Source organism: Veillonella seminalis (genome assembly GCF_003992065.1).
Lineage (GTDB): Bacteria > Bacillota > Negativicutes > Veillonellales > Veillonellaceae > Veillonella_A > Veillonella_A seminalis.
The window spans coordinates 1-57,671 of sequence record NZ_RQUZ01000008.1 but is presented as its reverse complement, the minus strand read 5'-3'; the positions used below and the strand labels follow the sequence as shown (position 1 = coordinate 57,671).

Genomic DNA, 57,671 nt, shown 5'->3' with positions numbered 1-57,671 from the left:
AAACGGTGGCATTGGCATCGCCTTCATTAAGTTCGACAGTGATGGTAATATCATGTTCGTTCATGATTTTTTTGAGAGTTGCTTCGTTATAAACGGCGCCCATACCGTTTTAGAATAGGTATCGGTAGTCAAAATTGCTTTGCCGGCTAATTCACTGCCATCGACGGAGAGTTGATTCACGAGATTTGGAATGGCTTTAATAATGTCTTTGATGGGTAATTGTTGACCGATAATACCGGTAGAACCGACGATGATATCTTTCGGGTCACAAGCTAAAGCTTGAGCCGTATAGTAGGCCATGGTATGAGCATCTTTTAAGCCTTGGGGGCCGGTGCAGGCATTGGCGCAACCCGAGTTGGATACGATGGCGTGAGCGGTGCCGGTGGCAACAGTTTCTTTGGAAACATACACCGGTGCAACCGCTACTTTGTTTTGTGTGAATGTACCGGCTACGGCTGCTTTTTGTTTGGTGTAGATAAGAGCTAAGTCATGTTTGCCGCTTTTTTTGAGACCTGCTTGAATGCCGATGGCTTCGAAGCCTTTGGCGTAGGTAACGCCTTGTGATTGTGTATCTAACGTAATTGTCTGTTTCATAGTGAACCTCCTGGGGGTAAAGCTGACCGAGAATATCGTTCGGTGCATATAAGCTGATAAATAATTGTATTCGTATTATTTTGGTATATTGCATTAAAGGGTGAATGCTTGTATTTTCAAAACTTTATGGGTACATAGGTGTTAAGTTGAGCTCTGTCGTTTCTTCATAGCCGCAAGCAATATTGAAGTTTTGGACCGTTTGACCGGCGGCCCCTTTGACGAGATTATCGATGGTGCTTAGGACAATGACGCGTTGTGTACGCTCATCGATGTGCCAAGCAATGTCGATGAAATTGGAACCGCGCACATATTTGGTGTTTGGATATGCGTTTTGCCCCAATAATCGGACGAAAGGCTCTGCGTTGTAAGCGTTTTCAAAAGCCTCACTCACTAACGCCGGTGTAATGCCTTCGTTTAAGTTGGCATAGGCTGTAGCCAGAATACCGCGACTCATAGGCACCAGATGGGGTGTAAAGTTGAGCATAACGGTTGAACCGTTTAGCTTCGTAAGTGCGGCCTCTATTTCCGGTGTGTGGCGATGAGTTGCTACGCCGTAGGCTTTAAAAGCGTCATAAAACTCAGGATAATGCGTATCAAGTTTGGCACTGCGTCCGGCACCGGATGTGCCGGATTTAGCATCGATGATGATGGAATCGGTTTTAATCAGATGATTTTTTACCAATGGGGCTAACGCTAAGATGGAAGCTGTCGTATAGCAACCGGCATTGCCGATGATTTTGGCGGATTTAATGGCTTCACGATTTAATTCGGCCAGTCCGTAGACGCTGTGAGCATCGGGATGGGTATGCGGTACGTGGTACCAAGCTTCATAGACTTTAGGATCATTGAAGCGGTAGTCGGCGCCCAAGTCGATAATTCGCACCGCTGTGAGGGCTAAGGCTTTACCGACGCTCATAGCATGACCGTGAGGCAGGGCGATAAAAATAAAATCACTGTCAGTGGCAATGGCTTCAAGGTTTTCCATGCTTTCCAAAGTCAGGTCGGTAATGCTTCGCAAATGTGGATATACATCGGCTAAGGCTTGGCCGGTATGGCTTTCGGATGTAATATGTGTTAGGGTTACATTTGGATGTTGCAATAATAATTTGACTAATTCGGCACCGGCGTAACCGGTAGCACCGAGAATGCTGACTTTGGTCATATGAATGGCTCCTTTCGGTATGATTTAATACTTCTATAATGTGAATAAAAATTCGGTTGTTAACTTTGTCTGTCGTATATTAATAAAAGAATTATCAAATGATTGTGACTTAATCATTAACGTTTGATAAAGTAAATATACGCAATGTTTGAATAAAAATTCTGTAATTGACATTATAAACTTGTATGCATAAAAATGTAATAATGATTCATAAAAATTCTGCTGAATGTGGATGGAAGATTGACATGTTAACTATGATAATCTGTAATAATGCTGAAAATAAAAGAAAAGCACCATCAGTCGAAACTGATAGTGCTTTATTTTTGATATACATATTTAGTTAAAATATATTCATGTAAAATATTGTATTCCTAAGCATATTCAGCGGCTAAGATACGAAGCCTTTAATTGCCAATTGTTTATACCGGGAACATGTAGTATGCAAAGAGTATGGCCAACGGCATGGTGACGGCCGATAGAATGGTAGTGGACATAACAATCTGGGTAGCAAATTCCGGGTTGTTCTTCATTTCAAAGGCAATCAGGGCCGTATTGACTGCCGACGGTACACTATAGGTAATAATAACGGCTTGCGCGGAAATAGGATTTACCGGTTCATAAAATACGATATAAAGGAGCATTACAAAGCTGGCTAAGAGCGGACCGCCGATAAGTCGGAGTGACGTAGTGACGATAACGTCTTTTTTGAAAAAATTATAAGGGGTACGGCTCATTTGGACGCCCAAGGTAATCATGGCCATACCTACGAAGGCATTGGCGAAAATATTGAGTGGCGACCAGAGTACTAACGAGGTTAAATCATACGGAATGAGTCGAGCTAACAGTGCTAACGGAGCTGCATACAGCACCGGCATATGAAATACTAATTTGAGGGCATCATGGCGTGTGAGCAAACCGGAGCCGGCTTGATAAAAGCCCAGGGTATTACAGAAGATTGTTTGAATAATAAATGTGGCGATTACGCCGACGATGGCCGCATCTAAATACGGTGTTTGCCCGTTTACGATATACGGTTCGTTGGAAAAGACGAAAGTGGCAATAGCGATACCGATGTTACCGCCGTTATTGAACATGGTAGCGTTACGTACAATCTGCGCCTTTTTGCGATCGTAACCCATAAACTTGGAAACGCCCAAGGCCATGTAACTGTTAGAGAACAGAATAATAAAGGCACAGACGGAGATGCCTACACTTTCGAGTGTCAGGTGAGCTGTATATAGAGACCGAAATACATACGCCGGCAGTAAGATAAAGAAGTTTAACTTACTTAATGAGCGCAAATCCAGATTAAATTTTTTATCTAATATAAAACCTACGGCGACTAAGGCCAAAATAGGTACGACACTTGTCCAGAAAATATGTAGAAATAATCCCACGGCGATGTCCTCCTTTAGTGTAAATCTATCTATACTATACCCAATTGTGTATAAAAAAACAACCTTTAAAAGGCCGCGGTTTTACTAATAAATTGGTGAGTAGGTTTGATTCTTGCAGCTATATAAGAAAGTGATTAAGTTCTTGTTTTAAATACCGCTAAAAAATAGGGAATTAAAACCTTTGAATTTAATAATATTTATGTCATAATAAGAATATAATGAGTTGACAAATAGTCGCTCAAATGATGATGTAACGGATATATACTCTGTAATGTAGCTTTGTAAACGTAATGTTAAAGCCCGAATGGGACGGGAAAAAGGAGGCAATGTATATGAAACGGTACAAAAAGTTGTTGTTAGTTGCATTAAGTGCTATGGCTTTGGTTGTAGCCGGCTGTGGTGGGACTCAGTCGGATAAAAAGGATGATCAGGCAACGAAATCGCAAACAATTACGGTGTCGGCGGCGGCCAGCTTGCAAGCGGCGGCTAATGAATTGAAGGATAATTTTGTGAAGTCGCGTCACTTGGATCCGACACAGATTACCCTTAATTTCGGCGGCTCCGGCACATTACGTCAGCAAATTGAAACCGGCGCTCCGGCCAGCATTTTCATTTCCGCTGACGAAAAAAATATGAACCAATTGAAAGAAAAGAACTTAGTTACTAAAGTAAAACCATTGGTAGAAAACTCTTTGGTATTAATCGTACCTAAGGGTAAAGAAAAAATTACTATTGACCAATTACCTAGCGTTAACCGTTTAGCCATCGGCACGGTTGAAACAGTTCCGGCCGGTAAATATGCTAAACAGACTTTGACTAAATTGAACCTCTGGGATCAGGTAGAAAGCAAAATCGTTTACGCTAAAGATGTTAAAGCCGTAGGTGCTTATGTAGCCGAAGGTTCTGCTGATGCAGGTTTTGTATATAAGACAGATGCAATGGATTTAAAAGATCGTGTAGAAGTGGCGGCGGTTGCTCCAAATGACAGCCATGCTCCAATCCGTTATCCTATCGGTATTGTAACTAAGTACGACAATGAATTGGCACAGCAATTCTATGAATACTTAACGAGCAACGAGGCTCAGCAAATTTTACAAAAATACGGTTTCACCAGTGTAGCTAACAGCGCAAAATAAAATGACGAACAGTCATTGACAGAGTATATAAGAATGCATAGGCGGTTCAGGTGTGAACCGCCTGTTGCAGATTATAGGGTTCTTTTGAAAGGTTGTGGCGTATGACTCCATTATGGCTATCACTGGAAGTAGCTTGTATAGCACTGTTTAATATAATGGTAGTAGGATTGTTGCTTTGTTATATTTTAAAACGTTATTCGTTTCCCGGTAAGGCATTGATTGACTCCGTCGTTACTTTGCCGCTTGTATTGCCGCCGGTAGTAGTGGGCTTTATGTTACTTGTTATATTTACTCCCGGTAATAGTTTTGGCGCTTGGCTCGATGCTAATGGCTGGCAGGTTGTTTTTGCTAAAGCCGGAGCGGTGCTGGCATCTTCGATTATCGGTTTTCCTTTGTTTTATCAGACTGTGCGTTCCGCATTGGGATCCATTGATCCGTCGGTTGAGGATGTGGCACGTACGTTAGGGGCATCGGAGCTTCGTATCTTCTTTACGATTTCTATACCGCTTGCGTGGAAAGGTATTTTAACAGGCAGTATCTTAGCCTTTAGTCGTGCTTTAGGCGAATTTGGTGCCACTATTCTGATTGCCGGTAACATTCCGGGTGTAACTCGTACTATGCCGCTTGCGATTTATTCCTTGGTCGAATTCGGTGATTATGAAGGGGCCTTTACCTTGGTTCTCTATATATGTGCCCTTACGTTGGGGCTATTATGGACGGTTCATTTTATTACCAAGGGATCTTTATTCCAGTATCGGGAAGAACGGTAGGAGACAGTATGATAGAATTTGATATTAAAGTACAACGTCCTACCATTCTGGTACAGGGCAAGGGTGCGTTAAATGAAGGAATTACAGCCCTAACAGGGGCTTCCGGGAATGGCAAGTCTACTTTGCTAAAAAGTTTGGCCGGACTCATCAAGCCAAAAGACGGTTTTATTCGCCATGATGGAATCTATTGGTTTCATAAAGAGAAAAATATATTTGTAAAACCGCAGGGTCGTGAAGTGGGGTATATGCCACAGGGGAATGTGGTATTCTCTCATATGAACGTGGTTCATAATATCACGTATAGTAAACGTGGTGATGAAGAGTTATTGAGTCGAATTTTGGAACGGCTCCATTTAGAACAATATACTAATACGAAAGCCGGCAAATTATCCGGCGGTGAGCAACAGCGTGTGGCCTTGGGGAGAGCTTTATATGCTAAACCGTGCATATTGCTCTTAGATGAGCCCTTATCGGCTTTAGATTGGACATTGCGCGAACAGGTACAGAATGATATTGTAGCTATTATTAAGGAATGGCGTATCCCTTGTTTGTGGGTTACTCATAATGAATCGGAAGCGAATGCTGTAGGCGATAGTCGTTGGCAGTTTAAGGATGGCATGTTGCATACATAATTATATAGGATTTATAAAGCGGCGCCTTATGACGCCGCTATTTTATATATTTAGGTGTATCTGCTTTGTTTTATAACGTAATAGATAGCTAAAATTCAAAAAGAAAAAAGCTCCGAAAGGAGCTTTTTTCTTTTGATTGAAACCACTTGGTTTCTTAAATTATGTTACGCCACTTGGCGTTAGCAACATTTTGAACTTTACATACATATAGTGAGAGAAAAACTTATTTCCTTAGACAACACTTGTTATAAATATAAATAACACTTGCTTACTTTAAAATTTGCTCACTTGAGTATATTCTAAATTGTTACTTACATCAAATTATAAAAGAGTTTCGCTGTGTTGGGAGAAGAAAGCCTGTGGATGAGCACATACAGGGCAAACCTGAGGAGCTTCAGTACCAACATGGATGTAACCGCAGTTAGCGCAAATCCAAGCAACCGGTTCTTCGCGTTTGAATACTTTACCGCCGTTTACATAGCTTAAAAGTTCAAGATAACGTTCTTCATGGCGAGCTTCGATTTTACCAACTTGTTCAAAAAGGAATGCGATTTTAGCAAAACCTTCTTCTTTTGCTACTTTAGCAAATTCAGGGTACATTTCAGTGTGTTCGTAGTTTTCACCGGCAGCTGCATCTTTTAAGTTTACAGCAGCATCAGCACTAACATCGCCACCATGTAACAATTTGAACCAAACTTTAGCATGAGCACTTTCGTTTACAGCAGTTTCTTCAAAGAAATCGGCAATTTTGTTTAAACCGGCTTTGCGAGCTGCAGAAGCGTAATATGTATATTTACGATTGGCTTGAGATTCACCGGCAAAAGCGGCCTGTAAGTTTTGTTCAGTTTTTGTACCTTTTAATTCTGACATGTTAATCTCTCCTTTTTGTTGTGACAACTTAGACACAATACATAATGTACTTACATAATAAAGTAAAAAATTACAATAGCTTTGAAATACACTTATACTTCACAACAATTTAAACTAATAAATAATCATTGTTGATTACATTATAGCCCATGAAATTGAGAAAATCAAGCCTTGAAATTCGAAAAAAATAAAAAAGTTTTATTTGATAATGCTTATCAATAGGCGTATTTATTGACTTTTTGGAGTATAGGAGTTCAGAAGTGACCATGGTGGTCATAATGTTACGATTGAGAATGAATGTCACTGATTCAAGTTTTAAAATGAGAATTCCTATATTTTAGTAGGAATTAAAGTTTATACATGTCTCGGCATTTTATAGGGAAAATGACTTTGTTTGGGTATGTTCTGATTGGTTTATATTACGAATACTATGGTGTATTGCATATAATGTGTTCGGCATACAGAGTTAAATGGTATATAATAGAAAATAATTAAGGTTCAATTAGCGAGCATTATTAAAAGCAAGAAACACATTTTGAATTTATTAATTGTGAATCGAAGAAGGGGATATGCAATGGCATTTGTACGATATTATGTAGGTGATGTGGTAAAAATGAAAAAGTCTCATCCTTGCGGAAGTGCTGAATGGGAGGTTAAGCGCATCGGCACGGATTTCACGATTGTTTGTCAAGGTTGTGGACATCAAGTGATGCTGTCCCGGCCTAAATTTGAGAAGGCTGTTAAAAAGATTGTGTTGCGTTCGGCTGAAGCGGAAGCGGCCGAAGCGGCAAGAAAAGCAGAAACGGTAAAGGTTTCTGCGGAGTCTAACGTTGATGTTAATTCCTCGGACAAAGTACAGGAAGGTGATGCGGTTGATTAAATTGACGCCGTATGCCGCGAAGGGCGGTTGTGCGTGTAAATTGGGACCTCATATATTGAACTCCGTGCTTCAGTCGGTAAAATTTCCTACGAATGAGTATGTTTTAACGGCCATGGGCGGTGCGGAAGATGCAGGGGTATATGTTTTAAGTGATGACGTCGGCATGGTGCAGACGGTTGATTTTTTCACACCCGTTGTAGATGAACCTTATATGTTTGGTCGTATTGCGGCAGCCAATAGTTTAAGTGATGTGTATGCTATGGGCGGTCGGCCTTTGACGGCACTTAATATCGTGGGATTTCCGGTGCCGCTTGTAGAAGCCGGCGCTTTGACGGAAGTCCTTAAAGGTGCCATGGAGATACTTGAAGAGGCCGGTGTGGTCGTGTTGGGCGGTCATAGTATTGAAAACGAAACGCCTGTATTCGGCCTTGCCGTAACGGGGCAAGTAAATCCTAAAGCAGTTTGGCAAAATGGCGGAGCTCGTGAAGGTGATGTGCTGGTTTTAACAAAAGCCTTGGGCACAGGGATTATGAGTACCGCTTTAAAGGGGGGATTGTTCCCGGCAGGCACCGAGGCGGCTGTGGCGAGTATGAGTAGCCTTAATAAAATCGCATGTGAAGTAGCACAAAATTTTACGATCCATGCGTGCACTGATATTACCGGCTTTAGTTTGATGGGACACGGTTCAGAAATGGCCGCAAGTAGCGGCGTATCTTTGGAAATTGATACGGCTAAATTGCCTTTGTTCCCTCATGTGGCAGAAGCCGCCGAGATGGGGCTGGTTCCGGCAGCTACATACGGTAATCGTAAAGCTGTTACGGCTGTGGCCGGTTTGGCTGAGCTTGCACCGGTATGGAGTGATATTTGTTTTGATCCGCAAACGTCGGGTGGGTTATTGTTGGCAATTCCGGCGACAGAGGCGGAAGAATTGGTTGAATCCTTGCGTCAATCAGGGGTGAGTGCGGCTCGTGTGATTGGCAAGGTCGTAGCGAGAGGAGATTTTGACGTTTATGTCCGATGAGATTAAGGCGGTCTATGGAGTTGATGCAAGCTCTATGAAAGAAGTACCGAATGATGTGAAAAAAGAGTGGCTTGTACAGGGAAGTGTTGTAGTTGATATGTGCGGATCGTTGTGTCCGATGCCGGTTATTGCTACCAAAAAGGCTATGGAAGAACATCCGGGGGCGGTTATTACAACCCTTGTAGATAATGAAGTGAGTCGTGACAATGTGACCAAGTTCGGTAAGTCCAGACAGTGTGAGGTAACCGTTGTGACTGATGATAAAACACATTATTTAACTTTGGTTCCGGCCGGAGCTAAGAATACAACGGTATTAACTGAGACGGTTGCGACACCGTCGGCGGCCAAAGACTCTGCAGTGATTGGAAAAGAAAATCCTTCAGTTCTTGATTCCCATCAAAACTTCGGCGGCAAAGTTCTTTTAATTACTAAAGATTATTTAGGTGAGGGAAATGAAGCGCTGGGACGCACCTTGATGAAAACGTTTATGTTCTGCTTGGCGGAATCTGATGTGAAACCGGCTAAAATTTATTTTATTAACAGCGGTGTTAAAATGGTGACACAAGAGTCGCCACATCTTGAAAACTTACAAAATTTGGTTGAAGCCGGTGTCGATATTGCTGCTTGTGGCATTTGCCTTGATTTTTACGGCTTGAAAGAAAAGGTAGCTGTCGGCTCCATTACTAATCTTTATGCCATTACGGAAGCGATGCTCACAGAGTCGATGATAACTTTGTAGCAGGGCATTGCCCAGATACGAGAAAGGCCGATTATGGAAAGTTTAATAGTATTTACTAATTATTACTTTGCTTATAAGGCAGAGAAATTGTTGCTGGCGGAAGGTATTAAGTTGCAGTTGATACCGACTCCCGAGGCATTACATAATATGTGTGGTCTCTGTATTCTTTGTGCGCAGGCTGACCTAGCCAAAATTTTGACTATACTGGAAGAAGCACATATTACTCACTCGGGGCTTTATACCTATGATAGAGCTGCTAAAAAATGTACTAAATTACAGGCTGATCAAATGTAATAGTCTGTTACTCAAAAAGCAAAAAGGCAACCACTTGTTGTATAAGGCTGTTCCTTTTGGGAAAGCGGTGCAACAGTGGTTGCCTTTGAGTTATATGAGCTTTTGGAATTAGGTCTACTCATCAATTGAGAATTTATTTGGTGATTGGCTCGTGCTCGATTTACTTGGTCGAGTATCGGAGTTATTTTGGGAGTTAGAACTGTCAGAGTCGCCGGTATTGCTATGATTAGGCGTGGTGGTCTCTTTGAGTTCATCATCTGTAGCGGCGTTCTTTTGTAAATTCAGATTGGCATAATAGGCCTTATCTGCTTCCCGATTGGAAATGATACCTTGCTGAGTCATCAAGGTAAGTACCGTACGCTGCCGCTCTTTAGCCGCTTTAAAATTGGTAATCGGATTATAATAGGACGGTGCTTGCGGCATGCCGGCCATTAAAGCTGCCTGACCTAAGGTCAGTTTAGCCGGTGTAGTATTGAAGTAGCCTTTAGACGCTTGTTCAATACCATAATAATTATTACCGTAATATATTGTATTAAGATACATAGTCAAAATTTCGTCTTTGGTATAATACAATTCCATCAGATATGCTAAAATCACTTCTTCTACTTTGCGCGACATAATACGCTTGGATGATAAGAAAAGATTTTTTACCAACTGCTGGGTAATTGTACTGCCACCTTCGACGGTATGGCCGGCGGTTAAATTAGTATAAAACGCCCGACCAATGCCGAATACATCAATGGCACCGTGTTCGTAATACCGTTTATCTTCAGTAGCAACCAACGCATCTTTTAAATTCTGGCTGATTTCGTCTCCTTTCACGCGCTGATTACTTGGTACTCGTTGATTAAGAGCCTTTTCAACGGCCTCTTTGAAGTGGAACAAACGATTGATACGCTCGGTACGGCTCAATTGGTCTTCGGTTGATTCTAAAGTTTGTTCTCGAGTCGTGTAAGGGCTTCGTTGTGAGCCTGTTTCGTTTGGCGTATAACCGGCAAACCAGTACAGACCAAGTCCTAACACGATAAGAGTAATAAATAATTTAAATAATAGTTTCATGGCTCTATCATACCATAAGTGAAAAAATAATCTAGTGTTTTTGCATACATTCATAGTAAAATAAAATAAATACTATAAGGAGTGTTGGATTAGTTTTAAATAGAATAGCCTTTAAATCAAGAGTCAGTATCAGAATTTTTGATTTAGGGTGATATAGAGTTTGATAAGGAGGTTTCGATGAAGGGTCGTATTGTTAGTGTTTCTTTTTGGCCGGCTCCTTTACGCTATTATGAAGCGGTGGCGACCGATCGCAGTGCGTATAATGAAGTAATCAGTGCCATGGAGCAAGCGGCAGCGGCTATTAAAGCGAGCAAGCCGCAAACTATTTTAATATTAAGCCGGTATCAGCTGACCTTAAATGATGCCATCGGTTACAGTCCTCAGTCGCGTTTGCGCGGTGCCATTCCTTTATCGAACGGCACGACATTTACGGTGGGCATGGAAACAGACAGTGTATTTAACGGTGCCTTGCTCAAACACAGCGAGCGTATGGGTATTCCGATGACCAGTATTTTGGACAGTTTGCCGATTATTTCTACGGATGATTATTTTTTACATCATACAGCGACGATTCCGCTCCATTTTTTATCGGATCAGGGGCTTGGCAATAAGCAGATTGTACGCCTTACCATGGGCCATTTAAGCTATGAGGAATTATACACATTCGGCAAGGTGGTACAATTGGCGGCTCAGTCATCGGGGCGCCAGGTGGCCGTTATCGGCAGTGCTAATTTATTGCCTAATCATTGGGTCAATGGTGAAGATAAAAACCTCGATACCAATATTAATATTATGTATGCGTTAGGGGATCAACAACCGCGTGAGTTGCAGAATATAGGCTATCCGCCGGGCGAAGAATATACTTTGCGTACGGCTGCCTTTGTGCTGGGCGCGGTCAGCGGTCTTAAGGCGACGGTTGGCACGCATTATTTCTCTTCGGTCAGCGGTGAAAGTTACGGGTTGATGCAATATAATGTGCCAAAATAAAAATTTCTGTATTTTTTTGCAAAAATACTTGTATTAATATTCACAACTATGTATAATGTTACACATGAAAGATAGCAACTTAAGTAACTGATTATTCAAAGAGGTGTTTATAATGAGTGATATTAAAAAAGTAGTATTAGCCTATTCCGGCGGCCTTGATACATCCGTAATTATTCCGTGGTTAAAAGAAAACTACGGCTGTGAAGTTATTGCTGTATGCTGTAACCTCGGTCAACCAGAAGATTATGCAGCGGTTGAAAAGAAAGCGATTAAATCCGGCGCATCTAAAGCATATATTTTGGACGTTCAAGAAGAATTCGTAGCCGATTACATCTGGCCGACTGTTAAAGCCGGTGCTGTATATGAAGGTAAATATTTATTAGGTACTTCCTTTGCCCGTCCTTTAATTGCCAAAAAATTGGTTGAAGTAGCTAAAGCCGAAGGTGCTGATGCTATCGCCCACGGTGCAACCGGTAAAGGGAATGACCAAGTTCGTTTTGAATTGACTATTAAAGCATTGGCTCCAAATACTAAAATTATCGCTCCATGGCGTGAATGGGAACTCAAATCCCGTGAAGATTGCATGGAATTCGCGGCAAAACATGATATTCCGGTAGTAGCTACCAAATCTCATCCATACAGCATGGACCAGAACGTATGGCATTTATCCCATGAAGGCGGCGACCTTGAAGATCCTGCCAATGCACCTAAAAATGACGTACATTTAGTTTGCAAATCTCCGGAAGAAGCACCTGATACACCAACCATGGTATCCATCGATTTCAAAGAAGGTGTTCCGGTAGCTGTTAACGGCAAAACCGGCACTCCGCTCGAATTATTACAGACTTTGAACGAGTTGGGTGCTGCTAACGGTGTGGGTATCGTTGATATCGTTGAAAACCGTTTGGTAGGCATGAAATCTCGTGGCGTGTATGAAAATCCGGGCGGTGCCATCATCATGTATGCACATCGTGAATTGGAATACCTCTGCCTCGACAGAGCTACTTACCACTACAAAGAATTGGTAGCTAATAAATATGCAGAGCTCGTATATGACGGTATGTGGTTTGCACCATTGATGGCTGCTTTACAGGCATTTGTGGATGAAACTCAGAAAACCGTAACCGGTACGATTAACTTGAAACTTTACAAAGGCAATATTATCAGTGCCGGTGCTACATCACCATATTCCTTATATAATCAGGAATTCGTAACCTTCGAAGAAGATGATGTATATAACCAGGCTGATGCAGAAGGGTTTATCAATCTCTTCGGTTTGCCGCTTAAAATTAATGCATTAATGAAAGAGAAAGCAGGTAAATAAATGGCTAAACTTTGGGGTGGCCGTTTTACAAAGGGAACTGACAAAGCGGTAGAGGACTTTACGTCCTCTATCGCTTTTGATGCCCGGATGTATGCGGAAGATATTACAGGCAGTAAAGCACATGCCAAGATGTTGGCGAAACAGGGAATTATTTCGCAGGCCGATTGTGATGCGATTGTGGCCGGTTTAAACGATATTTTGGGACAGATTGAAGCTGGTACGTTTGATTTCTCTGTGGCACTTGAAGATATCCATATGAATATTGAAAAACGCTTGACTGACGCTATCGGTGAAGCGGGCGGCCGTTTGCATACGGGCCGCAGCCGTAACGACCAGGTGGCTGTTGATTTACATATGTATGTGCGTAAAACAGTCGTTCACATGGGCGAATTATTGGTGAACTTGCAAAAAGCTTTGCTTGAAGTGGCTGAAAAGCACCAAGACGTGATTATGCCCGGTTACACCCATTTACAACGGGCTCAACCTGTATTATTTGCGCATCATATGATGGCTTATTTCTCCATGTTTAGTCGCGATTTTGATCATTTGCCGCTCATTTATAAACATGCCGACGTAATGCCGTTGGGAGCCGGTGCTTTAGCCGGTACGACGTATCCGATCGATCAAAGTTATACGCAGGAACTATTGAATTTCGGCAAAATTTACGAAAACAGTATGGATGCGGTGAGTGATCGTGATTATGTCCTTGAATTTTTACATTTTGCCGCTACGACGATGATGCATTTAAGTCGTCTCAGCGAAGAAATGATTATGTGGTCCAGCACGGAATTCGGTTTTATTGAGCTTGATGATGCACATTGCACCGGTTCCAGTATTATGCCGCAGAAGAAAAATCCTGACGTATGTGAACTTGTGCGTAGTAAAACCGGTCGTATTTACGGTCATTTATTAGGCCTTTTAACAACGATGAAAGGCTTGCCACTTACCTATAACAAGGATTTGCAGGAAGATAAAGAAGGTATTTTTGATGCTATCGATACCTTGCAATTCGCTTTATCTATCACGGCGGATATGCTCCGTCAGATGACCGTAAATAGCGAAAAAACGTATGCTGTATTGGCCAACGATTTCTCCAATGCTACTGATATGGCTGATTATTTGGCGAAAAAAGGCGTACCGTTCCGTGAAGCTCATGCCATTGTAGGTGAAGCGGTTCAGCATTGCATTCAGAATCACTGTGTCTTATTGGATTTAACAGTGGATGATTTTAAAAAGATCTCACCTGTATTTGAAGCGGATATTTTAGACGCTATTACGATTGAAGCCTGCGTGGCTGGCCGCAAAAATTATAGCGGTACCGCCCCTGAATGTGTGGCCCGTCAACGTAAAAACGGTGAAGCACAGGTAGCTGAGGAAGAAGCTCAATTGGCTAAATGGGCCAATCAATTAGATGCCGTAAACGTATAATCAGTATGGCTGACGGCCTTTTTTTAACCATCATTCCGACTGAATCAGTTTGCTATCAATACACCTGTTTTTTACAGGTCAGTCTAATCATGTTATACTATATAGTGCATACCAAAGAGATGTTTAGATTTTTGGTGTGCACTATCTTTTTATACCGGCTTGGTGCAGTATGCCATGGAGCCGTGAAATTGAGGGAGGTATGGGTATGCACACACCATCATTAACGAGAGAAAATGCTTTGGCATTATTGAAAGAATATAATAAAGAACCGTTTCATATTCAGCATGCATTGACGGTAGAAGCCGTTATGCGTTGGTATGCCAATGAGCTGGGTTTTGGTGAAGAGGCAGATTATTGGGCTCAGGTAGGGCTGTTGCATGATGTGGATTTTGAAATGTATCCGGAAGAACATTGTATTAAAGCGCAGGAACTTTTAAAAAACGCCGGTGTAGCTGATGATGAAATTTATTCGATTTGCTGTCACGGCTATGGTATCTGCATTGATTGGGATCCGAAAGAATTAATGGAAAATGGGCTCTATGCAGCCGATGAATTGACCGGCTTAATCGGGGCAGCTGCCTTGATGCGTCCGTCGAAATCAACGAAGGATATGGAACTTAAGAGCTTGAAGAAAAAGTTCAAGGATAAGAAATTTGCCGCCGGTTGTTCCCGTGATGTCATTAAAAACGGGGCCGATCGTCTGGGCTGGGAATTGGATGAGCTTTTAACCAAGACGTTGCAAGCTATGCAGGTTTTTGAAGATGAAATCGTGAAAGAGTACCAAGTACAGGTAGCTAATTAACGAACTGTTAATTTTAAGCCATGCATTATAATTAAGCGGTTACGAATAGTTATTAACAGACTGTGTAATTATAAAATGTAAAAGTGTTCACTGTCGGTTGACAATGGCTTGAACTTGAAATTTTCGGGCGGGTTGATTTTACATGTCTTTGTACAGTGGACACTCCCTGTTTTAGTTCGAAAAAAGTCATAATTATTTCGGAATAGACCCTTAAAATACCTAATCGGCATAGGAAAAAATAGACTAAAATTGAGACTTATTGTGGTTCAAATAAATTCTCCTCGTTTAAAATATGAGATTTATATATATTTATTCAATTCGTGTAATATTTTTTGTCCGCCAATGGGGTAAATTTTGAGTAAAAATTTTAAAAAGACAGGTATAATGCCCACTTTGAGAATTGACCTATGAAAAACAGCTGCCACCATTGATGGCGACTAGGTTTCGTGGACCTTTTTTACTGAAAAAAAGACTTTCATTAATTGTCAATAGATGTTAGAATAAGTCGTCAAATAAAATAAAAGATAGAAATACGTTTCATACGATATCACATCCACGCACAACCGCAAGGACTGGTATCGATAGCGGTCACTGATTATTAAGTTGTAGATGTTGAGCTACATTAGAAAGGGGATTGATACATGAAAACCACCGCTAAAAAAATGTCTGTATTCCAGCTTACAACCCTTGTTGCAGCAAACATGATGGGTGCTGGGATTATTATGTTGCCTACTAAACTTGCAGAAGTAGGAACCATTTCCGTTTTGTCCTGGCTGATTACAGCCGTAGGGTCCTTAGTATTGGCCCACATTTTCGCACAGTGCGGCATGTTCACAACAAAAACCGGTGGACTTGGCGGCTATGCAGAGTATTCTTTTGGCAGAACCGGACATTTTATGGCAAACTATGCTTATGCCATTTCACTTGTAATTGCAAACGTAGCGATTGCGATTTCCGCAGTAGGCTACGCAGCTGTTTTGTTTAATTTAACCTTGACGCCGGTACAGATGAGTTTAGCCACTATCGTGCTTCTTTGGTTAGCTGCCGTTCTTAATTTCGGCGGTAATGCCAAAACCGGTCGTATAAGTAATATTACAGTTTGGGGGGCTATCATCCCGGTATTATTCATCAGCGTATTCGGCTGGTTCTGGTTTGACCCGAGTTTGTATTCAGCTGTATGGAATCCGAACCAACTGCCTTTCTTTGATGCAGTTAGCGAATCCATCGCATTAACTCTTTGGGGTTTCTTGGGCTTTGAGTCCGCAGCAGCTAACATGGATGCTGTAGAAAATCCAAAGAAAAACGTACCAATTGCAACGTTCTTTGGCACATTAGCAGTAGCGGTGATTTATGTATTGTCTACTAATATTATGGCAGGGATTGTACCAAATGTTGATTTATTGAACTCCACTGCACCGTTCGGTATGGTGTTTGCGCAGATGTTCAATGAAACTGTAGGCCAGATTGTTATGGCTGCTATGGTTATCTCTTGCTGCGGTGCTATCCTTTGCTGGCAGTTTACTTTATCTCGTGTTTTCAAAAGCTCTGCTGAAGCAGGCTTGTTCCCTAAAGTATTCAGCCGTGTAAACAAAGCTGACGCACCTGTACGCGGTTTATTGATTCTCTTAACGATTCAATCTATCTTGGCCTTCATGACCATGAACGAATCTTTGAGCCGTCAGTTTGAAAACCTCGTTAACTTGGCTGTTGTAACGAATGTATTCCCTTATATTCTCTGCTGCATTGCCGTTAACAAATTATTAAAAGTCGAAGGCGCTTCCAAATTCACTCGTCGCAGCATTTACGGTTTGAGCATTGTAGCAATTGCTTACTCTGTATATGCAATCTACGCGTCCGGTGAAGGGCCTATGATTGGCGGTACGATTGCTATTATTATCGGCTACATTGTTTACCAATTGGCCTTCAATATTATCCCTCGTGCTGTTCGTTCCAAACGTAGCGTGGCTTAATTGAATAACCTATATGGACTGCAAACACTTTCCCATGCTTGCAGTCCTTTTTGTTTTCCTTTATAGTAAAGATAGAGAATTTTGTCGGTGCCGATTTTAAAAATTTAAAATCCGGTATGAAAAAATATTGTAGTATTAGAGAGAGTAGCAGAGGTAAGTGGGTATATGACGCTATTGCAGTTAAAATATATTGTAACCGTTGCCAAACAGGGATCAATTAATAAGGCGGCGAAGGAGTTGTTTATTGCTCAGCCGAGTTTGACAGCGGCCATTAAAGAATTGGAGCAGGAGTTGGGGATTACCATTTTCTCCCGTACCAATAAAGGGGTTATTGTTTCAACCGAAGGAGAGGAATTTCTGGGATATGCCCGACAGGTTATTGAACAGACGAATCTGATTGAAGAAAAATATTTCGGGCAAACGCCGGTAAAACATCAATTTTGTGTTTCCACCCAGCATTATTCCTTTGCTGTTGAAGCTTTTGTTGATGTACTGCAGGCATATGGCGGGAATGAATACGATTTCCGTATTCGTGAAACACAGACATATGAAATTATTGAAGATGTGGCGCGCTTGCGTAGTGAGATTGGTATTTTATATCTTAATGAATTTAATGAAGCCATTTTGCGTAAAGAATTTAAACGGCATGATCTCACATTCCATCCTTTATTTACGGCCAGACCGCATGTGTTTGTCAGCTCGTTTAGTCCGTTGGCTTCCAAAGATATGGTAACTTTGGAAGATTTGGCGCCGTTTCCGCGGCTTTCTTATGAACAAGGTGAACATAATTCCTTCTATTTTTCAGAAGAAATATTGAGCACTTGCGACAGTGCCAAGGATATTGTAGTTTGTGACAGAGCTACCTTGTTTAATTTATTAATCGGTCTTGACGGTTATACGATTTGTTCCGGCATTATTAGTGAAAAATTAAATGGTCCTAATATTTTGGCCATTCCTCTTGATGTGGATGAGAAAATTGAAATCGGTTATATCTTGCATAATAAAGTAGCAGCCGGTAAATACTGTCGCCAATATATTGAGGCATTGAAGAAAAATACACAAAGTGTTTGATTTTAAAACGGTGAGCAGAAACAAAGAGTGTAAAGCCGTTCTTATAAGTCGAACAGGTTGCTTAACGGTTAGTTATAGGATTAGACTATAACTAACCGTTTTCTGTATATATTAGCCACAGAAGACAAAAGAACGTATAATGATTTCAGTCAAGGGAAGTTAAGCAGTTTTATACTGCTAAAGAGAGAGAGTTATGTGGGGACTTTGAGTGAGCAGAGAGCGTAACAATAAGAGAGAGCCGAGCGGGGTGAGAGCCGCCGGTAACAAAAAGTCTGCTCGGTGGGGTGAGAGCCACCGGCAACGGGGACTATAATTAAATAATATCTGTGCTTTCGCATGGATAAGGGGAATTATACAGAAGACGGTTATATCGGCAAATTTTGCCGACATAACCGTCTTCTGTTTTTTGCGTTTTAAGCCTTTATTACAGGAAAAAACAGTAAGTTCACAGGCCTGAAAATTACTAAAAAAGTTTAAAAATTTTACATTAAAACTCTTCGATAATAATGAGTTTTGTGATACAATGTACTGTAAAGAAAATGTAAAGTTGTAAAGAGATGGTATGTAATCAAGAGATACTTTTTTTATATGTTGTTGTATTTATTTTGCTTGAAAAGCATGCTGAAAAGATAGAGATATTTGTGGGTTTTTCGGTGAGGGTCTGTTATGGAAATAAAATATATAGTTTTAATGTTAGTGTTATATTTCTTTTCGTATTTTTACTATTTAGCCGTTTCAAGCGGACTTGGCAATAAGGCAACGTTTTTACAGTTACGTCGCTTTTTACCATGCGCGGTAGTAGCCGTTTTGCCTGTCGCATTGGCTGATGTTTCGTTGAGTGCACCGTATTTAATCAGCAGTTTATTGACCGGCGTGGCATGGATTGTTACGTATCCGTTATTATATTTTATTACATATCGTAAGAGTTCCACAGACTTCGGTTTTCACTTCGATCCTGTGTTCGGCATGTATATTATCGGTTGGCTCATGAGTTTTAAAGTACTGGTGCTTCACTTTGATGTGCTACCCGGCTTGTTTATGCCTCTCATCGGAACGGTGGAATTTTTAATTTTCTTTATTCCGTTGGCACAGTGGATTTACTATTACCTCTATCGTTCCTGTGTGACAGAAGACGGTATGATGATGCTGCAGGAAACGCATTACAATGAGATTATTGAGTTCTTTAAATCGTTTTCGGTATTCTTCAATATCGTTATTTTTGCTGGATTGGTTGCTACATACAGTTTATTTATTTGGGCTAATTTGCAATATGAGGCCTTGACCTTATCTTTATGGCAGACTGTGTTACTGGCAGTAGTCGTAGGTTGGCTCGGTTATTATATGTCAAAAGAACATAAGGGTGTATTTATTCGTACGGGTATTGTGGAATTGTACTTTGACATTAAAGAGTATTTTGAGACTACCATGCTCTATCAAACGAATATGGAAGAACGCTTGAAGAATCTGGAAGTGACGCCGGCTAAGCCGACATTTAAAAAGCCGTCGACCATTATTCTTGTCATTGGCGAATCGGCTTCTCGTGATTATATGACGGCTTTCACCGGAACGGGTGAGGAAACGACGCCATGGTTGTCTGAGATGAAAAAAGACGCCCACTTTATTTTGTATCCTAACAGTTATTCCTGTATTGCTCATACCGTATCGTGTTTGGAACGGGCTTTGACTGAATTTAATCAATATAACGACAAGCAGTTTTATACATCTTGTTCAATTATAGATATTGCGCACAAGGCCGGTTATACGACACACTGGTACAGCAATCAAGGCCATTTGGGCTGTGCCGATACACCGGTTACCTTGGTAGCTAATACATCAGGCGTGGCTAAGTGGACTAAGCAGAATCTTAATCAAGTGCAGTATGATGAGTCATTACTCGAGTATCTCGATGAAATTGATCCGACTAAAAATAACTTTGTGGTCGTTCATCTTAAGGGCAATCATTTCAACTTTATTAATCGTTATCCGCAAAGTTTTGCTAAATTCAGTGAGCCGGATAAATATGATTTGATTCCTAATTATATGGATTCAATTGCTTATACAGATTCCATTTTGCAACAGATTTGGGAATACGGTAAGGAAAAACTCAACATGCAGGCCATGTTATATTACTCCGATCATGCGACGATTCCGGATAAACGACGGGCACCTGATTTCGGTGGCTTTGGTACGGTTCGAATTCCGATGTTCACATATTTTTCTGATGAATATATTGAAAAATTCCCGGAAACGTATCAGAATCTGTTGGCTAATAAGGATAAATACTTTACCAATGACTTGGCCTATGAAATGGTGTGCGGTATTTTGAATATTAAATCGAACCACTATGATGAAACTAACAGCCTGACGTCATCGCTATATAAGTATACGCGCGATATGCTCACAACTAATTTGGGTACGCAATATATTAAAGACGATGTGAGCGAAAATCCATCTTAAAATTGTTATAAAAGTTTTTGAGATCATAATAAAAAATCCGCATCGATTTCGATGTGGATTTTTTGCTTTAAAATTAAATTTTATATGTCTTTCTATGTCTTTATTCCTCTTCCGACGGCAACTCTTTAATCACCTTTGCCGGTACACCGCCGGCTACAGTATTGTCCGGTACATCTTTTGTCACCACCGCACCGGCGGCGATGACGGCTTTGTCACCAATGTTTACGCCCGGCAAAATAGTTACGTTGCCGCCGATCCATACATCATTGCCGATGGTTACAGGCGTTGCTACGGCTATGTGATTGCGTCGCTCTTTGGCGTTTAGCTCTTCACAACCTTTTACGGCATTTAATTTGAGTGCGTCTACTTCGGGATCCATAAAATTATAAGGCAAACCGGCGTTTAATTTTTCTAATTCAGTCATATGTCCTCCTTTTGATGTCAGTCAGTATTGGAAATTAACGATAGGATTTTTCAAAATAGAACAGTCTTGCTTTAACGTGTAACCACAGTATAGTCTGCTTTCGGAATACTGACGACGCTAAAACGTAAGATATATAGTGGCAAATCTTAAGATTGATGATATACTTAAAAGAAGCTTACGAAGAAATGGAAAGGTAGTATGCAGATAATATGGCTAAAAAGCGTAAAGATAAAGAGAAATTGAAGAAGGCTAAAAAGAAGCTTTCTAAGAAAACAGAACTAAAAAAGAAGAAAAAATCGAAGAAGAAACAAAATAAAAAGCTTCATTATAAGAAGTTAAAAAAGAATAAAAAGAATAAAAAGAAAGAAAAACTACAGCAAACAGATATAGCTATAAAAGAGGAGACGGCTATGGTGACGTCGGTGAAGGCAGTATCGGACAATAAAACCGCAATATCAAATGTTAAGGATAATGTAACAAAAGATGATGCGGCGGTAACAGCTCAGCAAAAAGAAACTAATGCGGTTAAAGTTGAATCAGCCGCTGAACTTGAAGAATCTATATCCCCGGAACAAGAGACACTCAATGAAGCTTTGACTCAGTTGGGGAATGCTTTTATAACTGAGCATTGGCCAAAGCTAAAATCATCCGGAGATACTCATCCTGAACGTGCCTATCAATGGCCGGGGAATACTGATGAAACCATTATGATTTGTGTTTTTAAAGGTCAGCACGTTGAAGAAGTCTTTCATCGTCATGACTTTTTCTTTTTAAATTTTGCCTATCAAGGGGATTACGGTGCGCTCAGTTATACACAAGATAACTATATTAAAGTAAAGGAAAATGAATGTTATATCGGGCAACCGTATACAGGCTATGCTCTTAAAGGTGACAGTAAAGAAGATATTATAATCATCGGCGTTTTAATTCAAAAAGAAGCGTTCTTTAAGACATTTTTTCCTATTCTGGCGTCAGATAAAAAGGTATTTAACTTTTTCTTGGAACCGCAGAATAATGAATTTTCCGAAAATTTTATTCATCTGCATTTTGAAAAACCGCACTATGTGCGTCGTCTCTTGGAGTTGATGGTTTTTGAATATGCAAGCCCTCAAGAGGATACACAGGCAATTTTGCAATCATTGGTGGCCGCCTTGTTATTGGGGGTGGCGCGTGAGCAAAAAGCACAGCAACAGATTTTAGAGCAGGGCAGTTTGATTGAACAAATTATGCAGTACATAAGCACACATGTAGATTCGGTATCGTTGAAACAAATGGCGGCTGATTTGGCGTATCATCCGAATTATATTTCTAATTTGATTCGCCAGGAAACGGGCCAGTCGTTTAGCGAAATTGTAACGGTACATCGTATGGATAGAGCGGCTGCGTTGCTTCGAGGTACTGATTTATCCATTGAAATGATTGCAGGAATGTTAGGGTACAGTAATACCAGTAATTTTTATAAGGCGTTTAAGAAACACTTTAATACATCGCCGCGAAGTTATAGTGAAAAATAGAAAATGGCAAAATAAAACGAGGCTCTAAAACAGAGCCTCGTTTTATTTTACCATATGGATTCAAAGTATTTAGAAATAGGTGGCAAATCATCAGGTAATCTATCGTTGTGGTTATCCATATATGTACGTACTTCCTCGAGACTTACACTATGATTGATTATGTGAATCAATGTACCATGGTCAAAGGTAAGTTGTAGAATTGTCTCGTAATTAAGATAGGAAGGTTTATATCTGGGACGATTACGACCGGTAATAAAATTATTGGCAATGAATAAATCACCGGTATAGGCAATCGGATGATTGACGTTTTTATAATATAGTTTACATTTTTACCATTACCCCAATTTTCTAAAATAATAGGCTCCCGGTTAAAGAGTCGTGGTTTAAATTCTGTGTACTCATTAATTTCTACATTAGTGATAAATAGATTATCCTCGATGATGCCATATTGGCATTTGAAGCCGGCCCAACAAGATGTGTCCGTCGAAAACGGGTTTAAAGACGTGTTCTTTAGGATCAAAAAAACTGCGAAAGGCATCTCTATCGGATTCTTTGATGATAGAGTACGTGTCATGGTTAAAATGCATAATCGGTTTTACTTGTTGTGTCATACAGGGCCTCCTTGTTTTGTTATAAAAATAGTAGGGAGATGCTATGTAATTCAATTATAGATTAATTATACCATAGTGCATTTTGTGAAAAATAATAACAGTTATGAAGAGTTGATAGTATATATTGGGCGTATAAAAAATCCCCTTAAAATCAGACTTTACTAAGTCCGACTTTAAGGGGTAATTTTGTAGTTATTGAAACTTATTTTTTAACTTTTTTAAACTTATATGTAATATATAAGAACAAAATCCAGAACGGAATAGCGATTACCGATGGTTTGAAACTGTCCATTTGCCACATAACGGCTACGACTACCAGTAAGAATAAAATACATAAGTAGTTGATGAACGGATAAAGTGGCGATTTGAATTTCAATTCATCGAGGCGACCTTCGCGAATGAAGGTGCTGCGGAATTTCATATGTGTGGCGATGATGACGAACCAGCTGATAACGAGACCGGCTACTACGAGTGCCAAAAGGTGCATGAATACTTCGCCGGCCTGTGGGTAGAGGTACGTTGTTAAAACGATAATTAACGCTAAACCGGCCGAGAATAGGGTGCTGACCAACGGCACACCGTGCACAGTTAAGTAGCTGAAGATTTTAGGGGCGTTACCGGCTTGAGCCAAACCGTATAACATACGGGAGTTACTGTACAAAATACTGTTGAATACGGATAAGGCGGCCACAAGAACGACAAGGTTCAAAATGTTTGACGCAGCCGAAATACCGATTTCTTCAAAGATTTGAACGAACGGGCTGGCTTCGAGACCAACTTTATCCCAAGGTGCTAAAGACATGAGCACAACCATGGTGCCAATGTAGAAGATTAAGATACGCAATAACAATTCGTTAATGGCTGTTGGTAAGCTTTTTTCAGGATCTTCTGCTTCACCGGCTGTAATCCCGATAAGATCGACACCGCCGAAGGAGAACATAACAACTGCCAAGGAGCAAAGGAAGCCCCATGAACCATTCGGGAAGAAACCGCCGTTATCCCATAAATTGTGGAAGTTGTGCGGGAAGGACCCCATGGTGGTAAAAATCAGATAGAAACCGAAGAGAATCATGCTGACGATGGCCCCGATTTTGATGAAGGACGCCCAGAATTCAACTTCGCCGTAGGCCTTAACATTGATTAAGTTAACGGCCGTAATAATAACCAGACACAGTAATGTGGTAAGCCAATGCGGAATATCCGGGAACCAATAGGCCAGATACACGGCGATAGCAGCTAATTCCGCCATGCCGGCAAGCATAAATAAAGTCCAATAATTCCAGCCGGCTAAATAGCCCATAAAACCGCTCCAATATTTGTTGGCAAAATAGCTGAATGAACCCGATACCGGTTCACGTACCGCCATTTCGCCGAGCATGCGCATAACAAAGAAAATAAAGAGGCCTGCCAATGCATACGATGCAATAATACCCGGTCCTACCAATTTGATCGTCGGAGCCGAGCCGTAAAACAGGCCGGTACCAACCGATGCGCCTAAGGCAATCATTTGCATGTGACGGTTTTTAAGGCCACGCTTCATACTGTGGTCTTGCCCTTGTTTTGATTGTTCACTCATAAAAAATCCCCCTTTGTGTTCGGCTCTTCAAAAAATACTCAACTACCGTGTTACGCTGCCGAACCCTTATATATATTCTCTAATGTTACGTTATATAGTTGTTTTTGGCAAGCTGTTTGTGCAATTTTACAGGACATTTTTAAAAAATTTATTATAATTTCGAAAAATGTATAATAAATATAAAGGAATTTCATACATTGACAGCGAATACATACAGTAAATTGCGTTTCTGCGCTTTAAAGGAGGCGGTTCATATGAAAGAATATGCTAGTGATTTAATTCGTAATGTGGCTGTTGTATCTCACGACGGTGCGGGCAAAACAGCATTGGTAGAATCTTTGCTTTTTGCTTGCGGCGCTGTAGCATCCGTCGGTAAAGGGCAAGACAACAAACATATTATGGATTTTGAACCTGAAGAAATTAAACGTAATGTAACTATTCAGCTTGGTATGGCACCTTGCGAATGGAAAAATTATAAAATTAATTTCATTGATACGCCGGGTTATTCCGAATTCCATGGCGAAGTACGTGCCGCATTACGTGCTTCCGACGGCATGCTCATGGTATTGTCAGCTACCTCAGGGGTGGAAGTAGATACCATTCGTGCATGGGATTACGGGGTAGAATTGCAGATGCCGCGCATGGCTTTCATCAATAAGATGGATATGGAAGGAGCCGACTTCTTCGGAACTCTTGAAAAAATGCACGAATTATTCGGTAAAGCCATCATGCCGCTGCAGATTCCTATCGGTGAAGGTCCTGATTTTAAAGGTGTTGTTGACGTAGCAAAACGAACGGCTTATGTGTATGAAAACGGTAAAATGACAGAAGTTCCGGTACCGGACGAATTATCCGCCAAAGTTGAAGAAATCCGTGAAATGACCGTAGAATCGGCCGCTGAAGCCAATGATGAATTATTGGAAAAATATTTGGACGGACAAGAACTTACTTTGGAAGAAATTCGCCAAGGTCTTCGTGAAGGCTTGTTGGCCGGTACTGTTTGTGCCGTTATGTGCGGCAGTGCCACAAATAACATCGGCATGGATCAAGTACTCGATCGTATGATTCGCTATATGCCGGATGCTTCAAAACGAGTTATGACCGCTGAAGAAGTTGATACGGGCGAAGAACGCATTGTTCATGTAGATAAACCATTTACCGGTTTTGTATTTAAGACTGTATTAGATCCGTTTGCCGGTAAACAAAGCTTTGTACGTGTATTTTCCGGTGAGTTAAAAGAAGGCGACAAACTTCTCAATGTAACTCAAGGCGTGGAAGAAAAATGGGGCAAAATGTATACCCTTATCGGTAAACAGCAGGTACCGGTTACAGAAGCACGTGCCGGTGATATCGTTGTCATCCCTAAATTAGCTGTGACTAAGACGGGCGATACCTTTGCTACACCTGCTTTTAAAGTTAAATATCGTCAGATTCGATTCCCACAACCTTTACATACGGTAGCTATGGTACCGGAAAAGAAAGGTGAAGAAGAAAAATTGGCTACAGCGTTACAACGTATTTCGGAAGAAGATCCGACTTGCGTAGTCGTTAAAGATGTGGAAGGCCGTCAGATGCAAGTTCGTTGTATGGGCGAAGTTCATTTGGAACATATCCTCACAAAGATGGAACGCAAATACGGTGTGAAAGCTAAATTGGAAAAACCTTATATTCCATATCGTGAAACGGTTCGCGGTCAGGTAGAAGTGGAAGGCAAGCACAAGAAACAAAGCGGTGGTCATGGTCAATACGGTCATGTTAAAATCTCAATCGAACCTTCTGCTGAAAGTGATTTTGAATTCGTTGATAAAATCTTTGGCGGTGCCGTACCTAGACAGTATATTCCGGCTGTAGAAAAAGGTGCTAAAGAAACATTGGATAAAGGCTTGTTGGCCGGTTATCCTATGATCGGTGTAAAAGTAACCTTATTGGATGGTTCCTATCATGCCGTTGACTCCTCAGAATTGGCCTTTAAAGTAGCAGCAGCGCAAGCATTGAAAAAAGGTGTACCGCAAGCTAAACCGGTATTGTTGGAACCTGTATATAATGTAAATGTATTTGCACCGGATGTATTCATGGGTGATGTTATGGGCGATTTGAACAGTCGTCGTGGCCGTGTATTGGGCATGGAACAAGGTGAACGGGAAGGCATTACCGTTGTTAAAGCGCAAGTGCCGTTTGCCGAAATGCTTGATTATGTAACCGTATTACGTTCTTTGACACAAGGTCAAGGCGTATTTAATATGGAATTTAATTCTTATGAAGAAGTACCTCATAAGACCGCAGAAGCTATTATAGCTAAATTTGACGGTACTGCTGAAGAAGAATAGGCAGTAAGCAGTAAATTTATTTGTAATTAATTTTTAAAGGGGCGGCAAATCAGCCGTGTAAAAAGAAGAAAGGTTTTTATCATGATATTCGGTAATGTTAACGTAAACTACAAAGGTCTCGGTTATTCTCCTGTGTTGGTAAAAGTACTTGATTGGTTGAAGACGACGGATATTAAAAAATTGGAATTAGGCCGTCATGATATTGATGGTGATAATATTTTTGCTTTGGTACAAGATGTAACGACTAAAAAAATGGCTGATACAAGACCTGAAGCACACAAGAAATACTTAGATGTGCAATTTGTAGTGGATGGACAGGAAAAGATGGGTTTTGTTCCGGACTATGGTATTGAAAAAGTAGTTGAAGCACATGATGATAAAGACTTGTACTTCTACGCTTCCGAAATCAGTGATGAAGCCTTCGTATTGGCTACTTCCGGATCCTATGTAATTTTCTTCCCTGAAGATATTCATCGTCCATGCTGTGCCGTTAATGATGAACCTTCCCGCGTATTAAAAGTTGTAGTTAAAGTAGCCATGGATTTATTGGCTTGATAGGACTTTTATAATTTGTTACAATGACAATAATTAAAGAACGACCGGCTTATTGCCGGTCGTTTTTATCCATTTAATTGTATGAAGACTCAAAATGAGTTGCCGGTACCGTATTTTTGGGCGGTATCATGTGGTTATGAATCAGCGATAGATGTTGTCATGATGTAAAGGATAGTAGTATGGATAGACAGTTTTTAGTTGGTATCGGCTTGACGCTAATGGGTGGCATTTTATGGGGCCTGTCGGGAACCTCGTCACAATTTTTACAACAACAGCGTGGCATTACGCCGGAATGGCTGCTGGTAGTACGCTTATTAATTTCCGGTGTAGTTACGGTAATGGCAGCTTACTGTCAAGGTCGCGGTAAAATTTTTGAAGTGTTTAAAACACCGAAAGATGTAGTCGGTGTCTTGGTATTTGGCTTGCTCGGCATGGCTTTATGTCAATATGCCTATTTTCGTTCCATTTATTACGCCGGTGCCGGAATTGCTACGGTGTTACAGTATTTAGCACCGATTATTATTGTTGTGTATATGGCGGTACGTTATTTAAAATTGCCGTCACCCGGTGAGGCTATCAGTATTGTGTTGGCTACCATAGGAACGGCCATGATTGCTTTACAGGGCAAGTTATCATTCGAAGGAATTGATGAAAAGGTTCTCTTTTGGGGCTTGCTTTCTGCCGTAGCGGTAGCCATTTACAGTGTTCAGCCGGTATCATTGTTACGGCGTTACGGTACAGGTCCGATTGTCGGGTTCGCCATGCTGTTTTCAGGAATTATAATTACACCGTGGGCGAAACCGTTTGATGTTCCCGGTGATTGGGATATGTGGACGTATATCGCTCTATTTAATGTGGTTGTACTGGGAACGATTATTTCCTTCAATGCCTATTTGGAAGGGGTACGCCGTATCGGCGCCGTAAAGGGTTCCGTGTTGTCGTCCATAGAACCGATTTCAGCAGCCTTATTGGGGTGGGCTCTATTAGGCAGTGAGTTTTTAATCACTGATATTATTGGGTTTGTCCTTATTTTATCAACTGTATTCATTTTGGCTTCAGAGAAGAGTAAATAGATAGAATCAAAAGAATTGGTGTTATTGTATGCTGCATTCTAATCGTTTTATTGTTAAATATATAGAGATATTTAAATGATGCATATTGACATATCTAAAAAATAAGATATAATTAAGACATGACTAATAAACAACTACAAGATATTTTTAAAGCTCTATCTAATGAAAGCCGCCTAAAAATTTTACAATGGTTAAAAGAACCGTCGAAACACTTCCCGCCCCAGGGATTTCATATGACTGAGGAAGACTCGTTTGAAGGAGGAGTCTGTGTGGGGAGCATTCAAGAAAAATTAGGTATTTCCCAATCGGCTGTATCCCATTATTTGGATTTGATGCAACGAGCAGGTTTGTTGGAGTCAGCTCGCTTCGGTAAATGGACGTATTATCGTCGTAATGAATCGATGATAGAGAGCTTTAAGGCAGAAATTAATAGTACGCTTTAAATAAAAGGCAGTTTTGGCTGCTTTTTATTTTTGTTAATATATCTATATTTCGAGATAAAATGATTAATCTCTTAGCTTTATATATACCCAGGCCGCATTGGCTAAGAATAAGAGGCCGGTTCCGCAGAAAAGAGCGGTAAAACCAAATTGCCCCATAAAGAGGGCACCGCCCACAGACCCTAAGAAATAACCGAGAAACTGAGTGGTCTGAGTATAGGAGAAGACCTGGCCGGAAATTTCTTTAGGCGTATGACGTGAAATATAGGTGTTGAGTGACGGTAATAAACCGGCAAGGCCTATACCTGTTAAAAAGCGTAGAATGCCAAGTTCCAAGGCCGAGGTAACATAGGCTTGCGGAATGGTAACGAGTGCTACATAGATAAGCGAGCCAATGAGAATAGGTCGAGGACCGATGCGATCAATCCATTTGCCCATGTAGGAACTGCTGAACATTTGGGCAAAACCTGTGGAGGCAAAGACAATACCTGCCAGAGAAGCCACTTGAGCCGTATTCGGCGGCAAGATTTCTTTTAAATAAACCGTAATAATCGGCTGTAAGCTCATCATAGATAATGCATAGATGAACGTGGAGACAGCCACGATTAATAATTCGTGGAAGTCCGGTAATTGACGCCGTAATTCAGCGAAACTATGTGGCACTTTGTCAGGTTGCGGTGTAAAGGCTTCGTGAACAAAGAAAAAGATGAGCAAAAAAGCGGCGCCTAAGAAACAGGCTATAATGAAGAATGAGAAGCGGACGCCAAAGGTATCGGCTAAGTAACCGCCTATCAACGGACCGATTAGTGAGCCGGCTAAATTAGACGAGGCTAATATGGATAGAGCCCAGCCGGTTTTCTCTTCCGGAGTTTCCGCAGCTACGAGAATAATGGAGCCTGAGAAAAAGCCGGATACGGTTCCGTGTAAGAGACGTACCAGAACGAGTTGAGTCGGTGTTTGGACGAAGCACATGAGTAAATTGCAGATCATCATCCCAAAACTGGCTCTTAATAATGAGAGTTTGCGACCTTTGCGGTCCGCTAAGCGCCCCCAATAGGGAGAAACTATAGCAACCACCAAATAGGTGATGCCCATGGCGAGACCTGACCAATAGGCTGTTTCATTTGTGGCGGTGACACCCAGTTCGTTTAGATAAATCGGCAGGAGAGGGGCTAATTGACTGAGACCTAATGCCGATAAGAACGCACCGAAGAAACAAATGTATACAGTACGTTGCCAAGCGAGCATATAAATCCTCCTTTTAGAGTTGTTAGTAGATGTGTTAATTATACACTTTTTTTACAAAAAGTACATGTGAAATGACTTGACAAAATGAAGGTACTTCTCTATACTCTAGCTAAGGCAAAATACCATAGCAAATCGCTATGGGTATTTTAGTTATAAGAAAATTTTTTACACATATGATAGAATGCGATGACAAAGACGGTTATTTCGGGTAGTTCTCAGCGAGCTGACAGATGGTGCGAGGTCAGTGAATGAAGAAATAACGAATCACTTGGGAGCATATGAAGTTTCGACTTTATCGGTGAGCACCGTTATATGCGTGAGTGGCTCTTTTTAGAGTCAGTAGGGTGGTACCACGGACTATCGCGTTCGTCCCTTCGGGGATGAGCGCTTTTTTTATTATTGAGAGGAGAGTATTTATGGATTACGGCAAAACTTTGCATTTGCCCGCAACAGAATTCCCTATGCGCGGCAATTTACCAAAACGGGAACCTGAGTATTTAAAATTCTGGGAAGACAATAAAATCTATGAAAAACGCTTGGAATTAAGAAAAGGCAATAAGAGCTTTGTATTGCATGACGGACCTCCGTATGCAAACGGCAAACTTCATATCGGCCATGCTCTTAACAAAACGTTAAAAGATATCATCATGAAATACAAAACCATGCAGGGTTACTATACTCCATACATTCCCGGCTGGGATACGCATGGTTTGCCAATCGAACATGCCATCATCAAAAATACAGGCCTCAACCGTCATGAAATGAGTCCTTTGGACCTTCGCGCTAAATGTAAAGAATACGCTTTGCAGTGCGTGGAAGAACAGAAAAAAGACTTCATCCGTTTCGGTGTGCTTGGTCGTTTTGAAGATCCGTATTTGACTTTGAAACCTGCTTTTGAAGTTAAACAGCTCGGTATCTTCGGTGAAATGGCTAAACGCGGCTACATCTATAAAGGCCTTAAAACTGTTTACTGGTGTACTCACTGCGAAACAGCTTTGGCTGAAGCGGAAATCGAATACCATGAAAAGAAATCCTTCTCTATCTATGTAAAATATGCGTATGTAGACGAAGTAAAACGCACCTTGCCGGAAAATGTGGATCCTGCTAAAGCGTATGCCGTAATCTGGACAACTACGCCTTGGACATTACCTGCATCCCAGGCAATCTCCGTAAATCCGGACCTCGAATATGCATGGGTTCAGGTTGGTGATGAATACTACTTGATGGCCGTAGAACTCGTTGAATCCGCTATGAAAGATGCACAAGTTGAAGACTACAAAGTAGTTAAAACATTCCCTGGTTCCGATTTGGAATTGGCTACCTTCAAGCATCCATTCGTTAACCGTGAAGTTAAAGTGTTATTGGGGGACCATGTAACGCTTGAAGCCGGTACCGGTTGCGTTCATACCGCTCCTGCACACGGCGAAGAAGACTTTGGCATTTTTCAAAAATATAATAAAGAAGGCAAAATCAATACAGAAATCCTTTCCTTCGTTAATGCTACCGGTAACTATGTAGCCGCTGTAGATAACGATCGTTACGGTGATACGGAAGAAATGTTGGCCGGCAAAGAGATTCATGAAGCCGAAGTGCCTGTCTTGAAAATCTTGGCTCATAACGGTGCTTTATTACATAAAGGTACTTTGCGTCACCAATACGCACACTGCTGGCGTTGTAAAAATCCGGTAATCTATCGTGCGACTGAACAGTGGTTCTCTTCCGTTGACGGTTACCGTAAAGCAGCTCTTGATGTTATCGACAATCAGGTACAGTGGATCCCTAAATGGGGCCATGACCGCATCTACAATATGATCGCGGACCGCGGGGACTGGGTAATCTCCCGTCAACGTGTATGGGGCGTGCCAATCCCTGTATTCTACTGCGATTCTTGCGGCGATTATGTAGTCAACGATGACACTATCAAATCCGTTCAGGCTTGGGTTGCCAAAGAAGGCTCCGATGCTTGGTGGAATCATACGGCTAAGGAATTATTACCTGAAGGTTTCACTTGCCCTCATTGCGGTCATGGTGAATTCCATAAAGAAACAGATATCATGGACGTTTGGTTCGACAGCGGTTCTTCTTGGGCCGGCGTTTTGGAAAACGAAGGTCTTGATGTACCATGCGCTATGTATCTTGAAGGTTCCGACCAACATCGCGGTTGGTTCAACTCTTCCTTGCTCACCAGCGTAGCTACAACCGGTCAAGCACCTTACAACTCCGTATTGACTCATGGCTTCGTAGTGGACGGCGAAGGTCGTAAAATGTCCAAATCCGTAGGTAATACGGTGGCTCCTTCCGATATCATTGATGTATACGGTGCCGATGTAATGCGTCTTTGGGTATCCTCCGCGGATTACCAGGGTGACGTTCGTTTGTCCAAAGATATCGTAAAACAGTTATCCGAAGTATATCGTAAGATTCGTAACACATTCCGCTTCTTATTGGGCAACTTGGATGATTTCAATCCAAATACGGATAAAGTGGCTTATGAAAACTTGTCTGAAATCGACAAATGGGCACTCCTTCGTTTAGAAGAAGTACGCCGCAAAGTTACGGAAGCGTATGAAAACTATGAATTCCATATCTTGTATCATACAATCCATAACTTCTGTACGGTTGATCTCAGCTCCTTCTACTTAGACGTAATGAAAGACACTATGTATGCTGAAAAAGCGACAGCTCAAGTTCGTCGTAGCGCTCAGACTGCTATGTACGAAATCGTAGCAACCTTAGTGCGTATGGTAGCTCCGGTTCTTTCCTTCACGGCTGAAGAAGTATGGCAGTACATGCCAAAAGAAGAAGGTATGCGTGAAAGCGTAATGCTTGAAGATTGGCCTACCGGCAAAGAAGTTCATTATGACGAAGCGTTGGCTGAAAAATGGAGCCACCTCTTAGATCTTCGCTCTGAACTTACTAAAGCTTTGGAAACTGCTCGTCAGGACAAAGTTATCGGTCACTCCTTGGATGCATCCATCACTGTATATGCTGATGGTGATGCGTTCAAACGTTTGAATGAAGTAAAAGATCAATTGGCTGCTTTACTCATCGTAAGTGAAGCGTACTTGGTAGAAGGTCGCGATTCGGCTCCGGCTGAAGCGGTTGCTACCGAAGAAGGTCACTTGAGCGTGGTTGTAAAACCTAGCGAATATGAAAAATGCGAACGCTGCTGGATTCATCGTGAAACAGTAGGGCAGAATGCGGAACATCCTACATTGTGCCACCGTTGCGTAGATGTATTAACTAAATAATTTTCGAGCGTATATGCTCGTTAGATGAAAAAGATAAGTCATCTCCCTTGCTCCTAGCCTACAGCTTCGCTGATAGGAAAAGTCGCTTCGGAAGATGGCTTATCTTTTTTTCGCTTGGAACGATAGCGCTGTACGCTCGAAAATTATTTAGTGGGGAGGGGAGACGCAGCATTGCTTCGCTCGCTGCGTATAGTGAATTTGAGGGAGTTGTTTTGTTATATAAAATGATTGTATGCCTACAATATACTTTTGTAGTATAATCAAAATAATGATGAGTAAAGGTTTCAGTTAGTGTTTGGTATTGGGGGTAGAGGATGAGGTGTTTACGTGTTTTTTTAATAGGAATATTATTGTTGGGAGCTTTTTCGCTAAATAGTATTTCGTCAGCTACGGATTGGGATTATATCGGAAAAAATGTCAAAGGTACGATGCTTTTTATAGATAAAGATAGTGCTGAGCTTAATAGTGAGTACACAAAAGTATGGGTTAAAATGTCGTATCCGGAAGGGGCATCTGATGTATTTTTAGTTGCACTCGATCGCCGTGCGAAGATGATCCATTATTTTTCCTATGCTGTTTATGATAAGGATGGGGTAATCATCAGTGCCGGGGATTTCTATGATGGGTGGAAACATATCGTACCGGAATCAGGCATGGAAGCGGTGTATAAAGCAATTTGGCCGTTTAACTAAATAGTCTCTGAGCATTTTGCTCTGAGTGAAAAGGAGAATACATCTTCCTTGCTCTCAGCCTATCGCTTCGCGAGTAGGAAAGGTCGCTTCGGAAGATGTATTCTCCTTTTTCTGCCCAGAGTACGGGAGCGCTGTTGCTCAGAGGTTATTTAGGTTCTTTCCGCATTGCTTCGCTCGCTATGGAAGATAAATAAGTGAATTTTTTTTAAGAAATAGTTCAACTGATGTATATTTGTGTATGATATAATTAGTAGTAAAGGTATTAAATTATAAGGTAATCGGTGATGACGTTATGAGTTCTTTACCGAAATGATATATAAGATGATGTTGACGGAGGTTTTGAATGGCAGCGGATATTACAACTTTTGATAAGAAATTTTTAAAAAAGCCGATTAAGTTAATTGTTTCTGATGTTGACGGTACGTTGGTGGATACGGATAAGCATATCAGTGATGTGACGGTTCAGGCCATGAAGGAAGCTATGGCAGAAGGTATTACGGTAGCGGTAGCCAGCGGTCGTGCATTTGGGGAGATGGGCGAGGTTCTTCAGCGTTTGCCTGAAATTGAAGAGTATATTTGCAGTAACGGTGCTGTAGTTGTGGAACAAAAAGGCAATCAGTCCAAAGTAATATTCCATCAGTCTTTCAGTAATGAAGAAGGTTTGTGGTTATTGGATCAGTTATTGCCGTTTGAGGTATATATTGAAGCGTATGGCGGTAAAGATATTTACGGTTCAGCCAATGAAATGGAAGCGTTTGCCGCAAATTTGTCGCCCCATTTGATTCCCCTCATGAAGGCAAGTCGTACGATGGTGCCAAATTTGCGCGATTATATCGTAGAAACAGGTATGGATTTGGAAAAAATCCAGTTGTTCTATGGAACGGAAGTTAAAAAGCAAGCTATTTTAAAACACTTTGAAGGTGATGATCGTTTCACGATTATCCAATCCAGTGAAGGTAACTTAGAGTTCGTTCAACCTGGTATCAGTAAAGGTCGTGCTGTTGAAGCATTGGCTAATGAATTGAGAATTACGGCCGATGAAGTAATGACAATTGGTGACAGTAATAATGATTTGACGATGCTCGCTTATGCAGGTGTATCTTTTGCCATGGCTAATGGTGAGGATACGACAAAAGCAACAGCCAAATACTTGGCACCGACGAATGATGAAGATGGCGTAGCGCAGGTAGTACGTGAAGTTGTAGCGGCCTCCAAAGAGTTGGTGAAATAATGAATGGTAAGGAAGAGGATTCGACCGGGATTGAAATTTACAAGGGCGAAGCCTCAAGCGAAATTAAGCCATGTAAGGACACGTCTCAAGTCGGGGCTAAGGCCGAAGTAAGTTGGCGCTTTGTAGTAAATGGCGAGCGATGTGTCAAGTGCGGTGCCTGCGCCATGGATTGTCCGGTACAAATTATCGTGGAACAATTGCAGCAGTTTTTTATAGGCAATGGTTGTATAGGTTGCGGCGATTGTTATGAAATTTGTCCGGTAGGCGCTATTGAACGCGTAAAATCAGATAAATGCTAAAGGTGCAAATCGAACAAATAGTAAATCTGCAAATCGATTAAATAATAATTATGCAAGTTGAATGAGTAATGCATGTGTGAAATGGAATGAATAATGAGCGTAACATGTGGAATTGTCACATAGCACAAATAGAAAAAGCAGGTTCATTTTATATGAAATGATGACTATAAGCGATTAGCGAGTATGATATGACCGAAAGAGGTCATTAAAATACGGAGCTAATCGCTTTTTATTTTTGAACTATATGCTTATATTTGATCTTCATATTTGCTTTTGAGTTATATTCTTATAATTGATAGATATCTCTTAAAAACTCGCATTTTATTAGTGATAATTATTGTCGGAATAGAGTCTGTTTAAAATGATAAGTAGGAAATCAAGTACTGTTATCTTAAATTTTTGCGTTAAGTTAACAAACTTAATGATAATGAGATGAAGTTGAGTTTTAATTCCTGTTAAACCGGAGGGTGATTTTGAAAAATGAGACTATATAGTGTTTTGAAGGAAGTTTTCATGAGTTGGTATTGACAGTAACTTTCATTTTATATAAAATAATGTATGCAATAGAAGAAAATTTTCTCAATTTTCTAATTTTTAATACATGATAAATGAATGTTAAGTAGCATAGGACAATGTAATAGTTGTAGCCAAAAATTTGGCCTCTTTCGACAAGGTTAGCACTGCGCGACGATTTCAAGCGGCTTGAGTAAGCCGGCAGGTAATAGTACCTAAATTTTTCAGGTAAGTGTTATTGAAATCCGGGACGTATTCTGTTGACCTGTTTTTATGTCATAACGAAATGAGGGTAGTTGATGAATGATGTCGAGTTGACGACACGTCAAGAACGCCTGCAAGAGTTACAGACCGCTACGAAGCATCGCACTGAAACATTGGGCAGTTGGGCCGTACCGGTTCTGACTGCCTTTTTATTTTGCGCAATTATAGGTGCAGTAGCCTTGGGCAGTGTAACAATCTCGGCAGAGCAAGTAATGGCGGTATTAAATACAAAATTGACGCATTTTGGACCATGGGTTCCTTAGCGGATGCAAAGTGGTCAATGCTCGGTTGGCCGGCTATTGTTGTGGGCTGTATGACGGTTTACTTTTTATCTCAAGTTCGAGCGTTGGATGCGCTCCTGTTAGGGGAAGAAATGGCCGTAACGCTGGGGATTAATGCTACGCGCAAACGGTATATTTATATGGCCTGTATGGCACTTTTAACGGGCGTACTCGTATCACAGTGCTGTATTATCGGGTTTGTAGGGCTTATGGGACCAAACGGCTGCGGCAAGTCTACCTTGTTAAAACACTTATATCGGGTACTGCCGATTCAACAGGGTGAGATAACTTTTGACGGTACACCACTCGCAGGGATCCCACTGCGTGAAGCGGCACAGCAAATCGGTGTGATGGGACAGTTTCATGCAGTCAACTTTGATTTCACGGTGTGGCAAATTGTAATGATGGGTCGTACGCCGTATAAAAAAGGTTTTGACGATGATACGGAAGAGGATGCATACCTTGCCATGGAAGCCTTGCAAAAGGTTGGCATGTGGGATAGAGCAAAACGCAGTTTTGCTTCGTTATCCGGTGGGGAACAGCAACGTGTTATGTTGGCTCGAGTGCTTTGCCAACAGCCGTCGTATTTAATCCTAGACGAACCGACGAATCATCTGGATATTACCTATCAGTTGGAACTTTTGGAAGTAATTAAAGGTCTCGGCGTTGGCGTCATTGCGGCACTTCATGACCTGAATTTAGCAGTGCTCTTTTGTGATGAGATTTTTATCATGAAAAAAGGTCAACTTGTGAACCATGGTATGCCGTCAGAGCTTATCAGCGAAGAGCTGATAAGCGATGTGTATGATGTGAAAAGTCTTGTGTCGGCATATGCGGACGGTACTCCGATTGTGACGTATCAACGACAACACATGCCGTTTGACGCGGAGCTGACAGCAAATAACTTCTCGCGTGGTGATGCTACATGATAACACATTGGGAACGCTGGAGTCGGCGCTTAATCGGACTGGCAGCGTTGGGAGCCTTAGTATTGGTTGTGTGGTTTGCGTATACTAACGGCCGTTGGCAACCTGTCGGTGAGGTAAGTGCGAGTCAAGGCGGTACGGTAATTCATAATTTTGACAGTGACGGGAATCCGGTCAGTTTTAATTATGAAAAGCCGCCTAAACGCGTCATTGTGACGTATCCGGGGGCAACGGAACTACTCATTGATTTGGGACTCGAGAATCGTATCGTAGGGACGGTAGCGCCGTACGGTGAAGAGCCGGAACGGTATAGGGACGCGTATAATCGGTTGCCTTTGGTAACTGACAGTTATGTGCCCAGCCGTGAACAAGTCATGGCTTTACAGCCGGATTTGCTGATGGGTTGGTCACATCATTTTACACCGGCCACACTGGGGGATGTGCGACAGTGGTATGAACGAAATATCGGTGTATATATTGTGCCGGCTACGGATCGTCGTCCTGAATACGCTGATATTCGTATGTAATTTCAGATACCTTTATATGACTTGCGATTATTCGTATGTAATTTAAGCGTATTTGCGTGTAAGTGATTGAACGGCAAATTCTTTACCACTTATATGTAGTTGTTTTTCATAATAACCTGTAATATAATGTAAGAAATACACAAAAAAGCTAGGGGAGCCTTATGGCTGAGAAAAGTGCGTGAACACTTGACCCTTGACCTGATTCGGATAATGCCGACGTAGGAAAGCTGTACAGGACTTTTAGAGCTCATCCGCGCGGATGAGCTTTTTATTTTGGCTTTTTTGCGTATATAACTATTTTAGGAGATATCTTTCAAATATATTTCCATGGATTCGCGCTTAGGTATAGCGCAGAGGAGGCTAAAATGAATAGTTCGGAAACTACGGTAAACATGCAGGATGTGCGTTTGGCAAACATTGACGAGTATACAACGCAGATGGATGCGGCTCGTCGCGGCTTGGTAACACCACAGCTTAAGACGGTTGCTGAAAAAGAACAACTGCGTTTGGAAGATTTGATGGAACTTGTTGCATCCGGTCAAGTAGCGATTCCGGCCAATAAAATGCATACCAGTTTGTCGCCGGAAGGGGTGGGCAAGCGTTGTCGTACTAAAATTAACGTAAACCTTGGCGTGTCGCCGGAACACAATAATTTGGACGAAGAATTGGAAAAAGTGCGCAATGCTATTGCCATGAAAGCCGAAGCAATTATGGATTTGTCGAATTTTGGCAAAACTCGTGATTTTCGTTGCAAGTTAATCGATATGTCGACGGCTATGATAGGTACTGTACCGATGTATGATGCGGTGGGTATGCTCGATAAAGATTTAAAAGATATTACGGTAGATGAGTTTTTTGAAGTTGTTGAACAACATGCCAAAGACGGCGTAGACTTTATGACCATTCACTGCGGTATGAATCAAAAAACGGCGCAGCGTATTAAAGACAATCCGCGTTTGACGAATATCGTATCCCGCGGCGGATCGTTGCTCTTTGCCTGGATGGAAATGAACAATCAGGAAAATCCGTTCTACGAATACTATGACCGGTTGCTCGATATTTGTGAAACCTATGATGTAACCTTGAGCCTCGGCGACGCCTGCCGTCCGGGTTGCACCCATGATGCGACTGATGCGGCTCAGATTGAAGAACTTATTACTCTTGGCGAATTAACCAAACGTGCTTGGGAACATAATGTACAGGTTATGATTGAAGGTCCGGGGCACATGGTACTCAACGAAATCGCGGCTAATATGACTTTGGAAAAACGCTTATGTCACGGGGCTCCGTTCTACGTGCTTGGACCTTTGGTAACCGATATTGCACCTGGCTATGACCATATCACGAGTGCTATCGGCGGTGCCATTGCCGGTTCTTGCGGTGCCGACTTCCTTTGCTATGTAACACCGGCTGAACATTTACGTTTGCCAACCGTTGAAGACGTAAAAGAAGGTATCATTGCCACTCGTATTGCCGCTCACGCAGCTGATTTGGCTAAAGGGACTCCGGGTGCTCAGGCTTGGGATGATGCTATGAGTAAAGCTCGTGCGGAAGTGGATTTTGATACGATGATTTCCTTGGCTATCGATCCTGAAAAAGCCCGTCGTTACTATGAATCCAGTAAACCTGAATGCGAAGGCACTTGCACCATGTGTGGTAAAATGTGTCCGGCCCGCACCATGAAACATATCTTGGCAGGGGAAGACGTGTCGATTCGATAGGATGATAGTAAATATAATTTAAAAAATTGATTTTATATAGAAATAATTTAATGTTTTGAATTTAGTGTAATAATAATAAAAAATCCGTGGCATTGCCATGGCTTTTTTGTTTGTAATATATGACTAGCAAGTACTGCTTTTATGAAAATAGCGATAAAACTAATTAATTATGATTAAAATTATGTGATTTTAATATGAAAAACATTAAATAATAATTATTGGTAATATTAAAAATTTGGCTGCTAATAGAAATCATGAGTTTATTTGTTTTGATAAGAATATGACATAACAATGAATTTTTATGGATGGTTTGTATAAAGAATATAAGTGTTTAGTCATATTTTAGGTGAAGTTCTTCATTTATCAAAAAATAAAGATTAATATTTTTGATGAAACGTAGTATAATAAAATTATGGAAAATAATGGAATTTTATATAGTGTTTTAAAAGATGTGGTATGAAGGTGTTAGGAGTGGGTACTATGAGAAAAAATCAGTTACAAAAAGCAGTATTGATGGTTTTAGCGGGAAGTTTAATTGTGGGCGGTGCACAGGCGGCCGATGACGTAGTTGTTGATTCGAATAATAATTTTATTGCTGGGAGTAATGCAACTGTCAGTGATAATACGGAGAATTCAATCGTAATTGGGACAGATGCAAAAACTGTGGCCGGAAAGCCGACTGGGACAATATCGAATGCCGTAGTATTGGGGACTGGAGCATCTACTTATGGCAGCGGTAATGTCGTAATTGGTGCAGGGGCCAAGTCTGAATCTGTTGATGGTAGTTCGACAAATCCTTCCGGTTCAGTTGCTATTGGTTTAAATGCTACGATTACTAACTCAGGCGCAGGAATTACCAATCCTACTAATGCTATTGCTATTGGTAGAAATTCGTTGGTGGAAAAGGTTAATGCTATTGCTATCGGTGATGAAGCCCAGGCATTAAATCAGAACAATGTGTCGATTGGTTTGCAGGCTGGGAAGGGTACAACCGGTTATTATAACTTTGCGCTCGGCTCGGAAGTTGGTCAAAATATACAAGGGGAAGAAAATATTTCCATAGGGCGTTGGGCTAATAATAACAACCCGGATAGTCACAATATTGCTATCGGCTTAAACGCTTTAAATAATCAAAAACAGTGGACAAATACTAGAGTGCCTATTAGCCCAGTTTATTCAAAAGGTGGAAATATAGCTCTAGGTTCTGGGGCTTTAAGTGGAGCTACCAGTGCTAGCAACGTGGCTCTCGGTACTAGAGCCGGTCTTAATATGTATGGTGCCGGTAATGTTATTATGGGGACAGTAGCTGGTGCAAATGCTGGATTGAATGCAGATAATACTACGCAAGGAACGGCATTGACAAACTCTATTATTATGGGGACGCAAGCCGGTAATAATGCCGGTGGTGATCAAGCGGTTATTATTGGTAATTACCAAAATAATGCAGTTGTGGCCAGTAATGTAGTCGCTATTGGTTCGAATTCTAAAGTAACCGGTCAGTTCGGTTTAGGTTTGGGCCATGCTGTTTATAATAATGCAACCTATGGTTTGGCCGTAGGGTCATATACAACCTTAGCCGATACTGCTTTACATTCAGGGGCATTTGGTACCGGGACGTCGTCAAGTAGAACTACCGTATCCGGAGCTAGCTCCTATTCTATTGGTAATAGTAATACGGTAACAGCTGATAAAGCGTTTGTATTAGGTAATAGTGTGACTGCTGATGTGGCTAATTCGGTTACGTTAGGCGATTCTGCTCGTGTTACCGCTGGTAGTGCAATAGGAACAGCTCTATTAACATCGGCTGGTGAATCGGGTGCGACTACAAGTGCCGGTGATACGGGCACGGTAAGCTCAGCAACAGTTAATGGAGTTACTTATAGTGGTTTTGCTGGTGCAACCGCTAATGGTGCGGTAAGTATCGGTGCATCCGGTAGTGAACGACGTCTTCAAAACGTAGCGGCTGGTGAAATTTCCGCGACCAGTACGGATGCTATTAACGGTAGTCAGCTTTACCAAGTTGCTACAGCTGCCAGCACGGCTGCAAAAGGTGCTAAAACTGAAGTAAAATCGACTGATGGAACGGTTTCAATAGTAGGAAAAGCTGATGATAATGACAGTCATATGGTATATGATTTAAGCATAGACAATGCTAAGGTTAATTTGGCATATAAAGCTAATGGCGGATTAGCACAAAGCGTATCGTTGGCTAATGGCCTTAACTTTACAAACGGTACTAATACGACTGCGACAGTAGCAGCTGATGGTGTAGTTAAATATGATTTGAATAAAGATATTACCGTAGATAATATTACAGCCAATACCAGCATCACTGTAGGCGATAAGATAACCATCAATAATGGCGGTATTGATATGGGTGATACCAAAATTACTAATATCGGCGATGGAAGTATAACCGAAGGATCCAAGGATGCTATCAATGGTGGTCAAATTTACAATATTAAACAAGAAATTGAAAATAAAGTAACTAATTCCGTAAAAGGCGCAAAAACAGAAGTAACGTCTAAAAATGGCTCTGTAACGATTGGCACAAGTACCGGTAGTAATGGTCAGACAATTTATGATTTATCGGTTGATGCAGGGGCAACGAATATTGCTTATAAAGCAAACGGTGAAGATGTTCAAAGTGTAAGCTTAGCTAACGGCTTAGATTTCCAAAATGGTAAAAATACAACCGCTACCGTAGGCGCCGATGGTAAAGTTACGTTCGATTTGAATGATAGTATTAATGTAACCAATATTACGGCTACTACAATTACCGGTGATACGATTAATGCGAAAACGATTAATGGCGATACCATTAAAGCGGGCGATACGGTAGTTATCAATAATAACGGAATCGATATGGGCGGTACAAAAATTACCAACATTAGCTCCGGTGATATTAGTAAAGGTTCTACCGATGCAGTAACAGGCGATCAGTTGTTTGAAACAAATCAGAAAATTAATAACTTATCTGGTAGCTACAATCGTTTGAACGATAAGGTTGATAAAGTTGGTGCTGGTGCAGCTGCATTAGCCGGTTTACATCCGTTAGATTTTAATCCGGATGATAAATGGTCATTTGCTGTAGGCTATGGTAATTATAAGAGTGCAGACGCAATGGCTGTAGGTGCCTATTATCAGCCAAATGAAGATACGCTCTTCGGTGTGGCCGGTTCCATGGGTAATGGCGAAAATATGATGAATGCTAGTGTATCGTTCAAAATTGGTCAATCCAGTGGCGTATCTCGCTCTCGTGTAGCTATGGCACAGGAAATTATTGATTTGAAGACCGACAATCAAGATTTACGAAACCAAGTTAATGATTTGGCGGCTAAAGTTAATCAGTTACTAGGGGTAATCCAACAGGGGAATGCTGTGACAACTCCTGATACAGCAGATCGAATTCGTGTTGATCGAATTAGCGGGGAAGATAATGACCGCAATAAAATAGATCGTGTTCGTGTTAATGATGATATTAATACAAAATGATAACCTAAAAAATATATAAAGTAGGGCTATGAATAAATAGTGCTATCAAATAAAAGTAGCTGTGACGCTGGTCGCAGCTATTTTTATTTGATGAGATGTAGGGGTATAAGAGAGTGTTTAACACTGTGTGCAATAGGCAAGTAAGGAGAGACGATTGTACATTACCATTTATTTAGGCGAGACCTTGCATTCTATGGTATAATATTATATTGAATAAACACGCAATAGAACTATTTAGATGTAGCTATGAATATGATTTTTGAAGTTTTTTTCAAAAAAGAGTAAGCATAGGCAGTACTCTTACATTAATGGAGGGCATGATGAACCAAAAAGAGCTTATTATCGTTGTCGATTTTGGCGGTCAGTATAATCAGTTGATTGCACGTCGCATTCGTGAAAACCACGTTTACTGTGAAGTGTATCCGTATGATAAAGCGGTTGCTAAAATCAAAGAATTGAACCCAATGGGTGTAATTTTCACAGGCGGTCCTAACAGCGTATACGAAGAAAAATCTCCTCGTATTGAAGCAGAAGTATTCGAATTGGGCACGCCGGTGCTCGGCCTTTGCTACGGCATGCAGCTCATGGCTCACACTTTGGGCGGTGAAGTTAAATCTGCTGATGCTCGTGAATTTGGTAAAACTCCGGTAAAAGTGAATACACAGTCTCCATTGTTCAAAGGTCTTAGTGAAGACGAAACTGTATGGATGAGCCATGTTGACTATGTAGCATCTGTGCCGGAAGGTTTTGAAATTGTCGGTCATACGGCTAACTGCCCGGTGGCGGCTATGCAGAACGTAGAACGCAAATTATACGCCATGCAATACCATCCGGAAGTGCTTCATAGCGAACACGGTAAGGAAATGATTCATAACTTCTTATTCGAAGTGTGCGGTTGCCATGGTGAATGGACGATGGCTAACTATGCTAAAACAGCAGTTGAAGAAATTCGCAAAACCGTTGGTGACGGCAAAGTATTATTGGCGTTATCCGGTGGTGTTGACAGCTCCGTTGCGGCAGCTCTTATTTCTAAAGCTGTAGGCAATCAGTTGACTTGTATCTTCGTTGACCATGGTTTGATGCGTAAAAACGAAGGTGACGAAGTTGAAGCGGCATTCAAAGATTCCGGCATGAACTTCATTCGTGTCGATGCATCTGACCGTTTCTTGGGTCGTTTGGCCGGCGTTGAAGAGCCGGAACAAAAACGTAAAATTATCGGGGAAGAATTCATTCGCGTATTTGAAGACGAAGGCCGTAAAATCGGCGCTGTTGACTTCTTGGCACAGGGGACTATCTATCCGGACGTTATTGAATCCGGTGCGGGTGATGCTGCTGTTATCAAGAGCCATCACAATGTAGGCGGTTTACCTGCAGTTGTTGACTTCAAAGGTCTTATCGAACCACTTCGCAACTTGTTCAAAGATGAAGTACGTGAACTCGGTTCCGAACTTGGTTTGGCCGATTACTTAGTATGGCGTCAGCCATTCCCAGGTCCAGGTCTTGCCATTCGTGTAATGGGCGAAATCACTCCTGAAAAACTCGACATCCTTCGTGATGCGGATGCGATTTTCCGTGAAGAAATTGCGAACGCTAAACTCAATCGTTCCATCAATCAGTACTTTGCCGTATTGACCGGTACGCGTACCGTTGGCGTTATGGGTGACTTCCGTACTTACGATTACACCTTGGCACTTCGCGGCGTAACCACCACTGACTTCATGACAGCTGACTGGGCACGAATTCCGTACGATGTGTTGGATAAAATTTCCGTTCGTATCATTAACGAAGTAAAACATATCAACCGTATCGTGTATGATATTACCTCTAAACCACCGGCTACGATTGAGTGGGAATAAGAGATAATAACTTTATAATTGATATCTGAATAGTGAATTTGGATATACTAAAACCCTCGGTTCTTGAACCGAGGGTTTTATGCTATGAAATTAAGATTTAGGCTTTTATTAAATCTATTATTTATTCAATAATTTTTTGACTTAAAATTTCTTTAATCTCATTTGCGGCTTGGGATGACATGTTATTGCAAATAGAGCTATAAAACCTATAAACATCATCATCTGTTAATATATAACGGATTTGATTATTGGATAAAGCAATATTTACGAGTTTTTCTTTTTCTGGGAGACTCCAAGAATGTATAGAAGTTAATTGCTCAATTAATTGATGAGTAGTTCGAAAGCTATTGCTTGCTTCTAATTTATCGATTAGATCTATTTTTTGCTGCTCTTCCTTACTCTGATTTTCTAAAATTGTATTTGTTTCATTTAGGCAGTCTAAATATTTCTGTTCTAAAATTTCATTTGCTGCAGTACGATGAATGATATCTTTTACTAATAGTTCGAGCGGTTTATCTTCGGAATAATCACCAGAAACGTAATATTTTATTCTATGTTCATTTAACATTTTATGAACTTTAGATTTATCTTGAGTAACTGGATTATAAACACCTATAGAGTGGCCGCCATTCATATTAACTAATTTCATGCAAGGAATATCTGTATCGCTATCGCCAATATATATCATATTTCTAAATGAAATTCGATATTCATGGGGCTCTAAGAATGAGTTAACATTGGGGTCATTGATGTCTAAACAATTTTTTTCAATTCTGAATAAAAATTGAGTTTTATTTGTATAATTCACGACTTGAGCAGGTCAAATGGCTTCACCTTTTTCGTTAAAGAGATAAGAACTAGCATAAACTTGTTTAAAATGATTGAATATAGAGGTGTCTTTAATCATTTCTTTTAATCCTGAAGAAATAATATAATGTTCAATTTTTATATTGTTATCTTTACCAAACTTTGTAATGCGATCAAACCATGTCTCAACACCTTTAAAAAACTTTATATTTTGAGCTGCTTCCATTAATGTTTTTTTGTTAAATACAATTTGTCCACGTGATTCATCTATCATTTTGTACATATAAGCCAGAATTTGGTCCATGTTATTATCTGTTGATAATTTATTTGACTCTTGCCAAAAGTGGGAAACGTCATGACCAACAGATTGAATAAAACCTTGTGATTGCATATCGTCTGGAGTTAAGGTTTTGTCAAAATCATAGCAAATTGCAATAATTGGAGTGGATGGATTGTCAGAACTCATAATGCCTCCTAAGGATTTATTAATAAAAATTAAACATTATAAAGTTGATATTATTTTAATACAATTGATTTAAAATAAAAAGTCCCAAAAAATATATTTTTGTCCCGAGATATGATACAATATAATAAGCTAGGAGGTAAAAAAATGAAAAAGCAAAATGTGTTAAATTTAATAAAATATCATGTTGAAAAGAACGAAAACGCTTTTAGAAATGAAGCAATTGCTATAGCTAGATATTTTGACAGTATTGGTGATTATCAATTAGCGGAATATATTATGGGATTAATAGCAACGGCGAATTTATATACCCCCCAAAGTAGTGATTATGAAAGTGATTTTTTTAAGCAGATAGATGTTAGGAGTCTAGAATCTCTTAATTTACCAAAAATTATTGCTGAAGATATAAAAGGAATTATAAATGCGATAAATCATAATGTTGGAATAAATAAATTTTTGTTTGAAGGATTTCCTGGAAGTGGAAAAACCGAAGCAGCAAAACATATAGCAAGGTTACTTGAGAGAAAGTTATTTATTGTAGATTTTGAAAACCTTATTGATAGTAAATTAGGGCAAACTAATAAAAATATTATTAGCTTGTTTCGAGAGATAAATACAATGCCTAATTCGAATAAAGCAGTAATACTTTTTGATGAAATAGATGTAATTGCACTGAATCGAGTTGACTCTAATGATATTAGAGAGATGGGGCGAGTTACGTCGATAATTCTAAGAGAATTAGATAGATTAACAGATTTAAATAAAGAGATAGTTATAATAGCAACTACTAATTTGTATAAAAATTTTGACAAAGCTTTGATACGTAGATTTGACGCAGTGATAGATTTTAATAGATATAGTCGAGAAGATTTAATTGAGGTTGCTGAATATTATTTCTCTTCGTTCATCAGGAACTTTAAAGGTATTTCAAAAGATATAAGATTATTTAAAAAGATATTAAAGGTGGCAGAGAAGTTACCTTATCCAGGGGATCTGAAGAATATAATTAAAACATCTCTTGCATTTAGTGATGTAGATGCTAGTTATGATTATTTAAAACGCTTATATAATAGTTTAATTGGTAATCTTGAAGAAAAAGACTTAAATCAACTGTACAAAGAAGGCTTTACAATTAGGGAGATAGAAAAACTAACGGGTGAATCAAAAAGTACTGTTGCAAGAAAGTTAAGTAGGGAGGAAGTACTTAATGAATAATGTATTAGAGTTAAAGGGAAATAGATTTATTCAAGCCCCAAGAACTGGAAGTCCCAGTGGCCCCGCTATGAATGGTAAAAAAATAGTTACGAGCTATCATTTAAAAAAATTACAAGAGCAAATCGAGCAAATTAAGAAATTCTGGCAAAATGAGAAAAAGATTTTTGATGGGGTTTTAATTAGTGTTTATTACAATAAAATTGTTGCAAAAAGCAATCGCATAAGTAGTTTATTAAAAGGCGAAGATTCCAATGCTGCTATTGTCGGTGCAAAATTTAATGCTGAGAAAAATAGGCATATCATTACGTATTTTTTAGCTATTAGTGATTTAGAGAAGAGTATTGAACGACTATCAAAGGCTAGTGATATTTTACATCAACAATTTTCAGGAGAGATAAGTAAGATTACTTTTGACAACAAGTCTATTATGGCTAAAGAAAAATTTTATAAATTATCTTTAAGTATGTCGCTTTTTAAAGGTATTATTGCAGATGCATCGTATATTGATTCTTTTGAAATTGAAAGTGCTTCGCCCGAATTAAAACAGAGCATTATAACACTTTATGATGTTAAAAAAGACGTTAAAGCTTTATTTCATGAGTTGGGAATAAATTTACTAAGTACGAGAATCTTAGATAATCAGACCGTATTTTTAGACGAAAATCAAATAGAACTATTATATGAAAAGGCTCCATACTTAGTTTCTATGGCTACAGTGGATTTAGCTAAGTTATCTCCCGATGATTTTATAAGTGAATATAAAAACAATACAGTTGTACTTCCAACACCAGCTTCTGAGCCGGTAGTTGGCGTAATAGATACCTTATTTGACGAGCACGTATATTTTAATGAATGGGTAGATTACCATGAAATGGTCTCCGATGATATACCAAAAACCTCAGATGATTATCGCCATGGTACAGCAGTATCATCTATTATTGTTGATGGACCAAGACTTAATCCGTGGTTAGATGATGGCTGTGGCAGATTCAGAGTGCGTCATTTTGGCGTTGCTGTAGGGGCAGAATTTTCTTCGTTTTCCATTATTAAACAAATAAAAAGTATTGTATTAGAAAACTTAGATATTAAAGTTTGGAATATCTCTTTAGGTAGTAATCAAGAGATTAATGATAATTTTATTTCTGCTGAAGCTGCAGCTCTAGATCAGATTCAATTTGAAAATGATGTGATTTTTGTAATTGCCGGAACAAATAAAGTTAGTGCCGAAATTGTTAAGATTGGCTCGCCCGCGGACTCCGTGAATAGTATGGTTGTTAATGCTGTTACAAAAAAAGGGCTATCAACTCAGTATTCACGGAGAGGTTTAGTATTGTCTTTTTTTGCTAAGCCGGATGTTAGTTATTATGGTGGCAGTGAGGAACAATATATTAATGTTTGTGAACCATTAGGAGAAGCAAATGTGGCTGGAACTTCCTATGCGGCCCCTTGGATTGCACGTAAGCTATCTTATTTGATAAATGTGTTGGGTTTAAATCGAGAAGTAGCAAAAGCTATGCTTATAGATGCAGCTCGTGGTTGGTCTGAGAAACCTAGTCCTGAAACAATTTCATTGTATGGACACGGGATTGTTCCCATTAAAATCAATGACATTGTTCAAACGCCCGAAGATGAAATTAAGTTTGTTGTCTCAGATATAAGTGAGAAATGGAACACTTATAACTATTTTTTCCCTGTGCCTATGAAAAATGATAAATACCCTTATATTGCGAGGGCAACAATGTGTTATTTCCCGATGTGTGATAGAACTCAAGGTGTTGATTATACTAATACAGAACTAAATCTTCATTTTGGAAGACTCGGTCCAAGTGATAAAGTTAAGGATATTCAGGGTGATAAGCAAAATTTGGATGACGTATTGGATGGTGAACAATTTTATCTTCTTGAAGGAGATGCTCGAAAGCTATTTAGAAAATGGGATAATGTAAAATATATTGCTGAAAGGGCAACTAAAAAATTAGTAGCCAAAAAATCGTATGAAAATAAGAATTGGGGAATGGAAGTGAAAACTAATAATCGCCTGAATCCCAAGGACGGTGTGGGTGTAAGGTTTGGGGTTGTGGTTACATTAAAAGAAATTAATGGAGTTAATAGAATTGATGAGTTCATTAAGAGTTGTACTTTAAATGGGTGGTTAGTTAATAGCATTGATATTGAACATAGAATTGATATTTATCAAAAGCTTAAAGAAGATATTGAGTTTCAATAGCTTTGAATGAAAGAGCCTGAAAATGTTTAATAATTAGAGTGTTATTTTTGAAAGAAGTGAATTCAATGCCTTATAATCATAATAACTCTCAACCGCTAAACTTAATGCGTATCAGTAAGCTTATAAGCTTGGTTCTACGGCACAAACCGGAAGAGATAGGCCTTACGCTTGATGAGCACGGCTGGGGAAACGTTGAAGAGTTGCTCACTAAGATGCAACCACGATATGATATAGATATGGCAACTCTCGAAGAAATAGTACGGACTAATAACAAGCAACGCTTTTCGTTTGATAAAACACATACCAAGATTCGTGCCAATCAAGGGCATTCGATTGAAGTAGATGTAGAGTTACAAGAAGCTGTACCACCGGAAATCTTATATCACGGTACCGGTGAAAAGTCCGTTGTAGCCATTGATGAAAAGGGTTTATTGCCAATGAATCGTTTGCATGTGCATTTATCGGGAGATGAAGAAACAGCTATAAGAGTCGGCAAACGTCATGGTAAGCTGGTCATTTACAAAGTAAAAAGCGGTGAAATGAGCCGTGATGGTTATATCTTTTATCTGTCCGTAAATAATGTGTGGCTAACTAAAGAAGTGCCGGTTAAGTATCTTGAGAGATGAATTTATCTGGAAGACGAGGATAAGTAAGGAGTTTATTATGCCTAAACGAATTCTGGTTAGTGCCTGCCTACTGGGAAAAAACTGTAAATACAATGGCGGTAATAATTTCAATCAAGCTCTGGCCGATTATATAGCTAAGCAAAAGGATTGTGATGCTGAGTTTGAAGTCATCTCCGTCTGTCCTGAAGTGTTGGGTGGCCTTTCAACGCCTCGCATTCCGGCGGAGATCGTTAATGGTAAAGTTACCAATAAGAACGGCGTATCAGTAGATAAGGAATTCCGCCTTGGCGCAGAGAAAGCGTTAGCTATAGCTAAAGAAAAGCAAGTGTCGTTGGCCATACTTCAATCTCGCAGCCCATCTTGCGGGTCCAAAGAGATCTATGATGGTACCTTTACAAAGACTTTAATTCCCGGTGAAGGTGTTTTTGCTAAACGTTTACGTGAAACGGGAATACGCGTGATTGATGCGGAAGATTTAGAGACTCTTTTGAAGACAGAGAAATTATAAACGAATATCTAGTTCTTTAATAGTAAGATATATAGGCAAGATTGAGCCTAAAGGAGGGGGAGCAATGGCAATAGATATAACGAAGGAACTTTTGGCACTGCAGGATTTGGAATATAAAGAATATACGGGAAAGGTTAACCCGGCAGTACCCCAGGATACGGTTATCGGTATACGAATTCCTAAACTTCGGCAGTTGGCTAAGAAGTTATTAAAAGAATCAAAACCGGAACAAAAGGCGTATTTAAAGACATTGCGAATTTCGGCAAAGAAAACTGTTGGGAAAAAGTAGAATAAGAAATACATAAAATATATACAAAAAGCCCTTGCTCCGGAATCCGAAACGAATCCTTGAAGCAAGGGCTTTATTTTAGTTATGACTTAGTTGCTAATTACAACAAGAAAGCCTGAATGTGTTCAATGAAGTTATGACCGAAGTAGGAGACAACGCCATTAGCCACGATGAAGATGATGAAGTATTTTAATACGGACACCATGATAACATTGGCTTTAATGCTTTCGCGCAACTGATTTGCTTTAGCATCGTCCACTTTGTTGCTTTCAATGTAAGCGTCTAACGCAGGCGCGACGGCACCGATAGCGATGGCCATACTCTGAGGGGAGAACATTTTACCAATACCGGCTGCACCGGAGTTGATAGCGGCCAACCAAAGTGGTAAGTCTTTGTATTCAGGAGCCAAGTCATGAGCAGCTGCCAATTGTAACGGCCCGAAGAGTACGTTGGCGTTTGTACCGGAACCTGTTAAGAAGGCACCGAGAGCACCAACGAGCGGTGCGAAGGCAGGATATAAGGAGCCTGTAGCTGCCACTAAGGCTTTCGCAATATCTGTCGTCATACCGGAGTATGTCATCAATTTAGCCGTAACTACTACGGAGATGATGGTTAAGTACGTAAATTTCAAGTTAGCGAATGTTTTACTCAATACGCCGAACATTTCACCAAAGCTGGATTTCTGAACGGAACCGCCGATGAAAGCTGCGATGAAGATCATGATACCAGGGGTAGCTACCCACATAAAGGTGTAAGGTTTAGCACCGGGACCTTGGTAAATAGGCACAGCCGTTTTAATGGTGGAAAGCGGGCCGTTGATAGCAGGTACCAATTTGGAAGTTAAAATTAAGAGAATTACGATTAAGATGAAAGGTAAAGCAGCAACGAAACCTTCTTTAGCACTTACAGTAGTTGTTGCTGTAGATTCAACTTTGTATTCAGGATCGTTAGTAGGCAAGAATTTAGCACCTAAGATGATAACGCCCATGATGATAACGGAAGAAACCATTACGGATAATTCAGGCCCGGCAGCCGCATTGATGATTAATTCAGGAATTGCTAATGCTAAACCGGATAATAAAGTAATGATGAAAACACCTTTTAATGCTTTGAAACCGCCACCGATGATACCAACAACGAAGAATGGAGCAATTACGTTAAGAATGAATAATTGCGAAGAAATGAAGGTACCGAGGTGAACCGGATCAAGGTTTGTTAAGGACGCCAACGTAGTTGTCGGAATCGCGATGGAACCGAATGTAGTCGGTACGGAGTTTGCTACGAGACAAGCCAAGATGGATTTGAGCGGGTCAAAACCTACGGCAACCATCATAGCAGCCGGAATAGCTACGGCAGTACCGAAACCGGCCATACCTTCCATGAATGCGCCGAAGCCCCAAGCCAATAACAAGGCTAAGATACGCATATCGGAGGTAACAGAAGATAACATCATTTTAATGGTTTCCATAGCTTTTGTATGAACCACTAAGTTGTAAGTGAAAATAGCAGCTGTAATAACAAGTAAAATAGGCCATACGGCAAGGGCTATACCTTCTAAGGCACCGGAGAACATGATTCCGGCGGCTTTTTCGAAGTAAGTAACAGCAAGAATAAAAGAGCCGATAGCGGCGATACCGCATGCTTTCCAAGCCGGCATTTTAAGAATGGCTAATGCGACGATTAACCATAAGATTGGCAGTAATGCTAAAAATGTTGTCAACATTGGTGCAATCATCCTTTCACGCTTAAACGCAGAGGGTAACTTACTTAAAGTAACGAATATGCTAAGTAATTTATTCGGTTTAGCGTATATATAAGGCTTTAGGCGTATATTATGAAATAAAATCCTAAATCACTTATATCTACAAATTAAAATAATAACGATTGATAAAAAAATTACTTAGTGTTGAAAACCTATCTTTTAAAGAATTGTGTCGTACAAAAACAATATAGTTAAAAACTTATACAGTTTACATACATTCATTTAAAACAAATTGATAGACTGTTGGGGGACCTCCTTTTTTACAAAATGATAAGAGTATAAACAATGGCAAGACACCTCGTAATATGTTTGTCATATTACGTAATAGTTGGGGACTAATCAGGTGATTTTCTTGTGATTGTGTACACTCTATAGAAAAGTTTGTCAGATTAGGATACTGACAGTATAGCATAGAAATCAAAGAATTGGAATACTGCACTATTCAGATTAGTTATAATGTATGTTTAATAATACCAAATGGGCATTGTAAATAGACTTTTTACAATTTATGATTTCTGCTATAAGACTTTCTAATATGACTTATTGTGAATTAATGTGATTTTTAATGATTGATTATGAGCGTTTTATATACTTCGTATGAGTCAAAGTGTGATATAATATAACACAAACAGAAGATTTTTCCTTAACTTATGATTTAAGATTGGTTTTAAGAATATTTTTAAAAAGATAATATATAGTAGAATGGCAAATGCAATATTATAGTAAAAATATAGTAAAGCGAAAATCTACAGCCGATATAAGTCGGTTGTAGGATATAACAATATTAAAGTATATAATTATATTGAAGAATCTAACTATATTAAGAAAATAGTAGTCAATAAAAGATGTATAGCAATACATGTAGTATATAGGAGACATAAGCATGAAAGTTACAAAAATGCATGGATTGGGTAATGACTTTGTGGTTATTACCGACCTTACCGGTGGTAATACTGATTACACGGACTTGGCAAAACGTCTTTGTCACCGTCAGACCGGCATTGGTGCTGATGGTTTGATGGTAGTCGTAGCTTCGGATGTAGCCGATACACGCATGCGTATTATTAATGCGGACGGCAGTGAAGCGGAAATGTGCGGTAACGGTATCCGTTGTTTTGCTAAATATGCGTATGAACGAGGGCTTGTAGCAAAGGAAACGTTTACCATTGAAACTTTAGCCGGCATTATGAAACCAACGTTGCATATCAAAAATGGCAAGGTTGAGCAAGTTACGGTAGATATGGGCAAACCAAGTTTTGCATCTAAGGATATTCCAATGGTTGCCGACTTACCGGAGGTTATGAACTTCCCAATTACGGTGGATGATGTCGAATATAAAGTCAGCTCTTTGCTTATGGGGGTGCCTCATACGGAAGTATTTGTGGATGACGTAACGAAGGTGCCGCTTTTGACCTTGGGACCGGCGATTGAAAAACACGAATTATTCCCTCAAGGAACGAATGTTAATTTTGTGCAAGTGGTGGATGACAGCCACATTAAAGTGCGGACATGGGAACGTGGAGCCGGTGCAACACTCGCTTGCGGTACAGGTTGTTGCGGCAGTGTAGTCATGGCTCATAAGAATGGATTTACCGGTCGTGAAGTAGACGTGGAAGTATATTTAGGGGTATTACACATTCGCTATGCTGATGACGGTACCGTATTTATGACGGGGCCGGCGGCTGAAGTGTTTGAAACTGACATTGAACTTTAAAGTGTAAAGAACTATTGCGGAGGAACGATATGGAGCAGGTAACACTCAAAGGGATTTCCGGAGCACGCGGCGTTGGCACCGGTACGGTTTATGTCTATAAACAAGAAACGATTGTAATTGAAAAGCGTGTCATTACGGCTGATGAAGCAGTAGCGGAAATCAGTGCTTTGGAAGCGGCGGTTCAATTGACAATCGATCAATTGAAAGCAATTGAAAATCACGCTCGTGAAACCATGGGGAAGGATGAAGCGGCGATTTTTGAAGCTCATGGCTTAATCGTACAAGATCCGGCGTTGAGCGACAGCATTAAAGGGCTGATTAAAGATGGTTTGAACTCGGCTGCAGCTGCTACGGAACAGACAATTAATACCTTTGCGGATATGTTCCTGGCTATGGAAGATCCGTATATGCGTGAACGTGGTGCCGATATTAAGGATATCGGGGATCGTTTAATGCGGAATCTGTTAGGCATGAGTCCGTGCGGTTTGTCTCATTTGACAGGCGAAGTGATTTTGGTTGCCGATGATTTGACTCCATCCGATACAGCAGCTTTAGATAAAAATATCGTTAAAGGTTTGGTTACGGCCAGTGGCGGTCCGACCAGCCATGCGGCTATCATGGCCCGTACTTTGGAAATTCCGGCTGTTATGGGCTTGGGAGATATTTCGAAGTTTGAAAGTGGTGAAAAAGCCGTTGTTAAGGGGACTGACGGTGAAGTGTTGCTTCATGTGAGTGATGCTGATTTTGAAAAATATGCCGCCGAAGCTAAAGCATATCGTGAACACCTTCAAGTTTTAAAAGAATCGGCTGCATTGCCGGCTGTAACCAAAGACGGTAAAGAGATTTTGCTGTTCGGTAATATAGGCAAGGCGGAAGATGCTTCTCATGCTTGTCATTTAGGGGCTGAAGGTATTGGTCTGTTCCGTACGGAATTCTTATATATGAAAAATGATGAGTTGCCATCGGAAGATATGCAGTTTGAAGTGTATAAAAAAGCGGTCGGACGTCTCGGTGGCCGGCCGGTAATTATCCGTACTATGGATATCGGCGGTGACAAAGAACTTAAATGCTTGCAATTGCCGAAAGAAATGAATCCGTTCCTCGGTTATCGTGCGATTCGTATCAGTCTTGACCGGACGGACATTTTCAAAACACAAATACGTGCGATTTTGCGTGCCAGTGCGTTCGGTGAGGCTCAGATTATGTATCCGATGATTGCGTCGGTAGAAGAAATCAAAGCGGCTAATGCTGTTGTTGAAACAGCTAAAGAAGAACTTCGTGCTGAAGGTATTGCCTTTAATGAAGATATTCAGATTGGTATTATGGTTGAAATTCCGGCGGTGGCCGTAGCAGCTGAATTGTTTACGCCGCATGTAGATTTTTTCAGTATTGGCACCAATGATTTATGCCAGTACACCTTAGCGGTGGATCGCATGAATGAAAATATCGGCCACTTGTATCAACCGTTACATCCGGCTGTATTGCGTCTCATTAAACATACAATTTGGGCCAGCCATGAGGCTAAACAAATTACCGGTATGTGTGGTGAGATGGCCGGTGATCCGGTGGCAGCCATGATTCTTTTAGGGCTTGGTCTCGATGAGTTCAGCATGAGTGCCTCGGCTATTCCGGTGGTTAAAAATATTGTTCGTTCTGTAACCATAGAAGAATGTAAAGCAGTCGCTGAAAAAGCACTTACTATGAGCACGGCCACCGAGATTGTGGCTTATGCCAAAACTGTGTTGGCTGAAAAAGGTCTATAAAAACATTGCTATAATGGCAAAATTTATTATAAGATATAAGGGAAGAAGGTTATTACTTTACTATCCCTGGTTAAATTAGCTGAAGGAAGGTATCCGATATGACTGAAAAAGTAGTAGTTATTACCAATGAATCCGGTTTACATGCGCGCCCTGCCACGCTTTTTACGCAATTGGCCGCTAAATTTTCGTCTAAGATCACGATTTCGTCTGGTGAAAAACAAGCTGATGCTAAATCCATTTTGACTGTGTTAACTTTAGGTGCTACTAAAGGCTCTGAAGTAGTGTTAAAAGCTGATGGTCCCGATGAAGCTGAAGCTGTTGAAAAATTAGCTGAATTCTTAACATCTCATCAAGATTAATTTTAAAATTCAAATATAATTTTTTTTGGAAAAAACAGAAGATTTTTTAATAACTATATATTCTTAATTAGTAAGACGCTGTTATAAAACAGCGTCTTTTTTTGTATGTTTTGAATTATGTAGCATATAAAATATTCGATTTATGAATTTTGAGTGATATTATATCGGTTATAAAAACGAAAGTTGCTAAAGTTGAAATGATTTTGAAAATGTGATGTCGACGCGGATACTGAGAATTATAAATATTTTAAATTTAGAATAAATATGCAATTATAAGTATGTTTACTAGATATTAATATTATAAAAATTAAGTCGTTTATCGATAAATGTGTACTTGAGAAGTGTTATTTTATAAATTCCGTTTAATAAGACAAGACATCACAATAATTATATAATATCAAACTTTAATTTATAAGGATTTTTGTGCGTATAACATGAAAAATGAAATTTTGACTTAAGAACATACAAAACTCTAATTGATAAAATATTGGATGTCTTTTTGTAGAGGACTTAGTTAAATT

The 57,671-nt window shown here is 40.3% G+C and carries 47 protein-coding genes, 3 pseudogenes, 1 riboswitch and 1 other annotated feature (1 of these 52 running past the window's edge); of the genes and pseudogenes, 37 read left to right on the top strand and 13 right to left on the bottom strand.

What is annotated here, in order from left to right; genetic code table 11:
- The 4 genes from EO126_RS06510 to EO126_RS06495 all read right to left on the bottom strand — a co-directional run.
- Window positions 1-64 carry the 5' portion of a bifunctional ornithine acetyltransferase/N-acetylglutamate synthase gene (locus EO126_RS06510; protein WP_164726709.1) on the bottom strand. Its footprint begins 56 nt before the window's first position, so only the first 64 of its 120 coding nucleotides appear in the window; it begins with the start codon at window positions 62-64; its stop codon lies off the left edge, out of view.
- Window positions 61-594, bottom strand: coding sequence for a bifunctional ornithine acetyltransferase/N-acetylglutamate synthase (locus tag EO126_RS06505; RefSeq protein ID WP_127008065.1), 534 nt, complete (start codon window positions 592-594; stop codon window positions 61-63). The genes EO126_RS06510 and EO126_RS06505 overlap by 4 nt, the downstream gene beginning before the upstream one ends.
- A gap of 124 nt (window positions 595-718) precedes the next feature.
- Window positions 719-1,756 (bottom strand): N-acetyl-gamma-glutamyl-phosphate reductase, encoded by a 1,038-nt coding sequence (argC, locus tag EO126_RS06500; protein ID WP_127008063.1) that lies wholly within the window; start codon window positions 1,754-1,756, stop codon window positions 719-721.
- Between the two features lie 419 nt (window positions 1,757-2,175).
- Window positions 2,176-3,153, bottom strand: coding sequence for an AEC family transporter (locus EO126_RS06495; protein ID WP_127008061.1), 978 nt, complete (start codon window positions 3,151-3,153; stop codon window positions 2,176-2,178).
- Window positions 3,154-3,485: 332 nt separating this feature from the next.
- On the opposite strand from EO126_RS06495, the gene modA reads away from it, so the two are divergent.
- The 3 genes from modA to EO126_RS06480 all read left to right on the top strand — a co-directional run bounded on the left by modA (window position 3,486) and on the right by EO126_RS06480 (window position 5,691).
- Window positions 3,486-4,289 (top strand): molybdate ABC transporter substrate-binding protein, encoded by an 804-nt coding sequence (gene modA / locus EO126_RS06490; protein WP_127008059.1) that lies wholly within the window; start codon window positions 3,486-3,488, stop codon window positions 4,287-4,289.
- A gap of 101 nt (window positions 4,290-4,390) precedes the next feature.
- Entirely contained in the window at window positions 4,391-5,059 is a 669-nt protein-coding gene (gene modB / locus EO126_RS06485; RefSeq protein ID WP_006555957.1) for a molybdate ABC transporter permease subunit, read from the top strand.
- Window positions 5,060-5,067: 8 nt separating this feature from the next.
- On the top strand, window positions 5,068-5,691 hold the full coding sequence (locus EO126_RS06480) for an ATP-binding cassette domain-containing protein (protein WP_127008057.1): 624 nt from the start codon (window positions 5,068-5,070) through the stop codon (window positions 5,689-5,691).
- A gap of 321 nt (window positions 5,692-6,012) precedes the next feature.
- Here EO126_RS06480 and rbr read toward each other — a convergent pair whose 3' ends face one another.
- Entirely contained in the window at window positions 6,013-6,561 is a 549-nt protein-coding gene (rbr, locus tag EO126_RS06475; RefSeq protein ID WP_127008055.1) for a rubrerythrin, read from the bottom strand.
- A 574-nt stretch (window positions 6,562-7,135) separates the two neighbouring features.
- Here rbr and EO126_RS10945 point away from each other — a divergent pair.
- The 4 genes and pseudogenes from EO126_RS10945 to EO126_RS06455 form a co-directional block, all read left to right on the top strand.
- Window positions 7,136-7,336: pseudogene (locus EO126_RS10945) on the top strand (DUF951 domain-containing protein); the annotation flags it as partial.
- A 91-nt stretch (window positions 7,337-7,427) separates the two neighbouring features.
- Entirely contained in the window at window positions 7,428-8,462 is a 1,035-nt protein-coding gene (gene selD / locus EO126_RS06465; RefSeq protein WP_127008053.1) for a selenide, water dikinase SelD, read from the top strand.
- A gap of 34 nt (window positions 8,463-8,496) precedes the next feature.
- Window positions 8,497-9,201 carry a sulfurtransferase-like selenium metabolism protein YedF gene (yedF, locus tag EO126_RS06460; protein WP_051018261.1) on the top strand — a complete coding sequence of 235 codons (705 nt, stop codon included), beginning with the start codon at window positions 8,497-8,499 and terminating at the stop codon, window positions 9,199-9,201.
- 33 nt (window positions 9,202-9,234) lie between these two features.
- Complete coding sequence (locus EO126_RS06455; protein ID WP_006555963.1) at window positions 9,235-9,495, top strand: putative Se/S carrier protein; 261 nt, start codon at window positions 9,235-9,237, stop codon at window positions 9,493-9,495.
- Window positions 9,496-9,609: 114 nt separating this feature from the next.
- Here EO126_RS06455 and EO126_RS06450 read toward each other — a convergent pair whose 3' ends face one another.
- Complete coding sequence (locus EO126_RS06450) at window positions 9,610-10,554, bottom strand: transglycosylase domain-containing protein (RefSeq protein WP_127008051.1); 945 nt, start codon at window positions 10,552-10,554, stop codon at window positions 9,610-9,612.
- Between the two features lie 177 nt (window positions 10,555-10,731).
- On the opposite strand from EO126_RS06450, the gene EO126_RS06445 reads away from it, so the two are divergent.
- The 7 genes from EO126_RS06445 to EO126_RS06415 all read left to right on the top strand — a co-directional run bounded on the left by EO126_RS06445 (window position 10,732) and on the right by EO126_RS06415 (window position 20,593).
- Window positions 10,732-11,541 (top strand): class III extradiol ring-cleavage dioxygenase family protein, encoded by an 810-nt coding sequence (locus EO126_RS06445; RefSeq protein ID WP_006555965.1) that lies wholly within the window; start codon window positions 10,732-10,734, stop codon window positions 11,539-11,541.
- A 112-nt stretch (window positions 11,542-11,653) separates the two neighbouring features.
- Window positions 11,654-12,865: an argininosuccinate synthase gene (locus EO126_RS06440; RefSeq protein WP_006555966.1), complete on the top strand. Its 1,212-nt coding sequence runs from the start codon at window positions 11,654-11,656 to the stop codon at window positions 12,863-12,865.
- Complete coding sequence (gene argH / locus EO126_RS06435) at window positions 12,866-14,293, top strand: argininosuccinate lyase (RefSeq protein WP_006555967.1); 1,428 nt, start codon at window positions 12,866-12,868, stop codon at window positions 14,291-14,293.
- Between the two features lie 205 nt (window positions 14,294-14,498).
- Window positions 14,499-15,095, top strand: a complete 597-nt coding sequence (locus EO126_RS06430) for a hydrolase (RefSeq protein ID WP_127008049.1) — start codon at window positions 14,499-14,501, stop codon at window positions 15,093-15,095.
- Between the two features lie 641 nt (window positions 15,096-15,736).
- Window positions 15,737-17,065, top strand: coding sequence for a putrescine-ornithine antiporter (gene potE, locus EO126_RS06425; RefSeq protein ID WP_006555969.1), 1,329 nt, complete (start codon window positions 15,737-15,739; stop codon window positions 17,063-17,065).
- A gap of 165 nt (window positions 17,066-17,230) precedes the next feature.
- Entirely contained in the window at window positions 17,231-18,136 is a 906-nt protein-coding gene (locus EO126_RS06420; protein ID WP_006555970.1) for a LysR family transcriptional regulator, read from the top strand.
- A 666-nt stretch (window positions 18,137-18,802) separates the two neighbouring features.
- Window positions 18,803-20,593 carry a sulfatase-like hydrolase/transferase gene (locus tag EO126_RS06415; RefSeq protein ID WP_006555971.1) on the top strand — a complete coding sequence of 597 codons (1,791 nt, stop codon included), beginning with the start codon at window positions 18,803-18,805 and terminating at the stop codon, window positions 20,591-20,593.
- A gap of 121 nt (window positions 20,594-20,714) precedes the next feature.
- Here the strand turns inward: EO126_RS06415 and EO126_RS11195 are convergent.
- Window positions 20,715-20,873, bottom strand: a pseudogene (locus EO126_RS11195) (DapH/DapD/GlmU-related protein); the annotation flags it as partial.
- A gap of 353 nt (window positions 20,874-21,226) precedes the next feature.
- Here EO126_RS11195 and EO126_RS06405 point away from each other — a divergent pair.
- Window positions 21,227-22,531, top strand: coding sequence for a helix-turn-helix domain-containing protein (locus EO126_RS06405; RefSeq protein ID WP_206168757.1), 1,305 nt, complete (start codon window positions 21,227-21,229; stop codon window positions 22,529-22,531).
- Window positions 22,532-22,959: 428 nt separating this feature from the next.
- Here the strand turns inward: EO126_RS06405 and EO126_RS06400 are convergent, their stop codons facing one another.
- Window positions 22,960-23,142 carry a hypothetical protein gene (locus EO126_RS06400; RefSeq protein WP_127008048.1) on the bottom strand — a complete coding sequence of 61 codons (183 nt, stop codon included), beginning with the start codon at window positions 23,140-23,142 and terminating at the stop codon, window positions 22,960-22,962.
- Between the two features lie 202 nt (window positions 23,143-23,344).
- The gene (locus tag EO126_RS06395; RefSeq protein ID WP_006555975.1) at window positions 23,345-24,718 is read right to left on the bottom strand and encodes an amino acid permease; all 1,374 of its coding nucleotides are present in this window, start codon (window positions 24,716-24,718) and stop codon (window positions 23,345-23,347) included.
- Window positions 24,719-24,972: 254 nt separating this feature from the next.
- Here EO126_RS06395 and fusA point away from each other — a divergent pair, with 254 nt between their 5' ends.
- From fusA to EO126_RS11115, 4 genes are all read left to right on the top strand, one after another.
- Entirely contained in the window at window positions 24,973-27,045 is a 2,073-nt protein-coding gene (fusA, locus tag EO126_RS06390; RefSeq protein ID WP_127008046.1) for an elongation factor G, read from the top strand.
- Window positions 27,046-27,126: 81 nt separating this feature from the next.
- Window positions 27,127-27,600 (top strand): NanQ anomerase/TabA/YiaL family protein, encoded by a 474-nt coding sequence (locus EO126_RS06385; protein ID WP_006555977.1) that lies wholly within the window; start codon window positions 27,127-27,129, stop codon window positions 27,598-27,600.
- A gap of 179 nt (window positions 27,601-27,779) precedes the next feature.
- A complete protein-coding gene (locus EO126_RS06380) occupies window positions 27,780-28,673 on the top strand; it encodes a DMT family transporter (protein ID WP_006555978.1) in 894 nt (297 codons plus the stop codon).
- Between the two features lie 269 nt (window positions 28,674-28,942).
- Window positions 28,943-29,116: an ArsR/SmtB family transcription factor gene (locus tag EO126_RS11115; protein ID WP_330939565.1), complete on the top strand. Its 174-nt coding sequence runs from the start codon at window positions 28,943-28,945 to the stop codon at window positions 29,114-29,116.
- Between the two features lie 63 nt (window positions 29,117-29,179).
- Here EO126_RS11115 and EO126_RS06370 read toward each other — a convergent pair whose 3' ends face one another.
- Window positions 29,180-30,361, bottom strand: a complete 1,182-nt coding sequence (locus EO126_RS06370) for an MFS transporter (protein WP_006555980.1) — start codon at window positions 30,359-30,361, stop codon at window positions 29,180-29,182.
- 177 nt (window positions 30,362-30,538) lie between these two features.
- Window positions 30,539-30,738: a binding site (T-box leader), on the top strand.
- Between the two features lie 39 nt (window positions 30,739-30,777).
- Between EO126_RS06370 and ileS the strand changes: the two genes are divergently transcribed.
- The 10 genes and pseudogenes from ileS to guaA all read left to right on the top strand — a co-directional run bounded on the left by ileS (window position 30,778) and on the right by guaA (window position 45,417).
- On the top strand, window positions 30,778-33,612 hold the full coding sequence (gene ileS / locus EO126_RS06365) for an isoleucine--tRNA ligase (protein ID WP_127008044.1): 2,835 nt from the start codon (window positions 30,778-30,780) through the stop codon (window positions 33,610-33,612).
- Between the two features lie 314 nt (window positions 33,613-33,926).
- Window positions 33,927-34,304: a hypothetical protein gene (locus EO126_RS06360; RefSeq protein WP_127008042.1), complete on the top strand. Its 378-nt coding sequence runs from the start codon at window positions 33,927-33,929 to the stop codon at window positions 34,302-34,304.
- A 343-nt stretch (window positions 34,305-34,647) separates the two neighbouring features.
- Window positions 34,648-35,535: a Cof-type HAD-IIB family hydrolase gene (locus EO126_RS06355; protein WP_006555983.1), complete on the top strand. Its 888-nt coding sequence runs from the start codon at window positions 34,648-34,650 to the stop codon at window positions 35,533-35,535.
- A 119-nt stretch (window positions 35,536-35,654) separates the two neighbouring features.
- Window positions 35,655-35,834 (top strand): annotated as a pseudogene (locus EO126_RS06350) (4Fe-4S binding protein); the annotation flags it as partial.
- Window positions 35,835-36,646: 812 nt separating this feature from the next.
- The gene (locus tag EO126_RS06345; protein WP_006555985.1) at window positions 36,647-36,874 is read left to right on the top strand and encodes a hypothetical protein; all 228 of its coding nucleotides are present in this window, start codon (window positions 36,647-36,649) and stop codon (window positions 36,872-36,874) included.
- Window positions 36,862-37,821, top strand: coding sequence for an iron chelate uptake ABC transporter family permease subunit (locus EO126_RS06340; RefSeq protein ID WP_006555986.1), 960 nt, complete (start codon window positions 36,862-36,864; stop codon window positions 37,819-37,821). The genes EO126_RS06345 and EO126_RS06340 overlap by 13 nt, the downstream gene beginning before the upstream one ends.
- Window positions 37,818-38,345: a TroA family protein gene (locus EO126_RS06335; protein ID WP_006555987.1), complete on the top strand. Its 528-nt coding sequence runs from the start codon at window positions 37,818-37,820 to the stop codon at window positions 38,343-38,345. Before EO126_RS06340 ends, EO126_RS06335 begins: the two co-directional genes overlap by 4 nt.
- A gap of 140 nt (window positions 38,346-38,485) precedes the next feature.
- Window positions 38,486-38,587: riboswitch (TPP riboswitch) on the top strand.
- Between the two features lie 123 nt (window positions 38,588-38,710).
- Window positions 38,711-40,066, top strand: a complete 1,356-nt coding sequence (thiC, locus tag EO126_RS06330; RefSeq protein ID WP_006555988.1) for a phosphomethylpyrimidine synthase ThiC — start codon at window positions 38,711-38,713, stop codon at window positions 40,064-40,066.
- Window positions 40,067-40,546: 480 nt separating this feature from the next.
- Complete coding sequence (locus EO126_RS06325; RefSeq protein ID WP_006555989.1) at window positions 40,547-43,561, top strand: beta strand repeat-containing protein; 3,015 nt, start codon at window positions 40,547-40,549, stop codon at window positions 43,559-43,561.
- A gap of 320 nt (window positions 43,562-43,881) precedes the next feature.
- Window positions 43,882-45,417, top strand: a complete 1,536-nt coding sequence (gene guaA / locus EO126_RS06320; protein WP_127008040.1) for a glutamine-hydrolyzing GMP synthase — start codon at window positions 43,882-43,884, stop codon at window positions 45,415-45,417.
- Between the two features lie 121 nt (window positions 45,418-45,538).
- Here the strand turns inward: guaA and EO126_RS10820 are convergent, their stop codons facing one another.
- Together EO126_RS10820 and EO126_RS10815 are read right to left on the bottom strand one after the other, a co-directional pair.
- Complete coding sequence (locus EO126_RS10820; RefSeq protein WP_127008038.1) at window positions 45,539-46,225, bottom strand: HAD family hydrolase; 687 nt, start codon at window positions 46,223-46,225, stop codon at window positions 45,539-45,541.
- Between the two features lie 12 nt (window positions 46,226-46,237).
- Entirely contained in the window at window positions 46,238-46,690 is a 453-nt protein-coding gene (locus EO126_RS10815) for a haloacid dehalogenase-like hydrolase (RefSeq protein WP_127008036.1), read from the bottom strand.
- 144 nt (window positions 46,691-46,834) lie between these two features.
- Here EO126_RS10815 and EO126_RS06305 point away from each other — a divergent pair, with 144 nt between their 5' ends.
- The 5 genes from EO126_RS06305 (at window position 46,835) to EO126_RS06285 (ending at window position 51,552) form a co-directional block, all read left to right on the top strand.
- Complete coding sequence (locus EO126_RS06305) at window positions 46,835-47,902, top strand: AAA family ATPase (RefSeq protein ID WP_006555993.1); 1,068 nt, start codon at window positions 46,835-46,837, stop codon at window positions 47,900-47,902.
- Window positions 47,895-50,129 (top strand): S8 family peptidase, encoded by a 2,235-nt coding sequence (locus EO126_RS06300; protein ID WP_127008034.1) that lies wholly within the window; start codon window positions 47,895-47,897, stop codon window positions 50,127-50,129. Before EO126_RS06305 ends, EO126_RS06300 begins: the two co-directional genes overlap by 8 nt.
- A gap of 65 nt (window positions 50,130-50,194) precedes the next feature.
- Complete coding sequence (locus EO126_RS06295) at window positions 50,195-50,755, top strand: RNA 2'-phosphotransferase (protein WP_127008032.1); 561 nt, start codon at window positions 50,195-50,197, stop codon at window positions 50,753-50,755.
- A gap of 37 nt (window positions 50,756-50,792) precedes the next feature.
- Window positions 50,793-51,263: a 2-thiouracil desulfurase family protein gene (locus EO126_RS06290; RefSeq protein WP_006555996.1), complete on the top strand. Its 471-nt coding sequence runs from the start codon at window positions 50,793-50,795 to the stop codon at window positions 51,261-51,263.
- A 64-nt stretch (window positions 51,264-51,327) separates the two neighbouring features.
- The gene (locus EO126_RS06285; RefSeq protein WP_006555997.1) at window positions 51,328-51,552 is read left to right on the top strand and encodes a DNA alkylation repair protein; all 225 of its coding nucleotides are present in this window, start codon (window positions 51,328-51,330) and stop codon (window positions 51,550-51,552) included.
- A gap of 100 nt (window positions 51,553-51,652) precedes the next feature.
- On the opposite strand, the gene EO126_RS06280 is transcribed toward EO126_RS06285, so the two are convergent.
- A complete protein-coding gene (locus EO126_RS06280; RefSeq protein WP_006555998.1) occupies window positions 51,653-53,275 on the bottom strand; it encodes an L-lactate permease in 1,623 nt (540 codons plus the stop codon).
- A 922-nt stretch (window positions 53,276-54,197) separates the two neighbouring features.
- Here EO126_RS06280 and dapF point away from each other — a divergent pair.
- The 3 genes from dapF to EO126_RS06265 all read left to right on the top strand — a co-directional run bounded on the left by dapF (window position 54,198) and on the right by EO126_RS06265 (window position 57,150).
- Window positions 54,198-55,028: a diaminopimelate epimerase gene (gene dapF, locus EO126_RS06275; RefSeq protein ID WP_006555999.1), complete on the top strand. Its 831-nt coding sequence runs from the start codon at window positions 54,198-54,200 to the stop codon at window positions 55,026-55,028.
- Between the two features lie 29 nt (window positions 55,029-55,057).
- On the top strand, window positions 55,058-56,791 hold the full coding sequence (ptsP, locus tag EO126_RS06270) for a phosphoenolpyruvate--protein phosphotransferase (protein ID WP_006556000.1): 1,734 nt from the start codon (window positions 55,058-55,060) through the stop codon (window positions 56,789-56,791).
- Between the two features lie 98 nt (window positions 56,792-56,889).
- Entirely contained in the window at window positions 56,890-57,150 is a 261-nt protein-coding gene (locus tag EO126_RS06265; protein WP_006556001.1) for an HPr family phosphocarrier protein, read from the top strand.
- Window positions 57,151-57,671: the final 521 nt, after the last annotated feature.

Bases quoted from the DNA above. Each gene is read 5' to 3' on its own strand.
- EO126_RS06505 (WP_127008065.1), bottom strand. From the start codon at position 594: ATGAAACAGACAATTACGTTAGATACACAATCACAAGGCGTTACCTAC.
- argC (WP_127008063.1), bottom strand. From the start codon at position 1,756: ATGACCAAAGTCAGCATTCTCGGTGCTACCGGTTACGCCGGTGCCGAA.
- modA (WP_127008059.1), top strand. From the start codon at position 3,486: ATGAAACGGTACAAAAAGTTGTTGTTAGTTGCATTAAGTGCTATGGCT.
- modB (WP_006555957.1), top strand. From the start codon at position 4,391: ATGACTCCATTATGGCTATCACTGGAAGTAGCTTGTATAGCACTGTTT.
- EO126_RS06480 (WP_127008057.1), top strand. From the start codon at position 5,068: ATGATAGAATTTGATATTAAAGTACAACGTCCTACCATTCTGGTACAG.
- rbr (WP_127008055.1), bottom strand. From the start codon at position 6,561: ATGTCAGAATTAAAAGGTACAAAAACTGAACAAAACTTACAGGCCGCT.
- selD (WP_127008053.1), top strand. From the start codon at position 7,428: ATGCGGTTGATTAAATTGACGCCGTATGCCGCGAAGGGCGGTTGTGCG.
- yedF (WP_051018261.1), top strand. From the start codon at position 8,497: ATGAAAGAAGTACCGAATGATGTGAAAAAAGAGTGGCTTGTACAGGGA.
- EO126_RS06455 (WP_006555963.1), top strand. From the start codon at position 9,235: ATGGAAAGTTTAATAGTATTTACTAATTATTACTTTGCTTATAAGGCA.
- EO126_RS06450 (WP_127008051.1), bottom strand. From the start codon at position 10,554: ATGAAACTATTATTTAAATTATTTATTACTCTTATCGTGTTAGGACTT.
- EO126_RS06445 (WP_006555965.1), top strand. From the start codon at position 10,732: ATGAAGGGTCGTATTGTTAGTGTTTCTTTTTGGCCGGCTCCTTTACGC.
- EO126_RS06440 (WP_006555966.1), top strand. From the start codon at position 11,654: ATGAGTGATATTAAAAAAGTAGTATTAGCCTATTCCGGCGGCCTTGAT.
- argH (WP_006555967.1), top strand. From the start codon at position 12,866: ATGGCTAAACTTTGGGGTGGCCGTTTTACAAAGGGAACTGACAAAGCG.
- EO126_RS06430 (WP_127008049.1), top strand. From the start codon at position 14,499: ATGCACACACCATCATTAACGAGAGAAAATGCTTTGGCATTATTGAAA.
- potE (WP_006555969.1), top strand. From the start codon at position 15,737: ATGAAAACCACCGCTAAAAAAATGTCTGTATTCCAGCTTACAACCCTT.
- EO126_RS06420 (WP_006555970.1), top strand. From the start codon at position 17,231: ATGACGCTATTGCAGTTAAAATATATTGTAACCGTTGCCAAACAGGGA.
- EO126_RS06415 (WP_006555971.1), top strand. From the start codon at position 18,803: ATGGAAATAAAATATATAGTTTTAATGTTAGTGTTATATTTCTTTTCG.
- EO126_RS06405 (WP_206168757.1), top strand. From the start codon at position 21,227: ATGGCTAAAAAGCGTAAAGATAAAGAGAAATTGAAGAAGGCTAAAAAG.
- EO126_RS06400 (WP_127008048.1), bottom strand. From the start codon at position 23,142: ATGACACAACAAGTAAAACCGATTATGCATTTTAACCATGACACGTAC.
- EO126_RS06395 (WP_006555975.1), bottom strand. From the start codon at position 24,718: ATGAGTGAACAATCAAAACAAGGGCAAGACCACAGTATGAAGCGTGGC.
- fusA (WP_127008046.1), top strand. From the start codon at position 24,973: ATGAAAGAATATGCTAGTGATTTAATTCGTAATGTGGCTGTTGTATCT.
- EO126_RS06385 (WP_006555977.1), top strand. From the start codon at position 27,127: ATGATATTCGGTAATGTTAACGTAAACTACAAAGGTCTCGGTTATTCT.
- EO126_RS06380 (WP_006555978.1), top strand. From the start codon at position 27,780: ATGGATAGACAGTTTTTAGTTGGTATCGGCTTGACGCTAATGGGTGGC.
- EO126_RS06370 (WP_006555980.1), bottom strand. From the start codon at position 30,361: ATGCTCGCTTGGCAACGTACTGTATACATTTGTTTCTTCGGTGCGTTC.
- ileS (WP_127008044.1), top strand. From the start codon at position 30,778: ATGGATTACGGCAAAACTTTGCATTTGCCCGCAACAGAATTCCCTATG.
- EO126_RS06360 (WP_127008042.1), top strand. From the start codon at position 33,927: ATGAGGTGTTTACGTGTTTTTTTAATAGGAATATTATTGTTGGGAGCT.
- EO126_RS06355 (WP_006555983.1), top strand. From the start codon at position 34,648: ATGGCAGCGGATATTACAACTTTTGATAAGAAATTTTTAAAAAAGCCG.
- EO126_RS06345 (WP_006555985.1), top strand. From the start codon at position 36,647: ATGAATGATGTCGAGTTGACGACACGTCAAGAACGCCTGCAAGAGTTA.
- EO126_RS06340 (WP_006555986.1), top strand. From the start codon at position 36,862: ATGGGTTCCTTAGCGGATGCAAAGTGGTCAATGCTCGGTTGGCCGGCT.
- EO126_RS06335 (WP_006555987.1), top strand. From the start codon at position 37,818: ATGATAACACATTGGGAACGCTGGAGTCGGCGCTTAATCGGACTGGCA.
- thiC (WP_006555988.1), top strand. From the start codon at position 38,711: ATGAATAGTTCGGAAACTACGGTAAACATGCAGGATGTGCGTTTGGCA.
- EO126_RS06325 (WP_006555989.1), top strand. From the start codon at position 40,547: ATGAGAAAAAATCAGTTACAAAAAGCAGTATTGATGGTTTTAGCGGGA.
- guaA (WP_127008040.1), top strand. From the start codon at position 43,882: ATGAACCAAAAAGAGCTTATTATCGTTGTCGATTTTGGCGGTCAGTAT.
- EO126_RS10815 (WP_127008036.1), bottom strand. From the start codon at position 46,690: ATGAGTTCTGACAATCCATCCACTCCAATTATTGCAATTTGCTATGAT.
- EO126_RS06305 (WP_006555993.1), top strand. From the start codon at position 46,835: ATGAAAAAGCAAAATGTGTTAAATTTAATAAAATATCATGTTGAAAAG.
- EO126_RS06300 (WP_127008034.1), top strand. From the start codon at position 47,895: ATGAATAATGTATTAGAGTTAAAGGGAAATAGATTTATTCAAGCCCCA.
- EO126_RS06295 (WP_127008032.1), top strand. From the start codon at position 50,195: ATGCCTTATAATCATAATAACTCTCAACCGCTAAACTTAATGCGTATC.
- EO126_RS06290 (WP_006555996.1), top strand. From the start codon at position 50,793: ATGCCTAAACGAATTCTGGTTAGTGCCTGCCTACTGGGAAAAAACTGT.
- EO126_RS06285 (WP_006555997.1), top strand. From the start codon at position 51,328: ATGGCAATAGATATAACGAAGGAACTTTTGGCACTGCAGGATTTGGAA.
- EO126_RS06280 (WP_006555998.1), bottom strand. From the start codon at position 53,275: ATGTTGACAACATTTTTAGCATTACTGCCAATCTTATGGTTAATCGTC.
- dapF (WP_006555999.1), top strand. From the start codon at position 54,198: ATGAAAGTTACAAAAATGCATGGATTGGGTAATGACTTTGTGGTTATT.
- ptsP (WP_006556000.1), top strand. From the start codon at position 55,058: ATGGAGCAGGTAACACTCAAAGGGATTTCCGGAGCACGCGGCGTTGGC.
- EO126_RS06265 (WP_006556001.1), top strand. From the start codon at position 56,890: ATGACTGAAAAAGTAGTAGTTATTACCAATGAATCCGGTTTACATGCG.